The sequence below is a fragment of the uncultured Coprobacter sp. genome (assembly GCF_947855755.1).
Taxonomy (GTDB): domain Bacteria; phylum Bacteroidota; class Bacteroidia; order Bacteroidales; family Coprobacteraceae; genus Coprobacter.
This window is the reverse complement of record NZ_CANUAR010000001.1, coordinates 403,700-460,609: the sequence shown is the minus strand read 5'-3', so window position 1 is coordinate 460,609 and position 56,910 is coordinate 403,700. Positions and strand designations below refer to the sequence as shown.

The 56,910-nt window shown below is 39.2% G+C and carries 50 protein-coding genes (1 of these 50 running past the window's edge); 28 read left to right on the top strand and 22 right to left on the bottom strand.

The window, feature by feature from the left end:
- The 4 genes from Q0093_RS01715 to Q0093_RS01700 all read right to left on the bottom strand — a co-directional run.
- Positions 1 to 3,222, bottom strand: a 3,222-nt coding sequence (locus Q0093_RS01715) for a DUF6443 domain-containing protein (RefSeq protein ID WP_297928221.1), incomplete at its 3' end; no start/stop codon positions are given.
- An 11-nt stretch (positions 3,223 to 3,233) separates the two neighbouring features.
- Positions 3,234 to 6,134 (bottom strand): hypothetical protein, encoded by a 2,901-nt coding sequence (locus Q0093_RS01710; RefSeq protein ID WP_297928220.1) that lies wholly within the window; start codon positions 6,132 to 6,134, stop codon positions 3,234 to 3,236.
- A gap of 11 nt (positions 6,135 to 6,145) precedes the next feature.
- The gene (locus Q0093_RS01705) at positions 6,146 to 7,315 is read right to left on the bottom strand and encodes a hypothetical protein (protein ID WP_297928219.1); all 1,170 of its coding nucleotides are present in this window, start codon (positions 7,313 to 7,315) and stop codon (positions 6,146 to 6,148) included.
- Between the two features lie 297 nt (positions 7,316 to 7,612).
- Positions 7,613 to 8,797 carry a glycerate kinase gene (locus tag Q0093_RS01700; RefSeq protein ID WP_297928218.1) on the bottom strand — a complete coding sequence of 395 codons (1,185 nt, stop codon included), beginning with the start codon at positions 8,795 to 8,797 and terminating at the stop codon, positions 7,613 to 7,615.
- Between the two features lie 314 nt (positions 8,798 to 9,111).
- On the opposite strand from Q0093_RS01700, the gene trpB reads away from it, so the two are divergent.
- Genes trpB through trpA form a run of 7 tightly spaced genes read left to right on the top strand, consistent with a single transcriptional unit; the run spans position 9,112 to position 15,471 of the window.
- Positions 9,112 to 10,299, top strand: coding sequence for a tryptophan synthase subunit beta (gene trpB, locus Q0093_RS01695; RefSeq protein WP_297928217.1), 1,188 nt, complete (start codon positions 9,112 to 9,114; stop codon positions 10,297 to 10,299).
- Positions 10,300 to 10,307: 8 nt separating this feature from the next.
- Complete coding sequence (locus Q0093_RS01690; protein ID WP_297928216.1) at positions 10,308 to 11,714, top strand: anthranilate synthase component I family protein; 1,407 nt, start codon at positions 10,308 to 10,310, stop codon at positions 11,712 to 11,714.
- A 5-nt stretch (positions 11,715 to 11,719) separates the two neighbouring features.
- A complete protein-coding gene (locus Q0093_RS01685) occupies positions 11,720 to 12,289 on the top strand; it encodes an aminodeoxychorismate/anthranilate synthase component II (RefSeq protein ID WP_297928215.1) in 570 nt (189 codons plus the stop codon).
- Positions 12,290 to 12,302: 13 nt separating this feature from the next.
- Positions 12,303 to 13,298 carry an anthranilate phosphoribosyltransferase gene (gene trpD / locus Q0093_RS01680; protein ID WP_294176999.1) on the top strand — a complete coding sequence of 332 codons (996 nt, stop codon included), beginning with the start codon at positions 12,303 to 12,305 and terminating at the stop codon, positions 13,296 to 13,298.
- Positions 13,299 to 13,305: 7 nt separating this feature from the next.
- Positions 13,306 to 14,103 (top strand): indole-3-glycerol phosphate synthase TrpC, encoded by a 798-nt coding sequence (trpC, locus tag Q0093_RS01675; RefSeq protein WP_297928214.1) that lies wholly within the window; start codon positions 13,306 to 13,308, stop codon positions 14,101 to 14,103.
- Entirely contained in the window at positions 14,093 to 14,701 is a 609-nt protein-coding gene (locus tag Q0093_RS01670; protein WP_297928213.1) for a phosphoribosylanthranilate isomerase, read from the top strand. Before trpC ends, Q0093_RS01670 begins: the two co-directional genes overlap by 11 nt.
- Positions 14,698 to 15,471, top strand: coding sequence for a tryptophan synthase subunit alpha (gene trpA, locus Q0093_RS01665; RefSeq protein WP_297928212.1), 774 nt, complete (start codon positions 14,698 to 14,700; stop codon positions 15,469 to 15,471). Before Q0093_RS01670 ends, trpA begins: the two co-directional genes overlap by 4 nt.
- Positions 15,472 to 15,720: 249 nt before the next feature.
- On the opposite strand, the gene Q0093_RS01660 is transcribed toward trpA, so the two are convergent.
- The 4 genes from Q0093_RS01660 to typA form a co-directional block, all read right to left on the bottom strand.
- Positions 15,721 to 16,272: a cupin domain-containing protein gene (locus tag Q0093_RS01660; protein WP_297928211.1), complete on the bottom strand. Its 552-nt coding sequence runs from the start codon at positions 16,270 to 16,272 to the stop codon at positions 15,721 to 15,723.
- Positions 16,273 to 16,428: 156 nt separating this feature from the next.
- Positions 16,429 to 16,995, bottom strand: coding sequence for a 6-carboxytetrahydropterin synthase (locus Q0093_RS01655; protein ID WP_297928210.1), 567 nt, complete (start codon positions 16,993 to 16,995; stop codon positions 16,429 to 16,431).
- Positions 16,992 to 17,414 carry a Fur family transcriptional regulator gene (locus tag Q0093_RS01650; protein ID WP_297928209.1) on the bottom strand — a complete coding sequence of 141 codons (423 nt, stop codon included), beginning with the start codon at positions 17,412 to 17,414 and terminating at the stop codon, positions 16,992 to 16,994. The genes Q0093_RS01655 and Q0093_RS01650 overlap by 4 nt, the downstream gene beginning before the upstream one ends.
- Positions 17,415 to 17,857: 443 nt before the next feature.
- Positions 17,858 to 19,654 (bottom strand): translational GTPase TypA, encoded by a 1,797-nt coding sequence (typA, locus tag Q0093_RS01645; RefSeq protein ID WP_297928208.1) that lies wholly within the window; start codon positions 19,652 to 19,654, stop codon positions 17,858 to 17,860.
- Between the two features lie 332 nt (positions 19,655 to 19,986).
- Here typA and rpsO point away from each other — a divergent pair, with 332 nt between their 5' ends.
- A complete protein-coding gene (gene rpsO / locus Q0093_RS01640) occupies positions 19,987 to 20,256 on the top strand; it encodes a 30S ribosomal protein S15 (protein WP_009318702.1) in 270 nt (89 codons plus the stop codon).
- Between the two features lie 101 nt (positions 20,257 to 20,357).
- Here rpsO and Q0093_RS01635 read toward each other — a convergent pair whose 3' ends face one another.
- The 3 genes from Q0093_RS01635 to Q0093_RS01625 are packed head-to-tail and all read right to left on the bottom strand — an operon-like array spanning position 20,358 to position 22,550.
- Positions 20,358 to 20,867, bottom strand: coding sequence for a ParB/RepB/Spo0J family partition protein (locus Q0093_RS01635; RefSeq protein ID WP_294176990.1), 510 nt, complete (start codon positions 20,865 to 20,867; stop codon positions 20,358 to 20,360).
- Positions 20,868 to 20,869: 2 nt separating this feature from the next.
- On the bottom strand, positions 20,870 to 22,159 hold the full coding sequence (locus Q0093_RS01630) for a DUF3440 domain-containing protein (RefSeq protein WP_297928207.1): 1,290 nt from the start codon (positions 22,157 to 22,159) through the stop codon (positions 20,870 to 20,872).
- Positions 22,131 to 22,550, bottom strand: a complete 420-nt coding sequence (locus Q0093_RS01625) for a hypothetical protein (protein ID WP_297928206.1) — start codon at positions 22,548 to 22,550, stop codon at positions 22,131 to 22,133. The genes Q0093_RS01630 and Q0093_RS01625 overlap by 29 nt, the downstream gene beginning before the upstream one ends.
- Before the next feature lie 658 nt (positions 22,551 to 23,208).
- Here Q0093_RS01625 and Q0093_RS01620 point away from each other — a divergent pair.
- On the top strand, positions 23,209 to 23,808 hold the full coding sequence (locus Q0093_RS01620) for a YqgE/AlgH family protein (RefSeq protein ID WP_294176985.1): 600 nt from the start codon (positions 23,209 to 23,211) through the stop codon (positions 23,806 to 23,808).
- Here Q0093_RS01620 and Q0093_RS01615 read toward each other — a convergent pair.
- The 5 genes from Q0093_RS01615 to Q0093_RS01595 all read right to left on the bottom strand — a co-directional run bounded on the left by Q0093_RS01615 (position 23,801) and on the right by Q0093_RS01595 (position 29,330).
- Positions 23,801 to 24,322, bottom strand: coding sequence for a GNAT family N-acetyltransferase (locus tag Q0093_RS01615; protein ID WP_297928205.1), 522 nt, complete (start codon positions 24,320 to 24,322; stop codon positions 23,801 to 23,803). The genes Q0093_RS01620 and Q0093_RS01615 overlap by 8 nt on opposite strands.
- A gap of 11 nt (positions 24,323 to 24,333) precedes the next feature.
- Positions 24,334 to 25,083: a glycosyltransferase family 2 protein gene (locus Q0093_RS01610; RefSeq protein WP_297928204.1), complete on the bottom strand. Its 750-nt coding sequence runs from the start codon at positions 25,081 to 25,083 to the stop codon at positions 24,334 to 24,336.
- A 10-nt stretch (positions 25,084 to 25,093) separates the two neighbouring features.
- On the bottom strand, positions 25,094 to 26,530 hold the full coding sequence (locus tag Q0093_RS01605; protein ID WP_297928203.1) for a radical SAM protein: 1,437 nt from the start codon (positions 26,528 to 26,530) through the stop codon (positions 25,094 to 25,096).
- Between the two features lie 77 nt (positions 26,531 to 26,607).
- Positions 26,608 to 27,231, bottom strand: a complete 624-nt coding sequence (recR, locus tag Q0093_RS01600; RefSeq protein WP_297928202.1) for a recombination mediator RecR — start codon at positions 27,229 to 27,231, stop codon at positions 26,608 to 26,610.
- 116 nt (positions 27,232 to 27,347) lie between these two features.
- Positions 27,348 to 29,330, bottom strand: a complete 1,983-nt coding sequence (locus Q0093_RS01595) for a fructose-1,6-bisphosphatase (RefSeq protein WP_297928201.1) — start codon at positions 29,328 to 29,330, stop codon at positions 27,348 to 27,350.
- 131 nt (positions 29,331 to 29,461) lie between these two features.
- Between Q0093_RS01595 and yihA the strand changes: the two genes are divergently transcribed.
- The 3 genes from yihA (at position 29,462) to Q0093_RS01580 (ending at position 31,653) form a co-directional block, all read left to right on the top strand.
- The gene (gene yihA, locus Q0093_RS01590; RefSeq protein ID WP_294176974.1) at positions 29,462 to 30,067 is read left to right on the top strand and encodes a ribosome biogenesis GTP-binding protein YihA/YsxC; all 606 of its coding nucleotides are present in this window, start codon (positions 29,462 to 29,464) and stop codon (positions 30,065 to 30,067) included.
- 172 nt (positions 30,068 to 30,239) lie between these two features.
- Positions 30,240 to 30,689, top strand: coding sequence for a nucleoside deaminase (locus Q0093_RS01585; protein WP_297928233.1), 450 nt, complete (start codon positions 30,240 to 30,242; stop codon positions 30,687 to 30,689).
- Positions 30,690 to 30,774: 85 nt separating this feature from the next.
- On the top strand, positions 30,775 to 31,653 hold the full coding sequence (locus Q0093_RS01580; RefSeq protein WP_297928200.1) for a hypothetical protein: 879 nt from the start codon (positions 30,775 to 30,777) through the stop codon (positions 31,651 to 31,653).
- An 18-nt stretch (positions 31,654 to 31,671) separates the two neighbouring features.
- Here Q0093_RS01580 and Q0093_RS01575 read toward each other — a convergent pair whose 3' ends face one another.
- The gene (locus tag Q0093_RS01575) at positions 31,672 to 32,847 is read right to left on the bottom strand and encodes a hypothetical protein (protein WP_297928199.1); all 1,176 of its coding nucleotides are present in this window, start codon (positions 32,845 to 32,847) and stop codon (positions 31,672 to 31,674) included.
- A gap of 165 nt (positions 32,848 to 33,012) precedes the next feature.
- Here Q0093_RS01575 and Q0093_RS01570 point away from each other — a divergent pair, with 165 nt between their 5' ends.
- From Q0093_RS01570 to Q0093_RS01560, 3 genes are read left to right on the top strand one after another with little or no spacing between them, the layout of a single operon-like run.
- Complete coding sequence (locus Q0093_RS01570) at positions 33,013 to 33,492, top strand: DUF4494 domain-containing protein (protein WP_294176969.1); 480 nt, start codon at positions 33,013 to 33,015, stop codon at positions 33,490 to 33,492.
- 2 nt (positions 33,493 to 33,494) lie between these two features.
- Entirely contained in the window at positions 33,495 to 34,166 is a 672-nt protein-coding gene (locus Q0093_RS01565) for a YggS family pyridoxal phosphate-dependent enzyme (protein WP_297928198.1), read from the top strand.
- Positions 34,167 to 34,185: 19 nt separating this feature from the next.
- Complete coding sequence (locus Q0093_RS01560) at positions 34,186 to 35,166, top strand: dihydroorotate dehydrogenase-like protein (RefSeq protein ID WP_297928197.1); 981 nt, start codon at positions 34,186 to 34,188, stop codon at positions 35,164 to 35,166.
- A gap of 313 nt (positions 35,167 to 35,479) precedes the next feature.
- Here Q0093_RS01560 and Q0093_RS01555 read toward each other — a convergent pair whose 3' ends face one another.
- The 4 genes from Q0093_RS01555 to Q0093_RS01540 all read right to left on the bottom strand — a co-directional run bounded on the left by Q0093_RS01555 (position 35,480) and on the right by Q0093_RS01540 (position 37,959).
- A complete protein-coding gene (locus Q0093_RS01555) occupies positions 35,480 to 36,136 on the bottom strand; it encodes a hypothetical protein (protein WP_297928196.1) in 657 nt (218 codons plus the stop codon).
- Between the two features lie 139 nt (positions 36,137 to 36,275).
- On the bottom strand, positions 36,276 to 36,833 hold the full coding sequence (locus Q0093_RS01550; protein ID WP_297928195.1) for a hypothetical protein: 558 nt from the start codon (positions 36,831 to 36,833) through the stop codon (positions 36,276 to 36,278).
- The gene (locus tag Q0093_RS01545) at positions 36,830 to 37,399 is read right to left on the bottom strand and encodes a hypothetical protein (RefSeq protein ID WP_297928194.1); all 570 of its coding nucleotides are present in this window, start codon (positions 37,397 to 37,399) and stop codon (positions 36,830 to 36,832) included. The genes Q0093_RS01550 and Q0093_RS01545 overlap by 4 nt, the downstream gene beginning before the upstream one ends.
- Positions 37,396 to 37,959 carry a hypothetical protein gene (locus tag Q0093_RS01540; RefSeq protein ID WP_297928193.1) on the bottom strand — a complete coding sequence of 188 codons (564 nt, stop codon included), beginning with the start codon at positions 37,957 to 37,959 and terminating at the stop codon, positions 37,396 to 37,398. Before Q0093_RS01540 ends, Q0093_RS01545 begins: the two co-directional genes overlap by 4 nt.
- Positions 37,960 to 38,221: 262 nt before the next feature.
- Between Q0093_RS01540 and Q0093_RS01535 the strand changes: the two genes are divergently transcribed.
- From Q0093_RS01535 to Q0093_RS01515, 5 genes are all read left to right on the top strand, one after another.
- Complete coding sequence (locus tag Q0093_RS01535; RefSeq protein WP_297928192.1) at positions 38,222 to 39,313, top strand: aldose epimerase family protein; 1,092 nt, start codon at positions 38,222 to 38,224, stop codon at positions 39,311 to 39,313.
- Positions 39,314 to 39,427: 114 nt separating this feature from the next.
- Positions 39,428 to 40,738, top strand: coding sequence for an MFS transporter (locus Q0093_RS01530; RefSeq protein ID WP_297928191.1), 1,311 nt, complete (start codon positions 39,428 to 39,430; stop codon positions 40,736 to 40,738).
- A gap of 61 nt (positions 40,739 to 40,799) precedes the next feature.
- Positions 40,800 to 41,945: a galactokinase gene (galK, locus tag Q0093_RS01525; protein WP_294175711.1), complete on the top strand. Its 1,146-nt coding sequence runs from the start codon at positions 40,800 to 40,802 to the stop codon at positions 41,943 to 41,945.
- Positions 41,946 to 42,021: 76 nt separating this feature from the next.
- Positions 42,022 to 42,717 carry an NUDIX domain-containing protein gene (locus tag Q0093_RS01520; protein ID WP_297928190.1) on the top strand — a complete coding sequence of 232 codons (696 nt, stop codon included), beginning with the start codon at positions 42,022 to 42,024 and terminating at the stop codon, positions 42,715 to 42,717.
- 128 nt (positions 42,718 to 42,845) lie between these two features.
- Positions 42,846 to 43,319 (top strand): hypothetical protein, encoded by a 474-nt coding sequence (locus Q0093_RS01515; RefSeq protein WP_294175713.1) that lies wholly within the window; start codon positions 42,846 to 42,848, stop codon positions 43,317 to 43,319.
- Between the two features lie 17 nt (positions 43,320 to 43,336).
- Here the strand turns inward: Q0093_RS01515 and Q0093_RS01510 are convergent, their stop codons facing one another.
- A complete protein-coding gene (locus Q0093_RS01510; RefSeq protein ID WP_297928232.1) occupies positions 43,337 to 43,657 on the bottom strand; it encodes an SIMPL domain-containing protein in 321 nt (106 codons plus the stop codon).
- A 538-nt stretch (positions 43,658 to 44,195) separates the two neighbouring features.
- Between Q0093_RS01510 and Q0093_RS01505 the strand changes: the two genes are divergently transcribed.
- From Q0093_RS01505 to Q0093_RS01470, 8 genes are all read left to right on the top strand, one after another.
- Positions 44,196 to 45,749 carry a hypothetical protein gene (locus tag Q0093_RS01505; RefSeq protein ID WP_294175714.1) on the top strand — a complete coding sequence of 518 codons (1,554 nt, stop codon included), beginning with the start codon at positions 44,196 to 44,198 and terminating at the stop codon, positions 45,747 to 45,749.
- Positions 45,750 to 45,805: 56 nt separating this feature from the next.
- Complete coding sequence (locus Q0093_RS01500; RefSeq protein ID WP_294175715.1) at positions 45,806 to 46,504, top strand: hypothetical protein; 699 nt, start codon at positions 45,806 to 45,808, stop codon at positions 46,502 to 46,504.
- Positions 46,505 to 46,526: 22 nt separating this feature from the next.
- On the top strand, positions 46,527 to 47,228 hold the full coding sequence (locus Q0093_RS01495; protein WP_297928189.1) for a hypothetical protein: 702 nt from the start codon (positions 46,527 to 46,529) through the stop codon (positions 47,226 to 47,228).
- 66 nt (positions 47,229 to 47,294) lie between these two features.
- Positions 47,295 to 49,148, top strand: coding sequence for a hypothetical protein (locus tag Q0093_RS01490; RefSeq protein ID WP_297928188.1), 1,854 nt, complete (start codon positions 47,295 to 47,297; stop codon positions 49,146 to 49,148).
- Positions 49,149 to 49,644: 496 nt separating this feature from the next.
- Positions 49,645 to 51,678 (top strand): transketolase, encoded by a 2,034-nt coding sequence (locus tag Q0093_RS01485; RefSeq protein ID WP_297928187.1) that lies wholly within the window; start codon positions 49,645 to 49,647, stop codon positions 51,676 to 51,678.
- Between the two features lie 410 nt (positions 51,679 to 52,088).
- Positions 52,089 to 52,517, top strand: coding sequence for a T9SS type A sorting domain-containing protein (locus Q0093_RS01480; protein ID WP_297928186.1), 429 nt, complete (start codon positions 52,089 to 52,091; stop codon positions 52,515 to 52,517).
- 14 nt (positions 52,518 to 52,531) lie between these two features.
- On the top strand, positions 52,532 to 55,381 hold the full coding sequence (locus tag Q0093_RS01475) for a VCBS repeat-containing protein (protein ID WP_297928185.1): 2,850 nt from the start codon (positions 52,532 to 52,534) through the stop codon (positions 55,379 to 55,381).
- Positions 55,382 to 55,691: 310 nt separating this feature from the next.
- Positions 55,692 to 56,910, top strand: the 5' portion of a protein-coding gene (locus tag Q0093_RS01470) for an RHS repeat domain-containing protein (protein WP_367175050.1). It continues 1,679 nt past the right edge of the window; 1,219 of the gene's 2,898 nt are visible here — the first part of the coding sequence; the start codon lies at positions 55,692 to 55,694; the stop codon falls past the right edge of the window.

The following is a 56,910-nucleotide window of genomic DNA, read 5'->3' as shown; positions in this document are numbered from 1 at the left end:
AACCTTGGTCGCCGTAGCTTTTTCCACTTTGTTTCTTGGTGCGTGTCTGGCGGGAACGAGGTCTTTGATCACTTGGCTTTTACTCGCTTTTATTATCGATGATCCGATTCCTGATATCGCTACGGATGTCCCCAAGTCGCATGCAGCTTCTGCGACAGTCTTGTTTCCGTTGAATACGCTTTCTACTCCTTTCTCGATAGAGATATCTGTGGTAGCGTCCGCAATCATTGCAGCTCCGGTAGTCGCTATGGCACCTTTGGCCATTTGTGTTTCTGCTACCGTAGCGGTGACTCTTGTAGCCGTTTTTACCGAACCGGCTCCCGGAACGATAGCGGCGGATAATCCGGCGGCAATGCCGACACTCGTCCAGTCGACTTGATTAAAAGCTCCTATTACAGATTTATTGTTAACGGTCATTTGTATGGTTATTTGTGTTCCGAAGTCGATAGCGGCACCTATAAATGCTTTCCCGGCTATAAATAAGGCAGCTGCGACAGAAAAAGGCTCTTTCCCATTCAGGTCGGCATATTTTACCGGATTATTAAGACAGTAGGCATAGGGCGAAATTCCGTAATATTTCTCTGCCATGGGATCGATACTCATAAATCGCATCAGTACGGGAGAATACATACGGGAGTTGAAGTCATACCAATCTATTCCGTGTATGGTAATCAGTTCTTTACCTACGAATTTGTGGGGTTGCATTTCAGGGTTGGAGCTTCTTCCGTAAAGGTTGCCTGTGGTATAATATTCGGTATTTTGGTCTCGTACCCAGTAGTTATAATTTTGTGCGATTCTGACATTGCCTATGTGATCATGGGTAAAGAAAAAGTAGTCCCTTTCATGTCTGTTGTCGATACCAACCGGAGTATAAGATATATAACCTTCGGGAGTACTTACCCGTTCGAGTTTACCGTTCAGGAAATAGAAGTGCCGGTATTGCTCTTCTGTTGTGATATTGTGAGGATCGTTGCTGTTCATTATACTGTCGAGAGGTACGACAAGGGGAGTATAGAAAGTCTTGCTTACCGTTTTATATTTTCTCCCGTCCGCAAGGTAGGAATTTATGACTTGGTTACCGTTTCTCATCTGTATCGTGTCCGGTAAATTTAATAAATTATATCGGATAGTCGCGATTCCGTAATCTAAATTTGCGCACATATTTCCGTTCGTGTCATAAAAATACTCTTTCTCTGACGAGACCTCATCGGGATAGAGCAGTCCGGATTCGTCATCGGATAAGATATCCCTCCCGGAGTTTGTTACCGATTGCATTTGGTTACCTTTATAGCTTATTTTCAGGAGGGTGTGCTTCTTGTTTGCATTGCATCTGGCCAATTGAGTGATATTCCCCATTTTATCATAACTGAATGTTTCTGCGAATGCGGTGAGAATAGTACTTGGAACATATCTGTTAATCACACTTTTAAGTCGGTCAGCCTTGTCGTACGAATAATTCTGGGTGTATTTATGACCGTTTTGTTCGATATAAGCAGCGGAAATATTTCCGTTATAGATTCCATCCTGCTTTCCTTCAGTTGCTTGGATATAATATAGTTTCTCTTTGAACAACCGCGACGTGATTTCCGAAATCCATCCGCGTATATTGTATTTGTAGTTTATCGTATCAGTATTATTGTAATGTATTTTCCGGGATAATCGTCCGTTTTCGTCATATTCGTTGCGGGATAGCAACACCTCGCTTCTATTCTCGTATTGGTGGTAAGTATCGGTAAGCCTCCCTGCATGGTCATAGGTATAGCGGTAGGTTTCCGATAAAAACGGATATATATCGGTTTTCGTATGTCTTTTTATCGGTTGTCTTGAGAAATTATAACTTGTGGTAGTGCATATATGATTGAATATGTTGTTTATGGTATAAATTTGGTATTCTTGTATTTGTTGTCCCAAAACATCGTAATAATAAGCCGAGTATTCTCCATTTTTCGGATCTTCGATCGAAGCGATGAATTTTCCGGTGAGCATTCCCCGACAATCTTCGCGACAACTCGGCTGGTCAGGAGTGGGAGAAAAATCAAGAGAATAAGCGAATTGCGGTAATTCTTTATAATCATACGTGTCGTAATAGTTGACTTGAAGTATCGACTTGGATGTTCCGAGAAATTTCGACATTTGGTAACCAAACTTGTTACCCGGTTCGTTCCCGACATATCTCCCTGTGAAAACATGTGAACTGCAGATACCTCGTAACGTTTCGTATGGACCAGGAAACAAAATTTCCCCGAATAGGATCGGGCGTCCGGCGTAATCATATATAGTATAACTCCACATTTTCTTTTTTCTTTGTTTTCCGTCTTGTGTATAGATGAGTTGACCGGCAGAGTCGTATATGTAGTATATTGGTTCACAATCGGGTAATTTTTTCTCTATAACCCGATGATTGAAATCGTACCGGTAGCTGTATGCGTAAGGGATGTCCCAAATTCTTTTACCGATAGACGATTGGTCGTCTGCTGCAAGAGGAGGAAGAACAGTCCTCAGATTACCTTGGTCATCGTAAACAAAATAGGTGTCGAGATTACCCTCGTTGCCGATAACCCGAGAAAGTATGATCTGTCCTTGAAAATCGGCGAACTCGTACCGGATATGTCCGTCTTCGTCTTCGGTACGGATTGCCTGCAACCGACCAGAAGGATAAAGTTCTCCGCCTTGCAATATGCCTGTTCCCGCATGAACTTGAAAATTCTTTACAGCAAGTTCCCCGGTTTGGGTGTTGGTAAGGTACTCCGTTTTCACGGATTTGTTTCGGGTATGCCACTCTTTCCCGGGTCCGGTATTCTGTATTGGACGGTTAAATGTGGAGGGTTCATAAACTGTTTCGAAATAAGCAAAAGCATCCTGATAGTATTCAGAGGAACTCTTTTTGAAATCATCCGGTTTTCTGAATGTTCCCGGATTACCGGCTACCGGAACTGGCAGCCATTGACGAATTTCTCTTCCGGCTTCATCGAATTCGGTTATCGAAATGAGATCGGCCCGGGTCGGAGTGATTTGTTGCGAAATATTCATCTCCGGACGTCCGAAGGCATCGAAATACCGGATATCTATTTGACAGTTCTCTGAAGTTAATGTCAATTCTTGTTCTTTCCCGATCTGTTCTATAGGAGTGCGGGTTATGATATAATTACGCCCGTTTCCCGATTGTGCGAATATATCGGTAAAAAGCAGAAATGTCCATAATGTCGCTAAAGTTCGTTTCATGGGTATCAAATTTAATTTTCGGATGAATATTTGTATTCGAAATTTTTAAGTATATGTCCTCTGACATCGAGTACAAGTCTCAGATGTCCGAAAGCATCGTATTCGAAATCTGTGTACCGACTGAATCCCGGCTTCGACACTCGGGTAACTCCTATTAATTTGTTGTAAGTATATGTTTCGATAAGAGCCTTAGGAAGATCCCGATTTATAAAATAATTATCTACGGTTTGCTTTCCTGTTACGCATTTGTCGAAATCAATAAGTTGTTTTACTTCTTCCAAAGTGGCATTCTGTATTACGGCTACAGGGTAGGGTGCATTAGCTCCCCATATATAAATGATTGGTATCCCATTTTCAGGGACATACTCGATACAGTTTCCCATGCAATCGAACGAACGAAAAGTGACCGGAGGGTTGAAGTCCGGAAATGAAGTTTCCGATCCGTTATAAAAATTTGTGGATACAAGTGATGTATTGTTTTTTCGGGTAAATATGTGATGTGGCAGAAACTTGTCATCTATTTTTTGATAAGTAAATAATTTTCCTCCTATTGTTTTCCCGTTTTTGTAAGTTCTGCTTTCTACTGGGAGGTTTAGTATGTGCCGCTCCCTCATTTCGGGGTATATACCGTTCGGAATATCGGCGGTATAGCGGAATCTCTGTTCTAATGTTCCGCCATCCGAAAGGTCGGATGTAATTTTTTCAAGCATATATGTCGAACGATTATGTGTATAAGTTTCCTGTTGTTCCATAGTGTAGGTTTCACTTCCGGTATGTATATAGTTTATCTCTTTTTTTCGGGATGTGCGGCACCATCCCGAACGCACGAAATAGTAGTCTCCATGTTTAAAATTGTTTATTTTATGTGCCCGAATACTGTCGAGATAACGGGTATCGTATTCGAAAATTGTTTTTTGTATCAGTTTATTTCGGTTATAATATCGATGCTCTTTCAGCTTTCCGTTCGAGAAATTTTCCCGGTTGGGGAATTCTAAAAACCCGTGCAGTACTTCGGGTTCGTTATGAAATAGGGATTCTTCGATAATTTGTCCGTTCCTGTCCGATAGAATCTCTTTTACTTGGCTGTAGCCGATAGATTGTCCGTTGATAGCTCCTGCCATAGGCCCTTGCGAGGATGAGAAACGCTCCAGAACGACGGATACGGATTTTGCAACGAACCATTCCGATTCTAACAACGTAGAATATAGAGAGCATTGGGGAGGTGAAATTATTGTTCCAGAGTTTGTACCGTCATCGAATGTGTATCGGTATTCTTTGGTATAAGCCGGATTACAGATTCGAGCTATCCGCACTCCGCCTCCATATATCATTTTCTTTTTCTGCTTGTCGTAGTATTGATTGGCTTCATACGTGAAAGTCGTAGTACCTCCGGTTGGATAACGTATGTCGGTCAACATGGCTGCGGTTATGTTTCGAGGATTGCAATCTCGTACGCCTCCGATAAAAGGCATGTCTTTGTTAATGATAAGCGGTTTCATCTTTTCCCTTACTTCATTTTCATTTTTTAACCCTGTCGGATCAAATGTGAATGTTGTGCCGGCAGGGACTGTATCGGCAGGAATCATAGATAAAGCATGTCCTTCGGGGTAATTGCAATAGCCCCATATATCGCAGATATAAGAATTTTTTTGAGGGAGTTTTCGCACATCGTATCCGAAAGAGTAACCGTAATGTTTGCTCATATCAGATCCCGAAATGGAGAGGGAGTCCAACTTAAGCCGTGCCAGTATATATGCTGAATCGGGATTTTGTATGTTTCCGAAATAGGAGTGGTGGAATTTGATCCTTTTTACCAGATTGCTGCGGTTACTCGGATAAATTTGTATCTCGTCCAGTTTTTTTGAATGCCGGTTAGAATTATCGATACTGTTTCCTAATTTTGAATTTCTCAGATCTTTTCTGTCGGATAGCAGGAAAGTCGTTTTCCCGTATTTCCAGGTTATTTCTTTCAGTATAGGTTCTTGTACGGTTATATCGCAACTGAATGTTGTGGATGCATAATATGGGTATGAATTCCCATATATAGTACCCAAAGCGTCGGTCTGACTATGAGAAGTATATATGGGTGATTTTATAGAATAATACCCTTTGAAATAAGAAAAATTGATCTCTTCTCTATTGGGTAGGGTAATTTTGTTCAGAAACCATGTCGACACGAATTGCTGGGTCATAAAAACCGATAATGGATTTTCAAAGTCTAAAGATTTGTAATTCCATTCATTTTGAATACCTTCGAAAGATCTGAAAGATGTTTTCTTTAATTCCTTTTCAAAAAATGTGTACTGTACTCCATCAGGTGTGGTAATTATCCAATAATAAGGAATGTTGGATGTAGCTGGAGATTCTTTTATCAGTTCTATTTTCAGTTGATTCTCAGGTGTCAACAAAAATATACTTTTGTCTTTTCGAATGCAGAATTTGCCGCTGTATCCAGCAAAATTATAAGAGAATATATCCGGTTCAGTATCTACGTCCGATCCCGGTGCAGGATCATCTTCTTCAAAGTCGGGAATGGGTGGTTGATTCGGATACCCGTTATTTTGCAGGTCATTTATTCTTCGGATACTTTGTGTTATGATCCCTCCTGCATTTAAAGCCCAACCTAAGCCTACCCAGCTTGCTTCTTGTACTATCCGTATTCCGGATGCATGGTAACTTAGTGAGACTGGTAGTTTATAGTTTCCCAGATCAATTTTATATATAGGAATGTCAATTTCCGGCAGTCCTGCGTATAATGATACTGGGATATCTACATATTCACCGAGTGAAGCTGCGGTAGGAGACGGAACATTACGGATGCGGTCGAAGATATTGATCGGATCTTCTGTAATTTGACTTGAAACGGATGCAAATAATGTGCTGCAGAATAAAATCGTGATGAGTTTTTTCATAGAGAATGACATTATAGGCTTTTAATAAATATTTGTTTGATATCAGATCCATTGATTCGGCAATGGATATGATATTCTCCGGGTTGTAGAACTGATAAGTCGAACTCTGTGTAGTGTACCCCTTCGTCCTGTTGCTGAGTGGCAGTTTGTTTTATGATTCTGAAACCAGAGTCGAAAATCGAGAATCTTACTGTTGCCGATTTTTTCAGTCTGTATTCTACTGTCAGCCGTTCTTTTATAGGTATGGGGTAAAGCTTGAAATAATCACAGATTTTTGTTAGTTCTTCCGGAATAATTTTTTCTTTGTTTTGCCATTCGTTTCGTTCTTTAGTTATGGATTTTATGATATTTCCGTTTCGGTCACGCCATTTTCCGTTGTACAGCGAGTCCGTTCCGGGATTGTTTTCATATTCTTCCAACATGGCATACCATTCTCTATCGTTTATGATGTCTTCGATGAGTTTTCCTTGAGATTCCGGAGAGTAGAGGAACGATACCTGCATGTGGTTCTGAGACGAATCTTTTTCTTGTCGGGTAGTGATACTTTCGAATACCGGATAACGGTATCCTCGTGCATACCATGCATATATGTCATGGAAAATACGAGTACTATCGTTTTCGGTTTTCAGTAGGCAGTTACGTCGGGTATGCACCCGCAATACCTGTTTGATTGTGTCACCCGGAGGAATAACAAGCATTCCCCATGCATCTGCTTTTATCCAGATATCTCCTTTGAGTTTTAACGGTATTTTCTGTGAATAGTATCCTGATGCCATAAAATGACCATGTATCGTGTCTCCATATTGAAAAGGATACTTAAGCCGGCATTCGGGGAAGGTGTAGTTCATTTGTAATGTCCGGTTTTTATAACGGTACATTTGTAAAGAATTATTTGTTTCTTTGTAGAAGTAAGATGTTTGGTGCTCTATACCGGTAAACAATGAAGAATCATCTTCGCTGTAATGATAATGCAGAAGATAATTGTCATTTATTTTGTTTGCCTGACTGAAATCCCAAAGGATTCTGTTACCTGATATACCCGGAGATTCAAAAGTGACTTGTTGTTTAATAAGAGTGTCATCGGGACGAGACTTGTTTTTATTTTCAGATATCACGGATTGTCCGAATATGGAAATGCCTGCCATTGTAAAAATGATAATCGAGGCAAACAGCTTTTTCATAAACTTATATATTTTGATTTCTTTTCTTTATATTTATGGTTATATTCTGATAATATATAGACAAATTAATTAATTAAAAAAAGACACATATATATTTTTTTTACCGAAATTTTTTTGTATATCTAAAAGCCTGTCTGCATCTTCTAATGCAACGATTTGCATATCCAGATTTTTTGATTCTTTTTTCGGTCAAAATTCCTGTTTTTGTATATTATGTAGTCTGCTTGCTCCTTGTCGGATATGAAAACATCTTTTAAAGAATGTCTGAGTAAAATTTAGACAGCTACCGAAAAGATATTATTTTGATTTTATGGGGTATTTTATTGGTATATAATTGGTTTTATCGAGTTTGATTTTAATAATTCGCATTACCTGTTCTGTGGTATTGGCAATATTGCAAAGTGTAAAATCTTTCTGCATGGCTTGTTTCAAAGTGACGGGATATGGGAGTATAGAGAGTGCCGCAAGAAATCCGGCATCTATGAGTTCTTTCATATTTTCCACACAGCCGCCTAAAGCGATGACGGGAATGTGGTGTTTTCGGGCGGCAGCGAGGATTCCCGAAGCTGTTTTTCCCATAATGGTTCGCCGGTCGAGCTTTCCTTCTCCGGTAATGATCAAATCTGATCCGGCAATGAGTTTATCAAAACCGATTGTTTCGAGTACCGTTTCTATTCCCGGTTTTAACTGGGCGTGAAAAAATGCAAGGCATGCTGCTCCCATTCCTCCTGCAGCTCCTGCCCCCGAAACTTTACTGATATTTATGCCTTTCTCTTGTTCGATTATATGGGAGAAATTTCTTAACCCTTTATCAAGCAAACGTACTTGTTCACGGTCGGCTCCTTTTTGAGGAGCATATACGTAGGCCGCACCGTTAGGGCCGAAAAGCGGATTGTTTACATCGCATATTATTGTGAACCGGCAATCTTTCAGTTCCGGTAATACTCCAGACTCATCGATGGAGGCGATCCGAGTTAATATTTTTCCTCCATATTCTAAGATTGTGCCGTTTTCGTCTCTGAACCGAATTCCGAGAGCTTGCAACATTCCTGTGCCGGCATCATTGGTCGCACTGCCGCCTATGCCGAGTAGGATATTCCGACATCCGTGCCGGATAGCATTTTTGATCAGTTCTCCTGTTCCGAATGTCGTTGCCTCCATCGGGTTACGTTTTTCTTTAGGTATCAGTGCAAGACCGTTGGCTGCCGCCGTTTCTATAACGGCTGTTTTCCCATCTCCCGATAAGATGTAGCCGGCATTGATCATTTCCATTTGGGAATTATGTACGGAACATATTATTTGTTTTCCTTTTAATTGTTGTAGTAATGTTTCGGACAATCCCTCTCCACCGTCAGAAACGGTCAGGCAGATGACTTCACATTCCGGAAATACACGGAGTATTCCCTCTCTTGCGCTTTGGGCGACTTCGGCAGAAGATACCGAACCTTTGAAAGAGTCGGATGCTATGACTATTTTCTTCATAAAGATGTATTAGCTTACAGATCGAATGAAAAAGTACGGTCTTTATTTTGAAAAAACAAATTATTTAAAAATTTTCCTCGAATATTTGTTTTTTCAAATTCATTCTATACATTTGCACCCAACAAACAGAGTAAAATGTAAAGATGAATACTATTTTAGTAAATACATATTGGTGGCAATTCTTACAACTCCCGTAGTCGTGAGAAGCAACCTTATGTAATTAAAGATATACCGCATAAAGAGGTTTGCCAACACGGCAAACCTCTTTTTTTATATCCTGAAAACAGATAGTGAAAACGAAAAAGTAAGACAATATGAAAAATTATCAAGTAAATGACGATGGTTATTACGGAGAATTTGGTGGGGCGTATGTTCCTGAGATTCTTTATGGATGTGTAGAGGAGTTGAGGAAGAACTATCTTTCCATTATTCAAAGCGAGTCATTCAAAAACGAGTTTGACGGTTTGTTGCGTGACTATGTCGGTCGTCCCTCACCTCTTTATCTTGCTACTCGTCTATCCGAGCGGTATGGTTGTCGCATCTATCTTAAACGAGAAGATCTTAACCATACCGGAGCACATAAGATCAATAATACTATAGGACAGATCTTGATTGCCAAACGAATGGGTAAGAGACGTATTATTGCTGAGACCGGAGCGGGACAACACGGTGTCGCGACGGCTACGGTTTGCGCTCTTATGAATATGGAGTGTGTTGTTTATATGGGAAAGACCGATGTCGAGCGGCAGCATATTAATGTTCAGAAAATGGAAATGCTCGGTGCTACGGTTTGCCCGGTAACATCAGGAAATATGACGCTAAAAGATGCTACGAATGAGGCGATACGAGACTGGTGCTGTCATCCTTCGGATACCTATTATATAATCGGATCTACAGTAGGACCGCATCCTTATCCCGATATGGTAGCCCGTTTGCAATCGGTAATTAGCGAAGAGATACGGAAACAACTCTCTTTGCGAGAAGGACGAGATTATCCTGATTATCTTATTGCTTGTGTCGGTGGCGGCAGTAATGCTGCCGGAACGATTTATCATTATGTTAATGACGATCGGGTAAAAATCGTTCTCGCAGAGGCCGGAGGAAAGGGTATCGATACCGGTATGTCCGCTGCTACTATACAACTCGGCAGAATCGGAATTATTCATGGCAGTAAAACTCTCGTTATGCAAAGCAAAGACGGGCAGATAGAAGAACCCTATTCTATTTCTGCCGGACTCGATTATCCCGGTATCGGACCTATACATGCAAATTTGGCGACAAATAAACGTGCAACGGTTTTGGCTATAAATGATGATGAGGCATTAAACGCCGCATTTGAGTTGACAAGACTTGAAGGCATTATTCCGGCACTTGAATCGGCACATGCTTTGGGAGCTCTCGGAAAACTTCGTTTCCGTCCTGAGGATGTGGTCGTACTTACCGTTTCGGGCAGAGGGGATAAAGATATGGAAACTTATATTCGTGAAATGAAAAATAAATGAAAAGTCAGATGAAAACATTCGATTATACAACACGAAGTAAAAAAGTATTAGGTGATCTGCATACGCCTGTAAGTATCTATCTTAAAGTTCGTGATATTTATCCTCAGTCGGCACTTATGGAAAGTTCCGACTATCATGCAGGGGAAAACAGCCTTTCGTTTATAGCTCTCTGTCCGTTGGCGAGTATCGGGGTAAACAGCGGAGTTTGTACAATGACATTTCCCGATGGATGCAGAGAAAAGAGGATGATCGATGAATCATTTACCGTAGAAAAGGCTATAAACGGTTTTATCTCCCGATTCAGAGTATCCGGTGACGAGAGCCGGGTATGTGGGTTATATGGTTACACGACATTCAACGCTGTGAAATATTTCGAGAATATTCCCGTAAAAGAGAGCCATGATGAATGCAATGATGCTCCGGATCTGCTTTATATTCTTTATAAACAGGTGATTGTATTTAACCATTTTAAAAATGAATTGACTTTGGTTGAGATGCTTTCTGAAGGAGAGAGCTCTACTCTTAACGAACTGGAGTCGGTTATCGAAAATAGAAATTTCGCTTCATATAATTTTTTTCTTACCGCGCCCGTATATAGCACTGTTACCGATGAACAACACAAGGCTAACGTGCGTAAAGGTATAGAGCATTGTTTGCGTGGCGATGTTTTTCAAATTGTTCTTTCCCGTCGTTTTATCCAGCCTTTTTCGGGTGATGACTTTAAGGTGTATAGAGCGTTGCGTTCTATCAATCCGTCTCCTTATTTGTTTTATTTCGATTTCGGAGGGTATCGTATATTCGGGTCTTCACCCGAAACGCATTGTAAGATAGAAAACGGTAAGGCGTACATAGATCCTATTGCCGGAACGACTCGACGTACGGGAGATATTTGCAAAGACAGGGAGCTTACCGAAACGCTTCTTGCAGATCCGAAAGAGAATGCCGAACATGTGATGCTGGTCGATCTGGCAAGAAATGATCTCAGTCGGAATTGTCATGATGTGAATGTTCTGTTTTATAAAGAACCTCAGTATTATAGCCATGTGATACATCTCGTTTCCAGAGTGTGCGGACAGCTTGATTCGGATGCTAATCCGGTCGGAACGTTTATTGATACTTTCCCGGCGGGAACTCTTTCCGGAGCTCCTAAAGTACGGGCTATGCAACTGATTTCTGAGATAGAGCCTCATAATCGGGGGGCTTATGGCGGCTGTATCGGGTTTATCGGATTCAGCGGAGATCTTAATCAAGCGATAACGATACGTACTTTTGTGAGCCGTAATCATGAATTATGGTATCAGGCAGGAGGCGGAATTGTAGCACATAGTAAAGAAGAGAATGAATTGCAAGAAGTGAATAATAAATTGGGAGCTTTGAAAAAAGCCATCGATATGGCGGTAACCTTGAAAAATTAGAAGATATGAAAAAAATATTGATATTTGACAATTATGACTCGTTTACTTATAATTTGTTGCATCTGGTACGCGAGTTGGGAGAAACTGATGTCGAGGTGTGTCGAAATGATAAAATTACACTTGACGAAATAGGACGTTTCGATAAAATTATACTTTCGCCCGGTCCCGGTATTCCGGAAGAAGCGGGGTTGCTGTTGCCATTGATACGGCGTTATGCTTCTTCTAAAAGCATTTTAGGGGTTTGTCTCGGTCATCAGGCTATCGGTGAAGCTTTCGGAGCGGTATTGGAAAATCTGAAAGAGGTGTATCATGGAGTGCAGACTTCTGTGGGAATTATTACGGACGACTCGCTTTTTACGGGATTGCCCCGAGAAATACAAGTAGGTCGTTATCATTCTTGGGTAGTCAGTCCTGACGGATTTCCGGCAGAACTTGAGATCACTGCCAGAGATGCTTCCGGACAGATCATGGCACTTCGACACAGAAAATATGATGTACGTGGCATACAATTTCATCCCGAATCGGTGTTGACACCTGAAGGGCATACGATTATTCGCAATTTTCTTTATCATTAAAATAAAAACGGAAATGAAGCAGATTCTATATAAGTTGTTCGAACATCGGTATCTTGGGAGAACCGAAGCTCGGGATATACTCCAAAATATCGCGCAGGGTAAATACAATGATGCACAGATAGCTTCTTTGATTACTGTATTCCTAATGCGGAACATCTCAGTCGAGGAACTGACAGGATTTCGGGATGCTTTACTCGAAATGCGTATTCCGGTCGATCTTTCCGAATATGCTCCTATCGATATAGTCGGTACCGGAGGTGACGGAAAAAACACGTTCAATATTTCTACTGCGGCATGTTTTGTCGTAGCGGGGGCTGGTTATCCCGTTGTGAAACATGGGAATTACGGAGCTACTTCGGTAAGCGGGGCAAGTAATGTTATGGAGCAGCACGGTGTGAAATTTACTTCTGATATAACCCGGCTTCGGAAAAGCATGGATATGTGTAATATTGCCTATTTGCACGCACCTCTTTTCAATTCTGCCATGAAAGCAGTTGCTCCTATTCGTAAAGCTTTGGGCGTACGCACGTTTTTCAATATGCTCGGTCCACTGGTCAATCCGGTCTTGCCGAAATATCAGTTGCTCGGAGTTTATAATTTGCCGCTGTTGCGTCTTTACAGTTATGTCTTTCAGGAGAGCGATACTCGTTTTGCCGTAGTGCATGGTCTCGATGGATACGATGAAATTTCATTAACGGGAGAGTTTAAGGTTGCGACTTCTACTACCGAAATGATCTATACTCCTGAAAGTATAGGTTTTAACCGTTATTGTGAGCAAGATCTCGATGGGGGGAAATCTCCCGAGGAAGCTGCTCGCATATTTGATCGTGTATTGCAAGGTAAAGCTACTCCGGCGCAAACCGATTGTGTGATTGCTAATGCGGCATTTGCTATTCGGGTAATTGAGCCGGAAAAATCGCTGACAGACTGTATTGCCTTAGCTCGTGAATCTATGGAAAGCGGAAGAGCATTAAAGACATTGAAGATGTTTGTTGAACTTAATTCTTGATTCGAAGATGAATATTCTGGATAAAATAGTTGCAGACAAACGAATTGAAGTGCAGCGACATAAAGAAGCCTATACTGTGGATATGCTTTTGGAAAGCGAACGAATGATGCGCAGTACTGTTTCCCTGAGTCGTGCGTTGTTGGAATCTTCTTCGGGAATAATAGCTGAGTTTAAACGTCGTTCTCCCTCAAAAGGTTGGATACATCGTGATGCTGATGTCGAAAGTGTTGTGCTTGATTATCAACAGGGTGGAGCATCTGCATCTTCTATATTGACAGATTACCCTTATTTTGGCGGAACGGTTGCCGATTTGTGTAAAGTCAGGAAAAGCATTGATATACCTCTTTTGCGTAAAGAGTTTGTAATCGATGAATACCAGATCTATCAAGCAAAAGCGATAGGTGCGGATGCCGTGTTGCTCATCGCTGCAGTACTCGATCGGAAGACTTGTCGTCGTTTTACCGATTTGGCTCACAGCCTCGGAATGGAAGTATTGCTCGAGTTGCATGAAAAAAAAGAGCTCGACTATTTAGATACTGGAGCTGATATGATAGGAATTAACAATCGTGATTTGACGACCTTTGAAACTCGGGTGGAACACTCATTCGATATGGTTAGACATTTGCCTTCGGATAAAATCTGCATATCGGAAAGCGGGATTTCCTCCCCCGATACGGTTAGAGCCTTGCGTCGGGTGGGGTTCAGAGGATTTTTAATGGGAGAGAATTTTATGAAGGAGGTTCGACCCGGTGCAGCCTTGAGTCGGTTTGTGAAGCAATTAAACGGTGAAGAAGATGTTGGTTAAAGTATGTGGTATGCGTGATGGAGAAAATATTCGGTTGGTGGAGAATCTGTCGGTCGATCTCATGGGTTTTATTTTTTATCCCCGTTCTCCTCGTTATGTAAATTCTTTACCTGAGTACCTTCCACGATCTACAGGACGAGTAGGGGTTTTTGTAAATGAAGAATTGCGTGTGATCGAAGATACGATAATCCGATATGGACTTACACATGTACAATTGCATGGGTGTGAAACTCCCTCTGCGTGTGAGGTATTAAGACGACGAGGAATGCATGTGATTAAAGCCTTTTCCGTATCTGTTCCAGAAGATTTGATGGTTACCGGGAGATATGACGGGTGTTGTGATTTTTTCTTGTTCGATACTTCTACGTCCGGCTATGGCGGTTCGGGATGTTCGTTCGATTGGGGGATATTGCAACATTATACAGGAAATGTCCCTTTTCTTATAGCTGGAGGTATAGGAGAAAATGATGCAGAGAGAGTTTTGAATTTCAGGCATCCGCAATTTGCAGGGGTGGATTTGAACAGCCGTTTTGAAGTTTCTCCCGGAATAAAAAATATAGAAAAATTAGACCGAATTATAACAAAATTAAAGAGATGAATCGAATACAACAATTGTTTGGCCGTAAAGAAAAAAATATTCTTTCGGTTTATTTTACAGCCGGATATCCGACTCTTGATACTACTTGTGAAATTATCGAGGAACTACAACGTCAGGAAGTCGATATGGTAGAAATAGGAATTCCTTTTTCTGATCCTATGGCCGATGGAGTAGTGATTCAGAATGCGGCTGCAAAGGCTTTGCAGAACGGTATGTCATTGAGTAAACTCTTCGGACAGCTTCGAAATATCCGTTCCGAAGTCGATATTCCGTTAATCTTGATGGGGTATCTTAATCCTATAATGCAATATGGTTTTGAGAACTTTTGTCGAAGTTGTCATGAAGTAGGAGTAGATGGAGTAATAATCCCGGACTTGCCGTTCAAAGATTATCTTGAAGAGTATAAGCCTGTAGCAGATCGTTATGATCTGAATGTAATAATGCTTATTACCCCTGAAACTTCCGAAGAACGTATCCGATTTATCGACCGGAATACAGAAGGATTTATCTATATGGTATCTTCTGCGGCGACGACCGGTGCGCAGCAGTCGTTCGATGAAGCTAAGCAGGAATATTTCCGTCGTATAGCTGCGATGAATCTTCGTAATCCTCGCCTGATAGGATTCGGTATATCTAACCGGGAAACATTTGATTCAGCTTGTCGGAATGCCTCCGGCGCGATTATCGGTAGTCAGTTCGTTAAGTTGCTTGCACAGGAGTCTCCTGCAAAAGCCGTTTCTCGATTATTGGAGATGATCGGAAGAGAATAGTTTAAGAACCTATCTAAATTTTCTGATGAGAAATATTTGTTTTATATTATTACTGACCGGAAAATTTAGACAGGTTTGAAAAATGTGAAAATTTAAAGACATGAGTAAACCTGTGACTAAGGGAAGTCAAGATTTGCTCTGTTTTTTTCGTGGACAAAGTAAAGAGACTAGACTCAAAAATCTAATTTAAGATAATCTCTTATAAAGATAATATCTCTTTGTCGTTATATACAATTGGACTATACTGTATCAGTGGTGATGTTCTGCCTCCATCGCTTCGGTTTGTGTTTTGTGAACTGTACCGTGCGGATGCTCGATAGGAGCGTAGATCGAATAAAGTTTGATAGCTGTGTTACCGGTATTGACCAGATTATGCCATTTGCCGGCAGGTATGAATATTGCGTGATCAGCTTTCACCTCTTGTACAAAATCAAGTTTGTCCTGCGTGTTACCCATCATTACTCGTCCCTCTCCTTGCTCGATACGGAGGAATTGGTCAATATCGGAATGTAGCTCGAGACCAATATCTCCGCCGACGGGAATGCTCATCAAAGTTACTTGCAAGTTTGAGCCTGTCCATAGGGCTGTACGGAAGTTGTCGTTACCTTCGGTATAGGCTTCGATATCTAACACAATCGGTGCTTTTCCATAATCTTTTAATACGACTTCGGGCGTATTTTCCACTTGAATTTTATCTGTCGCGTTTTCGGCTACTGTATTATTTTTTTGTTTGCAGGAAACCAATATTGTAAGGGTAGCTGTCAGTATTCCTGTACGTAAAAGGTGTATGTTCATATTCATATAAAATAGTAGTTTGAGTATATGAGGCTTAAGAGTCTGTTTGAATTAATTTCTTGCAATGGGATAATTCGTATCGGTCTTTCGGATTTGTTTTTTAACAAGGAGATACTTGAAAACGGTATCTCCTTCTTGTTGTGAGGTACTCCTTCGAAACGTTTACGGTTTCTTATATCCGCACTTGGGACATACGCCCTTTTCATTGAGTGAAATACCACATAATGGGCAACGGTCAATGTCGTTTTTGGTTTCAAACTCGGCCGAAGCTGCGTTCACACCACTAGTAAAGGTAATTTTGGCGATGTTGAGTTTATCCTTGAGCAGATCGTACACGATCTTGATCATGCCTTCTACGGTCATTGTTTCCTTAGTCACTACCAGACGACAGTTGGGATAGGCTGTAGCGAGTGCGGTCTTGAAGGCTTCACCTTTCATTTTGTTTTGTGGATGGCCGTTTTTTATACCTTGTTTCTCATACACGTTGAGAATAGCCGGCAATAACGGGTCGTCTTCGCGGAGAACAAGAGCATGGTCGAAGTTTTTCAGCACGTCCCAAGCTACTTTCTGGATTTCGTTACAAGGGTAAACCATGTTTACTCCTTCATTTACGGTATCTTCTACCTCGATAGTCAAAACGCCGGTGTGGCCGTGAAGGTACTGAGCTTCGCCTTGGAAACCGTAGAATCTGTGTGCATACTGCAAATCGAATGTTGTGATGCTTCTCATTTCAATTCATTTTTAGTTGTTAAACATTTATTGAGTGTAATCTGTACTTGTATTTTATCTATGTCAGTTGAAGCTATATTATGTGCTTCTAAGTATTGCTGTATCAGGTGTGTCAATTCTTGGTCTTCGTAGTCCATGATCTGTTCGCCTTCGAATATGTGATGGTGTTCGTGAACCGTAATGTCGTAATAGCATTTACCCGTTTCGGGATGGCATACTAGAGACAGCAGATTGGCTTTACAAAAAGAGTCTAGAATACGATATACCGTAGAAAGTGTGATTTCTTTGTCTTTCGACTGCACATGAGAAATAATCAACTCGATAGGAGCGTGTTGTAACTCTATCATGGACTCATATACCGTTTTGCGCTGAGGGGTCGATTTTAACCCTGCTTCTCGTATTTTATCCGTAGTGTTCATTTCGTTTTTATTTTGCGACAAAAATAATGCAAATAATTTTTAATTGCAAATAATTTGCAATTAAAAATTATTCCTAACTTGATCTTTTTTTTGATCTGTTTTCCGTTCCTGCCCTGTTACGTCACTCATCGGAAAAGAAAAACATTTTCGAAAAAATCTTAAAAAAAGGTTTGTGCAAAGTTTAGTCAGGCTTTATAATGTTTCGATATTTATGAAGATTGCAGATGCGATGGGGCAAATATAAAAAGGGGCTGTCCAAAAAGTTGGAAAGTTCAAATTTAAACTTTCAATTTAAAAACTGATAGACTTCGATTATAAAAAGAATACCACTTTCACCTATGAAAATTAGGTGTAAAGTGGCATTCTTTATTTATTTTGTTACAATCTGTAACTTTTACCAATTCAGTTTTGACTTTTTGGACAGACTCTTTTTATTAAATACGTTATTTATTGCTTCGTTTACGTTCCGTCTCATCTAAAATAATTTTTCGGAGACGAATGTGGTGCGGAGTAACCTCTACATATTCATCTTCTTTGATGTATTCGAGAGCTTCTTCGAGGCTAAATACGACAGGAGGAATAATTTTTGCTTTATCATCAGCTCCTGAAGCACGCATATTGGTGAGCTTTTTCGATTTAGTTACGTTCACTACGATGTCACCCTCTTTGGCATTCTCACCCACAACCTGCCCTGCATATACTTCTTCTTGCGGAAAGATGAAAAATTTGCCTCGATCTTGCAGTTTATCTATTGCGTAAGCATAAGCAGTTCCTGATTCCATAGCAATCAGCGATCCGTTTGTACGGCGGTCAATATCGCCTTTCCATGGTTGATATTCAAGAAAACGATGAGCCATGATCGCTTCACCGGCCGAAGCGGTCAACACATTGTTCCGAAGGCCGATGATACCGCGAGACGGGATTGAAAATTCCATGTGTATGCGGTCTCCTTGATTATCCATGCTTAGAAGATCTCCTTTGCGACGTGTTACCATATCTATGATCTTACTGGAATACTCTTCAGGTACATTAACGGTTAATTGTTCTACCGGTTCGCATTTTACACCGTCGATTTCGCGGATGATTACTTGTGGTTGACCTACTTGCAGTTCGTAACCTTCACGACGCATGGTTTCGATTAAAATAGATAAATGGAGAACTCCACGTCCATAAACAGTCCATACTCCATCCTCAGGAGCTTTTTCTACACGTAAAGCAAGATTCCTGTCCAGCTCTTTTTCAAGTCGTTCGGCAATATGTCTGGATGTGACGAATTTACCGTCTTTACCGAAGAACGGAGAGTCGTTATTGGTAAATGTCATCGACATGGTCGGTTCGTCGATGGCGATTCGTTTCAATGGTTCCGGATTTTGAATATCGGCGATCGTATCTCCGATCTCGAACCCTTCGATACCGATCAGAGCGCAAATTTCACCTGATTGGGCAGATTGAACTTTGGTACGTCCCAATCCTTCGAAAATATGTAATTCCTTAATTCGTTGCTTTGAAATAGAACCGTCTTTTTTACATAAAGCAACATCTTGTCCTTCGCGTACCTCTCCTCGATGCACTCGTCCTATAGCAATACGACCTACATAGGACGAGTAGTCTAAAGATGTTATCAGAAGTTGGGGTGTTCCTTCTAAATAAGCTGGTTCGGGAATATTCTCGATAATGGCATCTAATAAGGGAGTGATGTCTTCTGTCCGGTTTTTCCAATCAGTTGACATCCAATTTTGTTTTGCAGATCCGTAAATTGTCGGGAAATCGAGCTGTTCTTCTGTAGCATCGAGACTGAACATCAGGTCGAATACCATTTCCTGCACTTCATCAGGACGGCAGTTCGGTTTATCCACCTTATTGATTACTACGATAGGTTTCAAGCCCATTTGTATTGCTTTCTGCAATACGAAGCGGGTTTGAGGCATCGGGCCTTCAAAAGCATCTACGAGCAATAGACAGCCGTCGGCCATATTCAATACCCGTTCGACTTCTCCTCCGAAATCGGCATGTCCCGGAGTATCTATAATATTTATCTTATAATCTTTATATCGTATCGATACGTTCTTGGAAAGGATCGTAATTCCTCGTTCACGTTCCAGATCGTTATTGTCGAGTATTAACTCGCCGGAGTTTTGATTCTCGCGAAATAGTTGTCCGGCCAAAAGCATTTTGTCGACCAGAGTTGTTTTCCCGTGGTCAACATGTGCAATGATAGCAATGTTTCTGATTTTTTGCATATAATCTATTTTGAGTGGCGCAAAGGTACGACAAAAATTTTTATGATGTTTCTCTTTAATTTAAGTTTTCTTCCTTTGTCATTAATATTTAATATTCTGATCCTTTTCATGAAAAGATTTTTTCATGTTTTTAGAGCCTATCTGAATTTTGCGGGAATTATAGAAGAATATGCGGCAAAGAGTTAAACAAAACTAAAATGGGAGATACCAGAATCTTTTCAGAATAAAAAGCATTCGTATATTTAAAAAAGCTTACAAAAGTATGGTAAATCAAAAATGAATTTATACCTTTGCCCCCTCAAAGAATTTATTAACAACAAAATCGCAGAAAAATGTATTTAACTTCTGAGAAAAAAAGAGAAATCTTTGAGAAATACGGAAAGTCTAATACTGATACTGGCTCACCTGAAGCGCAGATAGCATTATTTTCATACCGTATTGCTCATTTGACTGAACATTTAAAGTCAAATCACAAAGATTATAGTACTGAAAGAGCTCTTAGAATGTTGGTTGGTAAACGTCGTCGTTTACTTGACTATTTAGTAAAAGTCGATATCGAACGGTATCGTGCCATTATTAAAGAGCTTGGCATTAGAAAGTAAGGAATTGCTTCAGCCAAAAAACGGCTATCCGTATTTACGGATAGCCGTTTTTTGTATTTTTTATCTGATTAAAAACTTGATGGTTAAAGGGTTAGCTATTTTTAATCTTTTGCCAGACTGAATTCTTTATCGGCGAATAGTTCTGCCAATCCCGAAATTTGCTTTAAACGCAGTAACTCATCTTTGTCCATTCCTATGTTTTTTTGTATCCAACTATCTGACATACCGGCCTTTACAAGTTCCGATACAATATTACTCATTAGCTCAATATTGTGAGTTCCTCTTGCTCGGTTATGGCGTATTGTAGAAGCCATTCGGTTAGATAGATCTTTTTCTATTACGACAACCGGTAATTTCCCTTCTTCTCGTTCATAAATTCGTTTCGAGGTTTTCATTACCTGATATCGGTGATATCCATCTACCAATTCATAAATGTCCTGTTCGGGGATATAATAACATACACAGGGCATTGTGTACCCGTCTTCCCAGATTGAAACTTCCAGAAGTTTCATTTCTGGAGGAGCGACGATATTCGGATTGTAGCTATTGGCTACGATCTTTTCGATCGGAACGGACAAAACTTTATATACGGGACTTTGATATTTTTCCATAATTAAAATAAGGATTGGTATTTTTTCATGACACTTTCCCTTAATTCTTTTTCGTGTTTATTTGGGGAGAAGCCCATGTACTTGCAACAATGGTCGTTTTTCAAAATACAAACACAAATGCGCTTGAAAGTCGGAATCTCTTTAAATTCAGGAATATCGATGTCATCGAGATAATCCATTCTCACGGGTTTTTTCGAAGTTTTGTAGTTGCTTTTTTCTCCGACAGTGATCGAGATGCCGGCATCTTCCAACTTCTTTATTGTTTCATTAGCAAGACAGCCGCCTTTATTTTTCCAAAAAGCTACGCTTACCGATAGTTTTTCAAGATAATTGTTTCTTGTCTCTTCGGGAAGTGTACTTAGTAAAAATTTCATATAATCTGCCCATGTCATATTCTTAGGCAATTTTATAGACTGCCATCCTAAAGCCGTTGTACCGCCATATATCCCCGCAAATCCGACTCCGTTTACTCGGTTTATCATACGTCCCCACATGTCAGGATCGATGGCTCGATATAATTTTAAGCTCCCGATTGCTTGAGAAAGAAAAGGACTGGCTACACGTTGTTTCTCCAAAGAGACGCCGGCTTGGTAATACAAATCATAGAGATGGTTATAATCCCATTTGAATTTTCCGTTTGCAGTCCATACATCTGTTGTCTGCCAATCATAGATCGGATATGCGTTGTAGATGTATTCTCCACACCGTCTTGTCCATTTCAGACCTCTATATTTTTGATAATTTTTTGAGCTGTATATTGTTCGCCAACGGTTATAGCTTTCTTGAGTTCGTATTCCGACAAGACAGCAAGTACGTTGCGCTTTTTTTTGGATGTGCAACCAGTGGGCGAATTTGTATTGGAACTCATAGTCCCACATGTCTTCTGTGTAAAATGGAAAATCTTCTTTTCGGTAACAACCTTCAGGCATCTCACGTACCCAGATGTCTTGGCATGCATTGTCCCACGGTCGCCAGAATTGTTGGTACATAGAGGTGCAGGTTATAACTTTGAACGGTACGCAGACCCGGTAAATATCCAGAATATCCGCATTAGATTTGAATACTCGTTCTACGTACTCTATTGTTTCCTGATATTGTACCTCATAGTCCATATGAAAGACCGTCAGTTTCCGATCGAGCTTGTGTTTCCGGATGTAGTCGATGCAGAGATTTAACAATACCCCGCTATCTTTCCCTCCAGAAAAGGAAACATAGACATTATCAAATCCGGAAAAGATTTTTTCCAGTCGTTCTTGGGTCATATCATATACATTCTTTCGGATTGTTCTCATCTCCTTTCCATTCCATTTTTACATAAAGTTTCCATTCTTTGACAGGAGAAAAACCTTTCTCCTGAAATATATTTACGTGTCGGGTATGCGTAACGGAATATATCGGATAATCTTCTCCGAAGGTAGCTACGACTTTGTCTATCATTTGGGAAAGCAATTTTGCATTATCTCCCGAAATATAGTAGTTGTCTATCGTGACGTTGTGAGCTTTAATTTCGACTGGAATAAATCCTTGAACGGTGTTATTTTCGGTCGTGACAAACCAGATGTGGTGTATTGAAGTTTTAAAAGGATAATTGTTGTTTTGTCTCAAGATTCCCGGACTCATAACCAGAGGGGCGACAAGCTTATACAATTGGGGATCGGTTCCTGAAAATTTTTCTATCTTCATAAAAACAAACTTTTAAATCCTATGTGATGCCCGATGAATTATAAAAATCATCAATACTTATTAATGTGATCTCCTCTTTTTAAATCTTGTTTTAACTAAAAATATACTTGAATAAAGCATTGTATTTTTAGTGATAATTCTACTTTATGGTAATAAATATTAGCAATTTGTTATCTTTTATGCATATAAAAAATAAATGTGGGAAATCATATTCACAAAATTATAAAATTAATTTCTGATTTACACGAGATTTTGATTCATAACTGATTTTTTTTACCTTATTTTTAAGATAAATAAACTTTGGTGAGTATGTGAATAATTGTAAAGTTTTAACTTTAACAGCGAAATTTGAGAGTTTTTTCGGAGGTGTTTTGTCCTTTTTACGAGAAAGATAGCGAGCTATCAGACGAATGAAAACAGGAAAAAAGACCGGAAGAAAACGCAAAGATGACCTGATAGTGCTTTTTTATTGGAAAATTTATACAAGCTCTTAAAGTCGGATTATGATTTGTTCATGATTTCGGTTTTATTTTTGTTCCTTTTTATTTGCTTTTTCCTGTTTTGAAGTTTATAATAACAGATTTGAAAATATTTGTTTCAGAAGTATTTGGATATATCAAATAGTTTTTTTACTTTAGATTATTAATTGATAATACGGATGAGATTAGGAACGGAAATATTTCAGGTGAACCGTAGTTTGAAAGATCCTTATACCGGTTGTTTATTGGTTTCAGAACCTTGCCTGAATGAGGTATATTTCCAACGGTCGGTTATTCTCTTGGTTGATCATGACCCGTTGATCGGAAGCATGGGATTGGTTCTTAACAAGTCATCCAATCTAATGTTGAATACCGTAATCGAAGGTTTGGAAAATGTTCCGGAGATTCCTGTCTTTTGCGGAGGGCCTATGGAAAGCGATCATTTGTTTTATATACATACGTTGGGACGATTAGTACCCGGATCGATAGAAATAGCTGAAGGTTTATATATCGGAGGTGATATAGATGTGATATTGTCTTATATAAGAAGTGGAAATACCGTAGAAGGACATATAAAATTCTTTTTAGGGTATAGCGGTTGGGAGGCCGGACAATTGAAAGATGAAATTGCCAATATTTTTTGGATCGTATCCGAAAAAGTATCGCCATTATTTTGTATTTGCGGTGATGGAGAACAGAGTTGGCGTAAAGCTGTCGTAGATTTAGGGGAAGATTATAAATCATGGCTCAAATATCCTCGTTTGCCTATTCTCAATTGATTCGTTGCATGACTACTACGTTTTTATATCCGTTGTTTGTTTTTATCCATTCATTGAAAAGTCCGCAAGATTTAAATCCGTTTGCTGAAAAGAGTTTCAGACAGTTCTCATTATCTTGAAGAATATGGGCATAAAGTTGGTGCAGATGCAAAAAACCGAAAGCGTATGAACACATTAGTTGCAAAGCTTCTCTACCGAAACCTTTCCTTTGATGATCCGGTGCTATGAGAATACCTACCGCACCTCTTTCATGATGTGGGTCGAGCTCGAACAAATCTACCATTCCGATCGTTTCGTTTGTTTTTTTCAAAGTAATCATCATTCGTAGTTGTCGGGTCTGATAAATATCGTAACAACTGTTTTGAATATATTCACGAAGAGTAAATTTTGAGAATGGAGCTAATGTACATCCATGTACCCATAGAGAAGAGTCGTTTTCCCATTGATATAAAATGTCGAGATCTTCGGGTTCGATAGCTCGTAAATAAATATTTATTCCGGATAGGTATGACATAATCTTTCAGGTTAAAAGTAACGATGATGTTTTTTATAAAAATAGAAAAGCGCTCGAATATGTCGGCATGCTAATTTTGAAAAAATTTTTCGGTTGGTTACCCGTTTCCAATGATGAACAATTGAAAACTGAGGTAGATAAATGATTTTGAAACCATTATTTCGTACTCGTATACAGAAATCTGCATCTTCTGGTCCGTAAAAAATATTTTCATCTAAGAAACCTGTCATATCGAGTGCTTCACGACGGATCATTTGACAAGCTCCAATTAAATATTCCGGCTCATATTCCGATGTGTGAAAAGTCCCTTTATTTTTTTTTTGTATAAAAGTGTGAAGAATATTTTTGAATTTTATGCCGAGTCCCGGATATTCCTTGTCGCTTTTTTGAATTTCTTTTTGAGTATTCGTCAGTTTACAGCCGCAGATTCCCGTTTCGGGATGAAAGTCCATATAAGCAACCATGCCGTATATTGCATTCTCGTTAGCGATAGTGTCATCGTCGAGGAGCAAAATATATTTGCCCGATGCCTTTTCTATTCCTCGGTTACGGGCGTATGCTATACCTCGGTTATAGGGAAGTATGACAGTCTGTATTTGAGGATAGTTTTCCTCAACATATTGTGATGCGCCGTCTGTTGATCCGTTATCTACCCAGATAATCTCGATATCTTCTTTCTGCAGTGTATATGAAAGAGATGAAAGGCACTCTTTAAGATATACCAAAGAATTCCAAGATATGAGGATTATCGATAACTGCATAGATGTATTATTACCCGAATAACTTTATTTTTAATGCTTTTAGAGCGTATGAAAATTCTTTGACCGACGTGAAACGCTTGAGTTGCGTCGAAATAAAATAGTATGAAAAGAAATATTTCAAATTGCTTCGGAACAATATCTTTTCCATTTCATGAGATGAGAGATGAGGATAATTTAATATTGACTCTCGTTGAACATCGGTAGGGATATATTCCCCACCCTTGATCCACCCGTTTTCTTTTGCCATGGCATAAAATTCTGTGCCGGGGAAAGGAGATACGATATTGAACATGATCTGATCGACTTTTAGCTTTTTTGCCCGCCGTAAAGTATCTTGAAGGGTTTCTTTAGTTTCTAACGGACTTGTTCCGATTAGAATATTCAGTTTTACGGGAACGTTATATTTTTTTAGATACCCGATTGCGTCATATATCTGTTTTTGTGTAATTCCTTTTTTAATGAATTTGAGAATATCTTCGTTGAATGATTCTACACCTAAATCGACATATTTGCATCCCGACATACCTAAAGCTCGGGCTATTGTGTCGGTAATTGCATCTACGCGGGCCTGACATCCCCATGAGAAGCCATATTTACGCATGATATTGCAGATTGCCAGTGTCCTTTCTTCATTCCAGATGAAATTGTCATCCATGAAGCCGATGGCAGTATATCCTTGTTCGTGCAATATCTTCATCTCTTTTTCGATACTCTCTATTGATCGGAAAGAGATGAAAGGTTTCTTTTTAAATTCCCGGCGGTTCTCTATTTCCCGAGCGAAAGTTAATGAACTCGGAACACAATAAATACACTGATAAGGACAATTACGTGAGGTAATGGCAGTAGTATAAGGCGATATTTTTAATTTGGGATTATGATAATCCCGGTCTGCAATATGATGACGTGCCGGAAAAGGCAAGGAATCCAAATCTTTTAATAACAGGTGAAATTTGTTATGTATGATTTTCCCGTTTTCCATGTATGAAATGCCTTCGGTTTGTTTCCAGTCGGTTTTGTCTCGTAAAGCATTCGTCCACTCTTTTACGATAACTTCCGGTTCACCTCTGACGATGACGACTTTTTCATCTGTAAAAAAGCGATCTGTAAAATAAGTAGGTCCAGGACCCATAAACACGACAAATGCGTTCGGTCGATATTTCCGGATCAGGGATAGTGCGATCAAATCGTTCTCTATTGACAGATTTACAGTCCAGATATAATAAATATCGCTGTCGTCTTCTTTAAGAAACTTTTCGAATTTTTTTCGTGAAGTTCTATAATAAACAAAATCCTTATATATAGGAGTATATCCTTCTTCTTCCAATACTGCGACAACGGTCAATTCGTATATATTCGGTGCGGCATATACGATACGGGTACATCCCGCAGTTCGTTCAGCTGGTTTATTGTGGTTTAATACAGGCGGAACTAAGAATGTTAATTTCATGGACCTTAATTTAGCGATAAATTCAATATATATAAACGGAGCATTATCAACATTTCGTATATTTATATACGGTTTTTTTATGGTTTGAATGTTTCATTGAACGGCATTCTGTTAATAATAGATCTGCCGAGAGTGATTTCGTCGGTATATTCCAGCTCGTCGCCAACCGATACACCCCGTGCTAAAATAGAGATTTTTATATTGTAAGGAGCAAGTTTTCTGAAAATATAAAAATTAGTCGTATCTCCTTCCATTGTAGCGCTGAGGGCAAGAATGATCTCTTGTATATCACCTTGCGATGCCCGTTTTACCAGACTGTCTATTTCCAGATCGGAAGGACCGATCCCGTCCATAGGGGAAATGACTCCGCCTAAAACGTGATACCGACCCTTAAATTGACGAGTATTTTCGATTACCATCACTTCTTTGATGTTTTCTACGACACAAATGATAGAATCGTCCCGGTTAGGATCGGAACATAAAGAGCAGGTATCTGAGTCGGAAATGTTATGACATACGTGACAATACTTGATCTCTTTGCGGAGCTTTATAATGGCATTTCCGAAATTTTCCACTAAAGGCTCTTCTTGTCGGAGAAGATGTAACACTAACCGCAAAGCGGTTTTTCGTCCGATACCCGGTAATTTGGCAAACTCATTTACCGCATTTTCAAGTAATGCGGAAGAGTAAGGTTGATTCATCTGAATGCTATTTTTGTGTTTGTCGGATTCTCTATGAATAATGCAATTTTTGTGATAACTGCAGTAAAAACAGACTCAAAAGAGACTCGATACTAAAAATATTTTTTGTTACGAAATTAAGATTTTTCTTTGATAAAGCCGTTACGGTAAGCGATCAATAATTTTTTCAGATCTTTTATTTGGGTTTCGAGCTCTCTTCCTATGTCGGTATCACGTACCATCATTCGTTGGGAACTCAGTTCGAGGATAAAACTGGTTGAAATAATATCGATACCTTCTTCTATTGCTTTTTGTGCCGACTGAAAGGGCTCGTGTTGTGTCAGTTGTAATCCTCGCGAGTGAAAAATCAACGTATAGCCTGCGATTCCGGTTTCCGGTTGGTAAGCTTTTGAAAATCCACCGTCGATTACCAGTAGTTTTCCGCCGGCTTTTACCGGTTTTTCTCCTTTGATCGTTTTTACCGGAACATGTCCGTTGATAATATGGGAATGAATGTCATTTATTCCGAATTCTTTCAGTATCATGTCGCAGACACGCTCTTCATTTCTTAATGTATAATAATATCCCTTTTTCTCTTTCCAAAGCTCTTTATCATTGGTGAAGTAGCGTTCGAACGTCGCCATTTTGTCTTTGTCGAATGGAGGCGCATCCTCTCCGCACCAGAGATACCACATATAATCCCGTGCAAATTTTTTCTCTTCAGAACCCTCTTCATCAAAATAGGCGACTCGTATTATCTGGTCTATCCGGTCGAGCAATGCCTTTCCTTTATATTTTTTGTCTCGTATTGTTATCTCTTTAAAAGATCCATCGGCATTCAACGGTATAGAGGCATGATACAGCAGATTAGAGTTGCGTACCAGATATATGCTTCCGTAAGAAAACAGACATCGCATGTGTTTTCTCAGTTTTTCGCTGTTGACAAAAGAGTAACGTAATCGACGCATCAGTTCTTGCTCTTCATCGGTAAGTTTATAAGGATTTTTAGGATCGATAGTCGGGAAATAAGTGTCCGTTAAAGGATATTCTTTTCCATTCAGAATCAATTTCCCCTGTTTATAGTCGATCTTGTCGAGCAACAGTCGATTATCCATATTATATTCAGGATGAGCTTTGATAAGCTGAGCCTCCAGTTTAAACTGTATGATCGTGATTGCTTTATGCATCTGAGCGATCAGTTTTTGGGTCTTTTCGCTATGTACGTTATCTGTTCCTACTTTAGGCATGAAAAGCGAGCAAGGGTCATCTTTATAACGTTCTATGGCGAATGTTGCCAATGGCAGCAGATTTATTCCGTACCCGTCTTCGATCGTAGTCAGGTTTCCATAACGCATTGCCATTCTTACGACGTTGGCGATACAGCACATGTTACCCGATGCAGCCCCCATCCATAATATGTCGTGATTACCCCATTGTATATCGAAATTATGATAATTACATAATGTATCCATGATAATATGAGCCCCCGGTCCTCGATCATATATGTCGCCTACGATATGCAATGTGTCTATCGTGAGTCGTTGTATAAGGTTGCACATGGCGATGATAAAACAATCAGCTCGCCCTGTCGATATGATAGACGAGATGATACCGTTCACATAAGCCTGTTTGTTCGGGTCTATCTGCGATTCATGCAGCAATTCCTGTAAAATATAGGAAAATTCTGTAGGGAGAGCCTTCCTTACTTTCGATCGAGTATATTTCGAAGAAACATTTTGACATACTCTGATAAGTTGATGAAGCGTGATTTTGTACCAATCTTCCATATCCGGTTCATGGGATTTTATCAGCTCCAACTTATGATCGGGGTAATAGATGAGTGTACATAACTCTTTTTTTTCGCTCTCTCGAAGAGTTTGCCCGAAAATTTCGTCGACTTTACGACGTACTGTTCCTGATGCATTTTTCAGAACATGTTGGAAAGCTTCATATTCTCCGTGTATGTCTGTCAAGAAATGCTCTGTTCCTTTTGGTAAATTCAGAATCGCTTCCAGATTGATGATCTCGGTACATGCGTCCGATATGGTCGGGAATTGTTTTGAAAGCAGTTGTAAATATCGCAGGTCTTGCAATGCGGTCTCTACAGATATATTGTTCATAGAATCATAATTTTCCATGTAAAGCAATAGGTTTAGTAATTCAAAAATAGCCTTTTTTTTAGATCCGGGCAAGATTATCGGCAGATAATAGCTATATTTGTCATAATAACTGTCGATTAACAAAAATGATTATGGAGATAAAAAGTGCACGTTTTATAATAAGTAATACTGATGTAACGAAGTGTCCTTCGGGAAATTTACCGGAATATGCCTTTATCGGTCGTTCTAATGTAGGAAAATCATCGTTGATCAACATGCTTACCAATAAAAAGGGGCTGGCGATGACTTCCTCTATGCCCGGTAAAACGCAGCTTATCAACCATTTTCTGATCAATGATGCTTGGTATCTGGTTGATCTTCCGGGATACGGATATGCACAACGCGGTAAAGAAGGGAGAGAAAAAATACGCAGCATTATAGAGAGTTATATCCTGAACCGTTATGAGATGACTTGTCTGTTTGTTTTGATAGACTGCCGACATGAACCGCAGAAAATCGATGTCGAGTTTTTAGAATGGCTCGGAGAGAACGAAATACCCTTTTGCATAGTATTTACTAAAGCCGATAAATTAGGACCTGTACGCTTTAAGGAGAATGTTGAGGCTTATAAGAAACGTTTGCTTGAAGATTGGGAAGAACTTCCTCCGGTATTTTATACTTCTTCGGAGAAAAAGCAAGGAAGAACGGAATTACTCGATTATATCGGGAGTATAAACGATTCGCTGGAGAACAGTTAAGGTGTTGTCTGCAGGCTCTTAAACTGCTTCTAAATTACGTTAAATAATATATTGTCATGAAAAGAAATGATATATTTGTAAAAGCCCTTTGTTCACTGCTTGTGATCTGCGGGCTTTTTTTATCAGGTTGTAAACAAACAAAGATCATAATATGGCGACAAAAGATGATTTTATGCGGGAAGCGATAGCGCTTTCTATTGAGAATGTGAAAAATGGAGGAGGTCCTTTCGGTGCAGTGATTGTGAAAGACGGAAAAATTATTGCAAGAGGAGTAAATCGAGTAACGGCATCCAACGATCCTACCGCTCATGCTGAGGTGAGTGCGATACGTGAAGCTGCCGGGAAATTGGGTCGGTTCAATTTGAGCGGCTGTGAAATATACACGTCGTGCGAACCTTGCCCGATGTGTCTGGGTGCGATTTATTGGGCTCGACTCGATAAAATGTATTATGCCAATACTAAGACCGATGCTAAGGATATAGGTTTTGATGATTCGTTTATTTATGATGAGCTTGAATTAAAACCTGCAGATCGTAAGCTTCCTTCTGAAACTTTGTTGAGGAATGAGGCGATAAAGGCTTTTGAAATGTGGGATACCAAAGCGGATAAAATAGAGTATTGAATTAAAATATTGTGAAGAAGTGGAATAGTTAAATTATGATTCCACTTTTTTTTATTTCTATAATTAATTATGATGGAAAATGTAGATGAGGCATTTTAATAAAAGAGAAAAGGATGTAATAAAGATTCTTGTCAGCAAGGATTTTACGAATGTGAGCAGTTTTTCTGTAGAGTTAAATAAGATGTTTTTTAATGAGGAAAATGGAGCGGCTTTGGTCGTTGATCGTTCAGAAAAAGTTTTTTATTTATTTATTCGGAATTTTGAAGATCAAAAGCGTGTGAAGGTTTGCATCGGAGAGTTTTTGGAGCTGGTAAATTTACTTCTTTATTTGAGTGATAATAATTTGGTGAATGTTTTGCCATATTCAAATTTACCGTCGTTTTTCCTTTTGCATGATACATTCAGGCAGGTAGATTCTGATTATGATGGAAAATGTGTTTTGGATGGTAAGGGGCATTATTTTAATATTAGGGATTTGCTTTATATTTATAATAAAGAGGGTGTTCCGGAATACAAGTCTTTTCGGTTTAACGGAAAATACTATGATTTGGTATTGAATCTATTGTTTGGAGTAATATACCCTACGGCAGAATTGTACGCTTTTGTAGAACGAGGTAATATGACGGAGGAGGAGTTGCGATTTAAAGTTCAGTTCGAGGAGTCAGCCAAACAACACCGATCCGCGATGAAAAATGCAGAGGAACAGTTAGAGAAAACTAAGCGATCGTTAAATATATCTTATATTGCATTGTTTATATCTTTTGTCGCTTTGATTGCTACCTTATGTTCCAATTTATGGATGAAGACATCTATTGAACCTTACCAATTTCAAAGTGTTAAAAATATTTTGGAAGAAATTGAGAAAAATACTAAAATCAAGAGTTTGAAAGATAATGATAATCTGGAGATAAAACCTTCGATTATTGATATGCAAATGAAAGAAGACTCATTGAATTTAAAATAGATAAATGAAACTACTTGATCAATGGTGCGAACAGTTGTAGCGGAATATCTCTTCGTATCTACTTTGTTGTTTTGAATTTCTCATTAATCGGGATATTTCTGTAAAGCAACGCAATTGGGGTTTTATCGTTTTATTAAGGACTGCATCTCTGACTTTGCTGAGATCGGTAATAGGTGCGGTAAAGATATTATCTGTTTCTATGACAATTGTAGATGTGCAGGAGGTGTTGTGTTGACAATTTGAAGCGTACAAGTCATTTGATATTTCGATAAGACTTTCCATTGCTATTTCATCGCACTGTCCTGTACTGAAAGAAAGTTTTTGGCTGTTATTTTTTATGTATTCGCGTACGGGTTTGAATAACTCCCTTAATAGCATTGTTTCATCGAGTAATCTTTGAGGGTTACCTTTGCTTTTATATACAAGGTATTCACATATTGATGGTAATTTGATTGCTGGTCCTTGATTGATATGCAATTTGTTGGATTTTTCGATAACTTGATTGATCGCTTTATAAATCTTTTGGTTAATGAACGCCTCTTCTCTTGCTCGTTTTATTGATGCTGAATAGAGTAGATGTTTGTTTTGGGCAGTTATGCTATTTTGCAAAACACGAGAGTCGCTGATCAGTTTTAAAGTAAGATTTTCGTTCCATTCGTTTTCTTTTTGGAATTCCAGAATTTTTTGAAGTAACGTTTTATTTCGGGTTATGATATCGACAAATGCTCCATCCATTTTATCGTTAAGGGAAATTTCCAATAGTTCGCCTGTTAATAAATCTATATTGTTGTCTTTAATGGCATTAGTTATGGTTGTTACTACGGACAAAATATTATCTGACAAATGAGGCAGATATTGTAGAGGATTTTGTGTCATCTTGCAGCTTTCAAGAGTCCAACTGATATTATTTAGTAGGTCTTTTGAAACTTCATTGCAAACATTGTTATAGAAACGAGAAGAGTTGTCGTTGAGAACGGAGATGTTATCGAAACCATATCTTGCTATTTTGTCAATGATGTGTATACTGTTGTCTTTGACATAGTCTGGAACAAAATTTGATAATTGCAATCGATCACAAAAAATTTGCTGTATGCAAATTTGAAGAAAGTCATCAATGTCGTCATTGTTTCGGGCTTTTCCATTAAGACATTTATCAATACATTGGAATGCGTTATGTTCTATTAATAAATCCATGTAGTCGAGATTAAGGTACATTTACAAATATAAGAGATTCTGTATTAAAAAATCTTACTTGATACTTTAATTTTTGTATCTGTCTGTAAATTCAATCGAAAATCGTATCTTTGCTATACGATACAGAAGATTTTGATATTTTCTTGTATTTGCAGATAATAATTAATGAACGAGGTAAATGAAATGAGCACTTGGTTTGAATGTAAAGTAAAATATGATAAAATGATGGAGAACGGCATGCAGAAGAAAGTTACCGAACCTTATATGGTCGATGCTCTTTCTTTTACCGAAGCCGAAGCTCGTATTATAAAGGAAATGACACCCTTTATTTCGGGGGATTTTTCTGTCGCTAATATTAAAAGAGCCAATATCAGCGAGTTGTTTTTTGATGAGACGGGCGATAAGTGGTTTAAATGCAAAGTCAATTTTATTACGCTCGACGAAAAGAGCGGAGCGGAGAAGCGTACGGCGAGTTATATGCTCGTGCAGGCGCAGGACTTGCAGAAAGCTTTGGAAAACCTGTTGGAGGGAATGAAAGGGACTATGGCTGATTTTGAAATAGCTGCTATTAATGAAACGCCTATTATGGACATATATCCCTATGCAGCCGAAGATGAAGATCTTCCTCCTGTTGCAGAATCTTAGATATGAATATTATTGCAGAAAATATAGAGCGGGTAAAGCAAACTCTTCCTTCGAGGGTGAGGTTGGTTGCTGTCTCCAAATTTCATCCGGTAGAGATGATACGGGAGGCTTATGATAGCGGACAACGACTTTTCGGAGAGAGTAAAGTGCAAGAATTACTTTCTAAAAAGTCTGTTCTGCCGGAAGATATAGAGTGGCATTTTATCGGTCATTTGCAGACGAATAAGGTGAAGCAGATCGTCTCGTTTGTTTCTATGATACAAAGTGCCGATAGTCCTAAATTGCTGCAAGAGATAAATAAGGCAGCGGAGAAGGTCGGGCGCGTGGTTTCATGCCTGTTGCAAATACACATTGCCCGGGAAGAAAGTAAATTCGGCTTTTCTTTTGAGGAGTGCCGTGACTATCTCCGGTCGGGAGCATGGAGAGATCTTTGTTGTGTGCGATTTTGCGGAGTAATGGGAATGGCTACATTTACAAATGATTGTGAACAAATAGAATCGGAGTTTCTATCACTCCGTAATTTTTTTGATGAAATAAAGAAAGACTATTTTCCCGAAGATAGATCGTTTTGTGAAATTTCTATGGGAATGTCCGATGACTATCTTTTGGCAGTAAAAGCCGGAAGTACGCTGGTACGTGTGGGAAGCCGTATTTTCGGGGAAAGAGTATATTAAAGAATCTAAACTTACCGTTATGGAAACACTACAGACTGCGTATGCCGGGCTTACACTACGTAATCCTATCATTGTCGCAAGTTCGGGACTGACAAATAATATAGATAAGATTAAAGATCTTGAAAAAGCCGGAGCTGGAGCTGTTGTTTTAAAGTCTCTTTTTGAAGAACAGATACTTGATCAGGCAGATCATGTTTTGTATCATTCGGCGGATTATCCCGAAGCGTATGATTATGTGCAAAATTATGTGCGGTCACATAAAATAGGAGAGTATCTGACATTGATACGTGAAGCCAAAGCTTCGTGTTCGATACCGATTATTGCCAGTATTAATTGTTATGATAATGGGAGCTGGGTATCTTTTGCACGTGATATGGAGGCTGCCGGAGCTGATGCGATAGAGATTAATATTTTGAAAATAGCAACGGTATTGGAGGAGAATCCCGGTGAATATGAAAAGCTGCATATCGACATTTTGAAAGCTATTAAAAATGCGGTGAAAATTCCGGTTACGGTAAAAATGGGACAACGTTTCAGCAATATTGTGGCGGTCGTCAATCAACTGAAAGCAAATAATGCAGATGGTGTGGTATTGTTCAACCGTTTTTATCAGCCTGATATTGATATCCACAAAATGCAGTTTACGTCCGGTACGGTCTTCAGCAGTTCTTCTGATTTTAGCAATACGATGCGATGGATCGGAATCGTGTCGGGGCAAGTTCCTAATTTGTCGTTAGCGGCATCAACAGGAATACATGAGCCGGAATCGGTAATTAAGGCTTTGTTGGCGGGGGCTTCGGCCGTAGAGCTTTGCTCGGTGTTATATCAACACGGAAACGGTATCATTATGCAAATGATTACTATTCTCGAAGAGTGGATGCAAAGTCAGGGATTTAAGTCTATCGGGGGATTTAAAGGATTGCTTAATTTTAAAAACATTCCCGACCAATCATATTATGAACGAGTGCAATTTATGAAATATTTTTCTAATCGGGATTGATTGTCCATCATGTTAGAGCCTGTCGTCTAAATTTTACTCGGGTCAGGTTTAAGAAATTCTTTCGAGGATATTTTTTTGTTGGAAAATTTAGACGACAGATTCTAAAAATCTGACCCGATAATACTTTCTTATCGGAAAATTTAAACGGGCTTTTATTCAAATGATGTTTTAGGAACAATATTGTATTGTCCTTTTATCGGCTTCCAACGATACTCTCCATTCTCGTCCAGCACTGCTTTTTCAAATCCGTCGAGTTTTCCGTTTCGGTAACAACGACGATATATTCCGAAAACTCCTTTTAAGCCTTCATTTTTTAAATAGCGTTGTATAAAATTCTGTTCTTGAGGTTTGTGTTTTTTTGGTCTATATGAAAGTCTCTGTTGGCATATGTAAATACTCCATCATTCAAGGCTTTTTTCATTTTCTCCTGATCTTCTATCGTTATGTAATATTCGGTATCGGGAGTAAAAGTGACCATCAATGAATTGTTTGTATTTTTGCGGTCTTTTTGAGACTCTGCGAATACCCACATATCTCCCGGAGAAGGAGAGGATGGACGGGGACCGGGATGCGTATGGATAAAGCCCGTTGTTTCCGTATCCGGTAGGTTATCCATGTCACCGTTCCACGGATGATAAAGGAATCCGTTTTTTACATACGGTGTTTGTCCTTTCGTGATCGGATCGGCTTTCAATTCGAATGAAGGGTCGTTGCCGGATGTATTGTATTGTCGGACAACAGTTCCGTATTCTATATCTTTATCTGACCGGGATATCGATCGTAGAGTATCCGCACTTAATCCTGTCGGGTTTGGAGTCAGATATGGTTCGATAATGCGAAGGAAATCGGGGTCGGAAATGCTGTCGCGCGGAGCGTTCGGGGCGGTTATCGGCAAGTTGAATTTGCCGGATTGTGTTTGCGTTTGTTTTGTCGGATTCTTTTGGGGTATTCTTTTTCCCGCATTTTGCATTATCCGGTTAAACGGATACGGAAGAACGGACCCGGGTGTGATCGGTGGCTGGAAAGATTTTTTAGTTAAGTGAATTATGAAAGCAAATGTAAATACGCTGTCTTATGATATGATGCGATAAATATAAAAAATGAATCGGTTATTTGATTCTGATGCTTTTTACAATGTCGTCCATTACTGTTTTAGCCCGTTCGGTCATAAGGCTGTCATGAGGAAAGTAAAGTAGAATATCCAAAATATTTTTCTGAAGATACAGATCGGCATAATGAATATCTACACCGTTATTTATCCCTAAAGAAAGTATATACGGGTCGGATATATATTCAACTTGTAATACGCAAATAAAATTACTGTCGGGATACTCTATATAGTCATACAGCTCCCGATTCTCCGGTTTTCTCTGCCATTTTTTTGTGTTAATGTCGGAATATTCTCTTAAGTTGAAATACAATTCCATAATTTCCTTGGGATTATCAGGATTGCAAACGTATGCTGAAAAATAGTTTTTAAGATCTTTATCCAATTTCTTCCATGGGTTTGCGGTGCGCTGGTCTTCAAATCCCGGAGGAATTACAAGACTGATCTCTTCCCCTTCGGGTGTAGTAAACGAAAACGGAGTCCCTTTTTCCCGACATCCGGCCAGAGACAAAAATAATAAGCCTATAACGATGGATAAGGTAGGATAATAATGCTTCATTTCTTTTTGATTTTGATGCTTTTTACAATGTCGTTCATCACAGTTTTAGCCCGTTCGGTCATAAGGCTGTCATGAGGAAAGCACATAAAAATATCGAATGTCTGTTTTTGTAGGTGAAGGTCTGCCGAATGGCAGTCCGGAGGAAATTCATTGCCTCCGGACAAATATAAACTGTAAGGGTCGTTAAAATATTCGATCCGTGCCACACAAATAAAATTGCTGTCGGGATACTCTGTATAGTCGTACAGTTCCCGATTTTCCGGTTTTCTCCGCCACTTTTTTGTACTATTATTGATATCTTCTTCTAAATAAAAATACAACTCTATAATTTCATCCGGATTGTCGGCATTACAAACGTATGCTGAAAAATAGTTTTTGAGATCTTTATCTAATTTCTTCCATGGGTTTGCGGTGCGCTGGTCTTCAAATCCCGGAGGAATTACGAGGCTGACCTCTTCTCCTTCGGGTGTAGTAAACGAAAACGGAGTCCCTTTTCCCCGACAACCGATAAGAGATAAAAGAAATAAACCTATAACGATGGATAAGGTAGAATGATGATGCTTCATTTCTTTTTGATTTTGATACTTTTTACAATGTCGTTCATTACTGTCTTAGCCCGTTCGGTAATAAGGCTGTCATGAGGAAAGTAAAGTTGAATATCCAAAAAGTTTTTTTGAAGATACATGATTGCATAATGAATATCTACACCGTTATTTATCCCTAAAGAAAGTATATACGGGTCGGATATATATTCAACTTGTAATACGCAAATAAAATTACTGTCGGGATACTCTATATAGTCATACAGCTCCCGATTCTCCGGTTTTCTCTGCCATTTTTTTGTGTTAATGTCGGAATATTCTCTTAAGTTGAAATACAATTCCATAATTTCCTCGGGATTATCAGCATTACAAACGTATGCTGAAAAATAGTTTTTAAGATCTTTATCCAATTTTTTCCACGGGCTTGCGGTGTGCTGATCTTCAAACCCCGGAGGAATTACGAGGCTGACCTCTTCTCCTTCGGGTGTAGTGAACGAAAACGGAGTCCCTTTTTGTACGCAACAGTAAAAGATGGACAAAAAAATAAAGAAAGAGATGATCAACCTGATGTTTGGTGGTTTCATATACAGATGGTTTGGTATATCCAAATATAGCTAAAAAAATAATTTATGCAAATTAATATTATTAACGTCTCTCTTTTTCTTATTTAATGAAAGATTATTTGATACCTGTTATTTAGAAAAGATCATTTGTATAGAATCAAAGTAGATTTGCAATCTGAAACGGGAAATGGATTTTTATGTTATAAAACATACATTTTTGAATGACAACATTAGTGAATAAGCGTTATTTTTACACCAAATATACAATATAAAAATAATTATCATGGCAAACACCGATTCTCAAAAAGGAAAAACTCTTTCCGGACTTCTCAAAGAGAAGTTTGATACTCAGATAGCCGGAAAACCGGTAGCACTTTACACTCTTACCAATAAAAACGGAGCAGAGATTTGCATTACAAATTTCGGAGGTATTGTGGTTTCTCTTATGATACCCGATGCATTTGGGAAAATGACCGATGTGGTTTTAGGACATGAATCGATAGAGGATTATCTGAATACTCCGGAGAAATTTCTCGGAGCTTTGATTGGTCGGTACGGAAATCGTATAAAAAAAGGTACTTTTGTTTTGGATGGAATACGTTATAATATTCGTTCCAATAATCCTGACTGTGTATTGCATGGCGGTATAGTGGGCTATAATAATGTCGTGTGGGATGCCCGTCAATCGGATGAGCAAACTTTAGAGCTGACTTACCTTTCGAAAGATGGGGAAGAGGGCTTTCCGGGCAATCTTTTCGTGAAAGTGATTTATCAGCTTACTGATAATAATGCGATGAAAATCGATTATGAAGCATTTACCGATAAACCGACCGTAGTAAATCTTACTCATCATTCGTTTTTTAATTTGAATGGAGACGGAGGTGGAGAGGTTACCAACCATAAAGTGATGATCAATGCCGATTATTTTACACCAATGGATGATAAATCTGTACCGACAGGAGAAATACGTCCGGTGAAAGATTCTCCTATGGATTTTACTGAACCTCACGAAGTGGGAGAACGGATCGATAATAATTATGAACAACTTATTTTCGGAAAAGGGTATGATCATAATTATGTGTTGAATAAGAATTATCCCGGAGAAATGACTTTAGCGGCTAAAGCTGTTTCTCCTAAAACCGGAATCTCTATGGAGGTGCATACGACCGAGCCGGGAGTACAGCTTTATACCGGAAATTGGCTAAACGGTTTTATCGGGAAGAAAGGTTGCAGTTATTCTGAACATACGGCAATTTGTTTTGAAACTCAGCATTTCCCCGACAGCCCGAATAAACCGCATTTCCCATCAACGGTGTTGCGTCCCGGTGAAATATATACTCAAACTTGTATATATACGTTCGGCATAGAAAAATGATGAAGAGAAACAGCACAGAAAAATTTTGCGAATATTCGATTACATAGGTATTATGCATTTTAATCTGTACGAAAAAATCAAAATAACTAAATAATTTATCAACAGTAAAAAACTATGAGTGACACAACTAACAAGAAGAATTATGCATTGCCTATTGCAATGATGTTCGCCCTGTTTGCAATGATTTCGTTTGTAACGGGACTTACCAATCCGCTGGGTGTAATTGTAAAGAATCAGTTCGATGTCCCGAACTGGATGACTCAGTTGGGTAATGCCGCCAATTTTATTGCTTATGCTTTTATGGGTATTCCGGCGGGTATGATGCTTAAAAAAATCGGATATAAAAAAACGGCTCTTGCCGCTATTGCCGTTGGTTTTATCGGTGTAGGTATTCAGTTTTTTTCGGGACAGCTTGATAACTCCAGTAGTTTCGGAGTTTATCTTGCAGGTGCGTTTGTTTCCGGTTTTTCTATGTGTATGCTGAATACGGTCGTAAACCCGATGTTGAATACATTGGGCGGTGGAGGAAAAAGAGGAAATCAGCTGATTCAGTTCGGAGGTTCTTTGAATTCTATTTCAGCAACGATCGTTCCTATTCTTGTAGGTTACTTGATCGGTAACGCAGCTAATGCAAAGATCAGTGACGCTTCTCCGGCATTGTTTATTGCTATGGGTATCTTTGCCGTAGCCTTTATCGTGTTGTCGATAATGAGCATTCCGGAACCTCACATGGAGCCTGCTAAGGCTAAGACTGAAAAAGATACGCACAGCGCGCTTTCTTTCCGTCATTTTATATTGGGGGCTGTAGCGATTTTCTTATATGTGGGAGTTGAAGTGGGAATTCCGAATTTCTTGAATTTATTTTTGACAACAGCACCCGATGCTTCCGGAGCTACCGGTATGGGAATTGATGCTGCTATGGCAGGATCTATTTGCGGTACTTATTGGTTCTTGATGATGATCGGACGTTTATTCGGAGGTATTCTCGGCGGTAAATATTCAAGTAGAACTCAGATGATTTTTGTATGTACATTGGCATTGATATTTTTGTTGATCGGAATATTTGCCCCGACAACCAGCCAAATATCCATGCCGGTATTCAAATCGGATATCAGTTTCGGTATGACGACAGTTCCCGTAGGAGTAATGTTCTTTGTTCTTTGCGGACTCTGTACGTCGATTATGTGGGGCGGAATCTTTAACCTTGCGGTCGAAGGATTAGGTAAATATACTGCTATGGGATCGGGTATATTTATGGTAATGGTTTGCGGTGGAGGTATTTTGCCGTTGTTGCAAGGTGGTGTAGCCGATATCTTCAGCAACTATATTGTCAGCTTCTGGGTAGTATTCGCAGCTGTTTGCTATATGCTGTATTATGCTTTGATCGGTAGTAAAAACGTAAATACCGATATTCCTGTAGAATAAATATTTTCATTTTTTTCCCGAATTATTCGATTTGGGATTATATTTAAAAAAGATAATAATCATGGATAATAAAATAGTCAGAGAAAAATTTGCAGAATTATTTGGAACAGCCGGAGATCTTTATTTTTCACCGGGTCGGGTAAATTTGATTGGAGAACATACCGATTATAATGGCGGTTTCGTTTTACCGGGAGCTATCGATAAAGGTATGTTAGCTGAGATAAAACCGAATGGGAAGAATATAATCCGAGCTTTTGCGGTCGATCTTAATGAATATTCGGAATTCGGTATGAACGAAGAGGACGCTCCGAAAGAAAGCTGGGCTCGTTATATTTTCGGTGTCGTGCGCGAAATAACTAAACGTGGAGGAAAAGTGGAAGGTTTTGATACCGCATTTTCAGGAGATGTTCCTTTGGGTGCAGGTCTGTCTTCTTCTGCAGCTCTGGAAAGTACGTTTGCTTTTGCTTTGAATGAGATATTTAATCTGGGTATCGATAAATTTGAACTGGCGAAAATAGGGCAGGCTACCGAACATAATTATTGCGGTGTGAAATGCGGTATTATGGATCAATTTGCTTCGGTATTCGGCAAGGAAGGTCACTTGATCCGTTTAGATTGTCGTTCTTTGGAGTATGAATATGTTCCTTTTGATCCGAAAGGGTATAAGGTCGTGTTGATAGACTCGGTGGTAAAGCATGAGTTGGCTTCGTCGGCTTATAATAAACGGCGTGAGTCTTGCGAGGCTGTTGTTGCGGCGATTAAGAAGAGACATCCTGAAGTGGAGTTATTACGTGATGCCGATATGAAAATGCTTGATGAGGTGAAGAATGAGGTATCGGCAGAGGACTATCGTCGCGCGGAATATGTAATTGAGGAAATACAACGGTTGCTCGATGCTTGTGATGCTCTTGAAAAAGGCGATTATAAAACAGTAGGAGAGAAAATGTATGGTACTCATCACGGCATGAGTAAACTTTATGAGGTAAGTTGTGAAGAGCTCGATTACCTGAATGATGTCGCTCGTGAATGCGGAGTTACCGGTTCTCGAGTAATGGGAGGCGGTTTCGGCGGGTGTACGATAAATCTCGTGCCTGAGGATAAATATGATAATTTTATCACGACTGCTGTTAAAGGATTTACTCAAAAGTTCGGAAAAGAACCCAAGGTATATCCGGTGAAGATCGGAGCAGGATCACGTAAATTATAATACATAATTCTGATATGGCGGGTATCCGGAATCAAACGTAACATCATTTCGGATACCCGCATTTTATTTTTAACTTATGCATGAAGACAGTTTTTATGGAGTTCAGGCACGTTTCCTGATAGCAGTAGATTGTACGATACTCGGATTTATCGACAATGAAATCAAGTTGCTTACGTTTCGAAGAAAAATCGAACCTAAAAAAGGCGGACTTTCTTTATTAGGCGGTTTTATGAATGAAAATGAAAATATCGATCAGGCAGCGAGTCGGGTATTGAAGACACTGACAGGCCTTGACAATATTTATATGCAGCAGGTAAAAGCTTACGGAAATGTAGATCGTGATCCCGGAGAACGAGTGATATCCGTGACCTATTATGCTCTGATTAATGTGACTGATTATGTTAATAGTCTGTTGCCGGAAAGTGATTTGGAATGGATTCCGTTGGACAGGAAAAGAGAACTTATTTTCGACCATGAACAGATGCTTGATGATGCTATATTGCTATTGCGGCGTCATGCGGCGCTGCATCCGATAGGATTTAATCTATTGCCTGAGAAGTTTACATTGACGCAATTGCAGTCGCTTTATGAATCGATTTATGGTGAAACGATGGATAAACGTAACTTCCGTAAAAAAATTTTAGGGATGGATATTCTTGAACGGCTTGATGAAAAAGATAAAAAAAGTTCTAAACGTGGAGCTTATTATTATGTGTTTAATCGTCAACGGTATGAATCGATGCTCGATAAAGGATTTGTATTCACTATGTAAGAGGGTGGTGTGATCGGGGGAGTTCTCCATGGTGGTCATGCGTAAATTTGAAAAATAGTTTTGTAAATTTGAACTTGTTTACAACTTTTGTTAATGTCGGTAAATTGTAAATTTAAAATGCTATGATTATGAAGAAATTGATTTTTGTCGTTCTTTTGTGTATCACATCTTTAAGCTTTGTGGAAGCGCAAAAAAATGCTGTGGGACTGCGTTTGGGAGGAGGAGCTGAGTTTCTTTATCAGAGAGATATGAGTACTAAAAATTTTCTTCAGTTTACATTAGCTATTCCCAATTACGAAGGTTTGTCGTTGACCGGTATATATAATTGGCGATGCTGTCAGTGGGACTGGACACCCCAAACTTGTGATTGGTATTTAAATGCCGGAGTCGGTGGAGCATTAGGATTTTATGATTTTGATGATTCGGGGCTTTTGTTCGGAGTAGCCGGTTCTTGTGCTTTCGGTTGCCAATTTAAAAAAGTGCCCATTTCTCTCGAAGTCGATTATCGTCCGGTTATTGGTACGGTTATCGGAGGATATAGCGAAGGATTCTTTACTCCCGGTTTTTGGAATTTCGGACTGGCGGTGGCATATCATTTTTAATGACGGTTCTGTTTTTTTTACATTTGTTTAATATCGAACCGGACGATCATCGAATAGTGTAGTTTGATGGTGCAAAACGAGTCGAAGGATTGGGCTTGAGATGAAATTATATTGCTTTGTGCAGAAAGAGTATAGTAGTTTATACTTTCTTGCGGTTCTACAATGCGTATGATATCGCTTAATTGTTTACCGAGAGATTCAGTGAGATAGGCTGCTTTTTCTTTTGCAGCTCTCAATGCCTCTATCTTTCCTCGTTTTCGATATGTCTGCATTTCTTTATTTTTCAATTCGCCTATATACATATTATTGACACCTTTTGTGTCGATATTTTGTACGATTTTGTCGAGCGGTTTAAGAACCCGTCTAAATTTTCTGACAAAAAAATATTATCAGGTCATCTTTGCGTTTTCTTCCGGTCTTTTTCCTCGTTTTCCCTCGTCAGATAGCCTGATATCCTCCTCATAAAAACAGAAAAACATCTTCGTAAGAAACTCTCAACCCTGACCCGAGTAAGATTTAGACGACAGGCTCTTAGAGTTTTGTTTAAATTTTATCCATTAAGTATATAAACATACCTTTATCTTATTTTATAAGACGATCTGTTTTTTTATTTTTTTTGTAAGAATCGATAACTGCAATACGACAAATTTTTCAGAATTTACGGTATGGCAATTAAATTTTATCAAAAATGTCGCTGCAAATTTTATTTCGCTTTCCTTGAGCAGAGGTGAAAGTTGTTGGAGGGGATTGAATAATTATATGTTTTATGTTAAAAATGGTTTCTTTAATGATAAATTTTACCTAATTTGAGAGGTGTATAAAATATATTTATTATATTGACGAAACATTGTTGCAATAATATTAAATCTGATACCGATGAGAAGTATAATTATTTTTATTATTCCTTTGATTGTTTGTTCCTGTATAAATGAGATCGAAGTTACTGAGCCGGCCGATGAATGCCGAAAATTATCGGTAGGTGAGGCTCGGGCCTTTTTTGAAGATAGGTTCACCCGATTATATATGGCACAGGCTAACTTTGGAGTAGATGATGAAAATCAGTCGGTTTTGTTTACCGGAGATTTTACTCCGCAGTGGCAAAACTCTTTGCAGGAATCTAATAATTATGTTTCGGCAGTTGATGCACCTATAGTTTCGGCATATCAATATTATGCTTATATTCCGAATAGAGAAAAGCCGGAGGATGGAGAATTGATCGAAATGGCCCAAAGAATGATTGTGGTAAAAAGCAATGATACCGAAGAAATGGCAGGTTTTATTGCAACATTGATTCCTACAAGTAATTTTGTCTTTAAAAATAGAAACCCGATTGCATACTCTTATTTAAATGAGAATGTCAAGTATTCGGGATTGGTTATATTGAAACTTTTGACAGGGCGCATTTACCAAGTTATGGAATATCGGGATGGGAAGGTTATAAAAAATATAAATATGAACGATCCTCGTTTGTCTCCGGCGATGCGGGTCGAATATTGTAATCATATTTTAGAGAACATTCAATTTCTCCGGTTTGCAAAAGTTATGACACGAGCAGGTGAATCGGGAGGAAACAATAATTCGTATTTTTGCAGTTGGTGCAATAAATATCATGGATTGGATGAAGATTGCGACAAACCGGCTCCGGGAGTAACTGCGTGTCCGAAATGTCATGGGTTGAATATTTGTTATTGTTGTCCTGTCTGTCATAACTATCCTTGTGATTGTTTTGCCTCTCAGACTTGTATTATATGTTCGCGAAATCCATGCATTTGTGCAGATTGGTGCCTTATATGTATGAAACCTTTCAGCGAGTGTCCGGGACATGGAACAGGTGGTGGAGGTACAATTCCCACCGATCCTGACCCGGAAACTGATCCGTATTCACCCAAGACTCCGGTCTCTTTAATGGATGTAGATAAATTTGTCGGATATGGTCAGTTCGAAAATTGCCATACGGCGTGTGTGGAGATATTGAAAAAACATGGTATCGATTATCCCGGGAGTTCGGATTATGTGTTTAAGTTGAAAATAGAGGTGAATAAACAATTAGTGAATTACGGCAATGATCCTGCCGCCAATTATCGGAATGCCGTGAATTGTATCGACCGGCATTTAGATGCGGGTCGGCCGATAATGGTAGGAGTTAATCATACCTTTGGAAGAAATATAAATGAAGGAACGACGGATCATTTTGTCGTTATTGCCGGACGGGGATACGATTCTGCCAAAGGGATGAACTATTATATATATTATGAGGTAGGAACGTCCCATTCTTTTATAGGATGCAGTGAAACGAATAACCGGTTTTATTATGATCCTTCTATTCCGACTTTATATGATGAGGTTGGATTTGTGGATGGAAAAAGGTATGATGTGGTTCAGATAAGACCCAATGACGGGAATAATGAAAATACGGTTCCACAGAAATAAATTTTATTACTTTTACGAAATACAAATTTGAGTTTTACATTAAAACAGATGCCATTATGAGAAAGGAAATCTTGATAACGATCTTATTGGGAATATTTTTTTTACAGCAGACCGGAGCTCAGATAACCACCACAAAGGAGGCTTTTCAGGCAGTTCCATCCACAAAACTTCCTTATGAAGGGATTGCGAGAGAATCTTTAATACCTCCGCGTGCTTCAGTATTTTTTCCATATAAGGTATGGGGTAATAAAATTGATACATCTTTTTGGATAGATTGTGGATTGACCCTTTCGACTCCGATAGATGATGGTGATTGTAGTATATTTCGTCGATTTGTTCCGACAAACGGACAATATTTTGTAGGAGTTATAAATTTAGGATTGGTAGATTATGCCACAAAGCGTTTAATTACGGCTACCCCAGATGGGGAATTTATAGATTGTCTCGAAGTTTCTGTATTTGGATATACAAGAACCGGGGTAGGGATTACTATAAAACAATGGAAAATCGATGCGGATATGGGAGTTACGGTTTATCAGGTAAAGCCGACCTCGACTGTTCCCATAAAGTTTGAAGATACAACTCCTTTGGCTAAAATGAATGCACAGCGGATCGACACTCGCTATCAGATTGATGAAACAGGGCATATAAAAAAAATAAAAGAGACCAAGTATCAGCCACAGGATTATATGATTCTTGATTTCACCGGAAACCGGAATATTTGGGATGGTAAAGAGCAACCGCTTGTTCCTTGATTTATTCTCAAACTATATTTTTATGAGAAAGGAAATTTTGATAACGATCTTATTGGGTATATTTTTTTTACAGCGTACCGGAGCTCAGATAACCACTGCAAAGGAAGCTTTTTCACTAACTCCAATTACTCAGTTACCCTATGAAGGAATTATGAGTGAAACATTGATTGAACCGTATGCATCGATATATTTCCCATATAAGACATGGGGAAACAAACTGGACATGTCATATTGGATTGATTACGGATTGACTATTTCTGTACCATTGGCAGAAAATGGAGATTGTAGTATATTCCGTCGATTTTCCCCGATTAACGGTCAATATCTTATTGGAGTTATAGATTTGGGAATCATGGATTATATTCGAAAGTATCTGATTACGGCTACTCCAGAGGGGGAATTTATAGATTGTCTTGAAGTTTCGGTATTGGGATCTACAAATACCGGAGTGGAGGCGCTTATAAAACAGTGGAAAATTGATGCGGATATGGGGGTTACGGTTTATCAGATAAAGCCGACCTCGACTGTTCCCATAAAATTTGAAGATACAGCTCCTTTGGCTAGAATGAATGCACAGCGGATCGATACTCGTTATCAGGTTGATGAAACAGGGCATATAAAAAAAATAAAAGAGACCAAGTATCAGCCTCAGGATTATATGATTCTTGATTTTACTGGAAACCGGAATATTTGGGATGGGAAAGAGCAACCGCTTGTTCCTTAGACAGGCTCTTAGGCGGGTTTACGTTCGATAAGGATTAAAAATCAGATTGAAAGGTGTGATATAAATATGAGATCGGGTATATTTTTCTTATCTTTTTTACTTGTTTTGGTGTCGTGTAGCGGTCATTCGGAACTCGATAAGGCTTTACGATTGAGCGGAGATAACAGGATTGAATTAGAAAAAGTTATCCGCTATTTTTCTCAAAATACTTCTGATTCGTTGAAGTTGAAAGCAGCTCTTTTTTTAATAGAAAATATGCCCGGACATTGTTCTATCGTTGATTCGTGCATAGTAGACTATTATTTGCAAATTGATTTGAAAAATAAAGCGATACCTTTCTATCTGAAGAATATATTGTATAATTTACCGCAATACTATGTTGATCTGTCCGATGTAAAAAAAGTAGAGGATGTGAAGGTCATTAAATCGGATTTTCTGATAAATCATATAGAGAATATGTTCCATATTTGGGAAAAAGTACCATGGGGTAAAGATATTTCTTTTGAAACATTTTGCGAGTATATTTTGCCGTATAGGTTGGATGGAGAGCCTTTGACGAAACTGATGGAACATTATTATTATTTTCCGATAGATTCGTTCTCGCAGCAATTTGAGGATTACAATATAACCGTCGATGAATTTTTGTATAATTATATTTGGAGAGTATTGCCTCAATGTGGCAGAGAGTTTGAATTGACGTCTCCCGTTGGAGAACATTATGTTGCCGATTGTATATGGGACAGCTACAAGGTATTGAGTGAAAGTCGACTATCCGGCGTTCCGGCTGCCATAGATTTTACTCCCTGCTGGCCATCCAGAAATGGAAAGCATTTTTGGAACATAATAGAGGATCCGTGTCTGGTGAAAAAGACTTTTTCTGAAAATTATATTGATCATTATGCAAAAGTTTATAGAAAGACCTACTCTCGGAATCCGTTTCCGGAAAGTAATAGGGGAGATTCTGTTCCGGCACTTTTTAAAACGCCGTTCATTAAAGATGTGACGGAATTGTATTGCAAGACAGTTGATATCGATTTAATGCTTCAAGCGGATCGTAAACCCGAATATGCTTATTTATCCGTTTTTAATATGGGGGTATGGGAGCCTGTGGCATGGAGTAGGGTGGCTGATAATGACGAGGTTTCTTTTAAGAAGATGGGTATGAAATGTGTGTATTTACCTGTATTTTATAATGGAAAAGAGGAAGTTTCCGGAGGTTACCCGTTTATTGCTACAACGACGAGAACCATCCATAAGTTAATACCGGATAGACAACGGCCTATAAAAGTGCGCCTTACTCGAAAATATCCGGTCAATCCGATGGCGTACGGCTTGAATAATGCGTTGAAAAATCTGAAGATTGAAAGATCCGATTTTTATGATTTCAGAAAAACGGAAGCGTTTCGAATAGGTCGTATTGAAAATAATTTTTTACAAGAGATAGTTTTGACATCGTCCAAAAAATATCGTTATTGGAAAATAACGTCAGATATGATTAAAGAAAAGCCTCAAATTGCTGAAATATACTTTTATGATCAAAATAATAATTTGATATCAAGTTTGGTAGAATCTGTGATTGGTTCGGATAAATCTGAAGCAGTTAAAATTTTCGATAATAAGCCGTTGACATTTAGTGTTATTGAATCTCCGATTATATTGGATATGGATAAATTGCCGTATGTTTCTAAAATAAAGGTTATGCCGAGAAATGACGATAATTATATTGTTCCGGGTAATTTATATGAACTTTTATATAGAGATAGAGATGGGTGGATTTCGTTAGGAACGAAAATAAGTAATGATTATTTCCTTAATTATGATAATGTACCTTCCGGTGCATTGTATTGGCTTAAAAACCACACGAGGGGAATAGAAGAAAGAATTTTCACGATTGAAAATGGAAAACAGATTTTTTGGTGAAATATCAGAATCTGTTGTTTAGGAGTCTATTTCAATTTTCCAATAAAAAAACTATCAGGTCATCTTTGCGTTTTTTTCGGTCTGTTTTCCCGTTTTTTCTCGTCAGATAGCCCGCTATCCTTCTCGTAAAAACAGAAAAACATCTTCGTAAGAAACTCTCAAACCTGACCCGAGTAAAATTTAGATAGGTTCTAAATGATAAATGAGATAGAAAGGCCGAAAGATTTTGTTGTTATAAAAGTAATATAGAAAATAGGTCTTATTCATATAAAATACTTTACCCGTAAGTTTGTACCCATTTTTACAATAAGATATTGTTTTTGTGTTGTCTTGATAAATCAACTATGTGAAATTATATAATTGTTATAAATACAATAAGTATTTTAAGCAGATTACAAATACTTTTTTATAGGCTTTTTATTTCGGTTTTTAACCTTTGAAGAACCCTTTTTTTAATAGAGAATAATCCTTATCTTTGTAAAAAATACATTATCCCATGACAAATACGACTGTACTTAACAAAGCAGCTGATAATATCCGTATCTTGGCTGCATCGATGGTTGAAAAAGCGAAGTCGGGTCATCCCGGTGGAGCGATGGGGGGTGCTGATTTCGTAAACACCCTTTTTGCCGAATTTTTAGTGTATGATCCTTCTGATCCTAAATGGATTAATCGTGACCGCTTTTTTCTTGATCCCGGCCACATGTCTCCGATGCTTTATTCAGTATTGGCATTAACCGGAAAATTTACGCTTGATGAGCTGAAACAATTCCGTCAATGGGGAAGTCCTACACCGGGACATCCCGAAGTCGATGTGATGAGAGGTATCGAGAATACTTCAGGACCTTTGGGACAAGGTCATACGATGGCAGTCGGGGCGGCGATAGCCGAACGTTTTTTGGTTGCTCGTTTCGGTGATTGGATGGCTCATAAAACGTATGCGTTTATTTCGGATGGAGGTATTCAGGAAGAGATTTCTCAAGGGGCTGGACGTATTGCCGGTTATTTAGGCTTGAATAATCTGATCATGTTTTATGACAGTAATGACATACAATTGTCTACCGATACCAATGCCGTAACTAAGGAAGATACTGCCGCCAAATACCGGGCATGGGGATGGAATGTCCTTGAAATAAACGGTAATGATGCAGATGCAATCAGAGGTGCTCTTATCGAGGCCGGGCAGGAGCAGAGCCGTCCGACTTTGATCATCGGTAAAACAATTATGGGTAAAGGTGTTGTGACCGAAGAAGGACAATCTTATGAAGGGAAGTGCTCTACGCATGGGCAACCGCTGAGTGCTGCTGGTGCTTCTTTTGCAAAGACCATTGCTCATTTGGGGGGGAATCCGGATGAACCGTTCTCAATCTTCCCCGAAGTAGAGAAATTGTACGCCGACCGTAAAGCCGAATTGTTGAAAATTGCGGCTGATCGTAAAGCAAAACAAGCAGCTTGGGAGAAAGAAAACCCTGAGCTCGCAGTAAAATTACATCAGTTCTTTTCCGGAAAAGTTCCTGAAATCGATTATAAAGCTATTGCCCAGAAACCGGGAATTGCTACTCGTGCTGCATCGGCAAACGTATTGGCTGTTTTTGCAGAGCAGATCGAGAATATGATTGTTTCATCTGCCGATTTAGCTAATTCAGATAAGACTGACGGATTTTTGAAAAAGACGCATGCTTTCAAGAATGGGGATTTTACGGGAGCTTTTTTACAGGCTGGAGTAAGCGAACTTACTATGGCTGCCATTATGAATGGGATGATGTTGCATGGCGGTGTGATAGGTGCATGCGGAACATTCTTCGTATTTTCCGATTATATGAAACCTGCAGCACGTATGGCAGCGTTGATGGAAGTTCCTGTAAAATATATCTGGACGCACGATGCTTTCCGTGTAGGAGAAGATGGTCCTACACATCAACCGGTAGAACAGGAAGCTCAGATTCGTTTGCTGGAACAGCTTAAAAATCATCATGGTAAAAACAGTATGTTGGTGTTGCGTCCCGCTGATGGTCCGGAAACCAGTGTGGCATGGAAATTGGCAATGGAAAATACCGAAACCCCTACTGCTTTGATTCTTTCCCGTCAGAATATCAAAGACCTGCCGGCTGCTTCGGGAGATCGTTTCGAAGAAGCTTTGCAAGCGGCTAAAGGAGCTTATGTCGTGATTAAGGATGAAAATCCGGATGTCGTGTTGGTCGCTAACGGATCGGAGGTTTCTACTCTTGCAGAAGCTGCTCCGTTGTTGAATGAAGCAGGAATAAAAGTTCAAGTAGTTTCTGCTCCGTCCGAAGGACTTTTCTTCAACCAATCGAGAGAATATCAGGAATCTGTAATTCCTTCAAACCTTCCGGTATTCGGGCTTACGGCCGGTTTGCCTTCGACTTTGTCACGTTTGGTAGGAAAGAACGGAGTTGTTTGGGGACTCGAACATTTCGGACATTCTGCTCCTTATCAGGTACTTGATGAGAAACTCGGATTTACGACCGAAAATGTTTTGAAACAAGTGAAAGTTTTGCTGAAGAAATAATTTATCTTTCATTTATCGGGATACGATAATTGATATAAAACAGAATACCCTCGAATCTTCATATTTCGAGGGTATTCTGTTTTTATTTGGTGGGACGGAATTTTTAAGAAACAAAATGCCGATTATTTTTTTGAAAATGAATAAGAAACATTTGCGAATATCTTTTTATATGTTTTATTGAAACAGGGAATATTGGTAAAATTTGATTATTTTTTGTTCCTATTTGGGGAGATGAGTATCCTGTTCGGCCTTTATTTACATATATAAGGCCGAACAGGATACTTATTTTATAGAGATTTTTCTTTTTACATCTATTTTAATAAAGATGTAATAAATATTATCTCTGTTTTTTAATACTGTATCTTCTAAATTTGAGATATGAAACAGTAACCAAACTATCTTATTCGGTTATGAAAAAACTATATTCTTTATGTCTCCTCTGTTGTCTTGCGGGAATTTTACAGGCACAAACTAAAATTCGCTATTCTTATGATGCTTCAGGAAATCGTGTTAAAAGAGAGATTGTATTAAGTCGGGTTCAAAACCGGGCATTGGTCGATCCGGAAGATGAGAAGCCTTTATCTGAAAAATTTGCCGGACAGACCATTCGTTTTTACCCTAATCCGACCAAGGGACAAATAACGATTGCCATTTCCGGTAATACGGAAGAACTATCGGGAGATGTGAAAATTTTTGCCATGAACGGAAGATGTATTGCCACCCGAAAAATCGTTTCGTCAAAAGTCTCTTTTGACCTTAGCAATCAGCCGGCCGGAAATTACATCCTGAAAATGACATTAAATGGAAAATCTGCAACCTGGAAAATTATAAAAGAATAACTTATTATTATCACATGCGCACATCGTTAACCTTATTTTTGTTGTGTCTTGCATTCGGAGTTTATGCACAGACTTTAGGAGGATCATATCCTCAACCGATTCGAAATTCGGATACGGCAATAATAAAACGTGTTGATTGGGTACAAGATCCGGAGATTTTGCCGGACTCTACGTTAGAGCAATTGATGCGGGATATTCAGGCTTACAAAGAACCGGAGAAGAAAAGCGCTTCGATGGCCATAAGTCCTTTATATACACCCGGAGAGATCACCGTTCATACTTCGGTTACTCCTTTAGGCTCGACGATCTGTGAGGTTCCGATCGAATTGCCGAAAGGACGAGGTGAATGTATTCCGGAAATTTCATTATGTTATACACAATTCAGCGGTGACGGAGTTTTGGGATGGGGATGGCAATTGCAAGGGTTTTCATCTATAAACAGTGTTGATTTCAATAGATATTACAATGATAAGACCGCTCCTGCCGTGACGGATGCTTCAGCTGCATTTCAACTCGACGGAGCACGGCTTGTCGAACAGTCACCCGGGTGGTATCGTACCGAAAGAGGAAATATCAAGGTAAAATGCCTTACGCAAGAAGACAAAATCGTGTCGTTTACCGTATTTCGTCCTGACGGTTCGCAATCGCTTTATAAACCGGTTGTTAATGACGGATTGGAGTATCCTTTATCGAGAGTGACCGATGTTGCCGGTAATCATATCGATTATACTTATGAGTATAAATACGGGCATCATTACTTGCTTTCCGTTTCGTATGGAGGTAGAGGTGCGGTCGATAATCCCGGGCATTTTATCCATGTAGATTTTATTTATGGGGAGCATCGGCAAGATATTTCCTTATCCTATACGGCAGGCATTGAAAAGAAAGAACCTCGTTTATTGCAGGGAATTATGATAAAACTCGACACTAATATCGTGAAGATTTATTCAATGTCCTACAAAAATACGACACCCTCTTTGTTAAGCGAAATTAATTGCTTAGCTGGCTCGAGTACTCGCCTTACTCCTTTACGTTTTGCTTATGCTTCCGGGAATCAAGGAGGTATTAGACAATATACATCGAGTATTTTTTCATATTATCCCGATATGGAAGAGTTAGTCGTCCGTTCCGGTAAGTTGTCATACGGTAGTGATGATGACGGGATTATCTCTTATCCCGATCCCGGACTATACCGAAATCCGCAAGATGAATATTATTATGTCGCACTTGATCCGAGTCATAAATTGAACCTTTATCCGGGAATCGGATCGAATTCGGCTTATGCTATCAAACTTCAAGTCGAAACAGGATTCAATTCTGCTTTTTGTGCCAATATCGACTATGTTCCCGGAGACGAGATCATACGTATCAATAATTTTGTCATGGAGGGGAAAGACGTTGTTCGCATCACCGCTTATACTCCGGCCTATATGAATACCGGGGTGGATATGAAAGAAGATGTTTATTATTTTGCGGGAGATGCAATAAAAAAGAAAGATACCTATTCATTCTGTCCTAAAACCTATTTGAGCGGAAATTTTACAGGTGACGGAAAAGATGAGATATTCGCGGTTTCGATGAATGCTCCGTTAGATATGGCTCAACATAAATCCGTATGTTATCTGTTCGATTTGGGTCAGATATTATCACCTGTGTTTCAAAGACATGTATTTAATTACAATATGGGTACAGATATGGTGACGGTAGTCGATTTCGACGGAGATGGTAAAGCCGATATTTGTCATATTCACCCTGCAGGTTTCGATATATATACGTTTGTTCCCGTAAATGGAGATTGGCAATTAAACAAGATATATTCCGATAACCGGGTGTCGAGTTCTTTTTTGTCGAATAAGCGAATGCTGCTGTCCGATGTAAACGGTGACGCTAAGACCGATTTTATCATTTCCCCGGAATTCGTTCGTACCCGTACCGAATACGTTCCCGTCTATTCTCCGAGAGAATGTCCTGTATGTCATGGACATGATTTCGGATATGAGGGATTTAACTCCATGACCGGTTTGCCGGATGTATGGTGTTATACCTGTGAACAATATATACAACCCGGTTATGCCTGTGTGGAATGCGGGTATGGATTGGCGTCCGATTTTACTTGTCCGGATCATGGCAGTCATGTAAATTATACATGGCGGACAGAGGATACTCAGTGGCAGGTGTTGTTTTCTACCGGTACGGAGTATAAGTTGGAATCCATGCCGGGTTTCCCCGTAGAGAAAAGCGATAATCTGCTTATGCAAGATATGGATAATGACGGAATTCTCGATATTGTGTGTCAAAAGGAGAATAAAGAGGTCAAAATATATCCGGTAAGGAATAATGTCATTGTCTACGAACCGAATAATATCGTCACTGCGATTTTATCCAATCCTGCGGTATTGGTCTCTTCTACCGTGATGCAGGCTACTAATCATTTGTTCTTATACGGGTTGTATAAAAACGAAGTGTATAAGATCAATTACGGAATAGATCAGTCACAATCCCGTTTACTTTCTGCCGCTTATACCAGTACCGGCAACGAGATACGTTTTTCTTATCAGAAACTGAATAGCGGTTACAATTATAAGATCGGGCAAGGAGCGGTTTTCCCTTATATCGATTTCACTGCGCCGATATGGATAACTACGGCTAAAAACGGTTATAGCGGAGGAACGCTTTTCGAATCTTTGCAATTCAGTTATGAAGGCGGAATATCTCATGTGCAGGGACTTGGGTTCAGAGGATTTAAAACAGTCAATACGGTCGACGGGCTGCGGTCTTGGTACGGTAAAAAGATTTTCTTTCGATCCTACCCGTTACGGTATCTTGCTGAAAGAAGAGACCGAGCAGACCGTATCCGATTTTGAATATGATTTTGAGTTGCGTAACGATAAGACCATAAAATCGTTATTGCTGAAAAAAACGGAAGAGGATCTTTTGAATGATAATACCCGTATTACGACATATACCTATGACGATAAGGAGAATCCGATAAAAGAGGTGGTCGATTATGGGGACGATCTGAAAACCACGATCGAAAATACTTATCAGAATATCGATACGGAGAGTAAATATTATACCGGATTGTTGAAAACTCGTACTACAACATATTCAGCTTCCGGTCAGGCGGATTTACGGACATCGGAAAGTTATGAATATGATGATTATCATAATCTCATGTATAAATCGGTAGTTCAAGGAGAGTCGTCTCCCGTATCGGAAGAAAGCTATGTGTATGATGAGGATCAGAATATGACAGCATACGATATACAGAGTTATGATTCTTTCCTGCAAATAACCTTTTATGAATACGATGCTTATGGAAGACTTGTTAAAAAGACCGATCCTATGAATTTGGTTACACAATGGCAATATGATATTTACGGTAATATGGTTCGGGAAACCGATCCCGAAGGGCTGCATACATATTATGAATATGACGGTTTGGGACGTACCTTAAGAACTGTTTATCCCGACAGTACCGAGACGGTCGTTACTTATGCGTGGGCTTCGGGAACGGAGTCGGCATTGACTGAGATAACGACTACCCACACGGGTAAGCCGACGGAGAAACTGTTTCAGGACGCTTTGGGTCGGGAAGTCCGCAAAGGAGCGCAACGTTTTGACGGACACTATCTCTTTACCGATAAAGTGTATAATCAGCACGGTTTGCTCGAAAAGGAATCGTTGCCTTTTCGTTCCCAGAGTCCCTCGGCATGGAATCGGATGACGTATGACTTTCATGATCGGCTTGTCCGTACCGATTATGCTTCGGGACGTACCGATGTGTATGATTACGGGCAGAATACCGTTACTGAGACCAAAAAGGGAATAACGGTTTCAAAGACGTTCGATGCTGTCGGTAGAGTGATTCGGGTTTCAGATACGGCAGGAGATATACAATATACATTGCGTCCCGATGGTCAGCCCGAGTCGATTACAGCGCCGGGTAATATAACTACCGCATTCACCTATAATGTGTACGGTCAGAAAATCAGGATGGACGATCCGAGTGCCGGTACGATCGAGTGGGGATACGGCCCTTTTGGAAATCAGACTTATAAAAAAGATGCGAATGGGGTCGAGACCCGAACCCTGTATGATCGTTACGGACGAAAAGACTCGATCAATATCTCCAAAGACAATAAAGAGTTGCGTACCGTCAAGTTCGGTTATGACAATTATAACCGTTTATCGCAAGTTGTCGAAAATACCGGTTCGCGTTTTTATAAGTACGACCGATATGGCCGCTTATCGGAAGATATACAGTATATCGATGATTATTTTAGTTTAGAACGCAAGTATGCTTATAATGAGTTGGGGCAGATAAGTTGGATAAACTATTACGGTTATTTACCGTGTACGATAGGGAGAGTGCATTACACGTATGCCAATG

Coding starts and splice junctions, on each gene's coding strand:
- Q0093_RS01710 (WP_297928220.1), bottom strand. CDS start 6,134: ATGAAAAAACTCATCACGATTTTATTCTGCAGCACATTATTTGCATCC.
- Q0093_RS01705 (WP_297928219.1), bottom strand. CDS start 7,315: ATGAAAAAGCTGTTTGCCTCGATTATCATTTTTACAATGGCAGGCATT.
- Q0093_RS01700 (WP_297928218.1), bottom strand. CDS start 8,797: ATGAAGAAAATAGTCATAGCATCCGACTCTTTCAAAGGTTCGGTATCT.
- trpB (WP_297928217.1), top strand. CDS start 9,112: ATGAAAAATTATCAAGTAAATGACGATGGTTATTACGGAGAATTTGGT.
- Q0093_RS01690 (WP_297928216.1), top strand. CDS start 10,308: ATGAAAACATTCGATTATACAACACGAAGTAAAAAAGTATTAGGTGAT.
- Q0093_RS01685 (WP_297928215.1), top strand. CDS start 11,720: ATGAAAAAAATATTGATATTTGACAATTATGACTCGTTTACTTATAAT.
- trpD (WP_294176999.1), top strand. CDS start 12,303: ATGAAGCAGATTCTATATAAGTTGTTCGAACATCGGTATCTTGGGAGA.
- trpC (WP_297928214.1), top strand. CDS start 13,306: ATGAATATTCTGGATAAAATAGTTGCAGACAAACGAATTGAAGTGCAG.
- Q0093_RS01670 (WP_297928213.1), top strand. CDS start 14,093: ATGTTGGTTAAAGTATGTGGTATGCGTGATGGAGAAAATATTCGGTTG.
- trpA (WP_297928212.1), top strand. CDS start 14,698: ATGAATCGAATACAACAATTGTTTGGCCGTAAAGAAAAAAATATTCTT.
- Q0093_RS01660 (WP_297928211.1), bottom strand. CDS start 16,272: ATGAATATGAACATACACCTTTTACGTACAGGAATACTGACAGCTACC.
- Q0093_RS01655 (WP_297928210.1), bottom strand. CDS start 16,995: ATGAGAAGCATCACAACATTCGATTTGCAGTATGCACACAGATTCTAC.
- Q0093_RS01650 (WP_297928209.1), bottom strand. CDS start 17,414: ATGAACACTACGGATAAAATACGAGAAGCAGGGTTAAAATCGACCCCT.
- typA (WP_297928208.1), bottom strand. CDS start 19,654: ATGCAAAAAATCAGAAACATTGCTATCATTGCACATGTTGACCACGGG.
- rpsO (WP_009318702.1), top strand. CDS start 19,987: ATGTATTTAACTTCTGAGAAAAAAAGAGAAATCTTTGAGAAATACGGA.
- Q0093_RS01635 (WP_294176990.1), bottom strand. CDS start 20,867: ATGGAAAAATATCAAAGTCCCGTATATAAAGTTTTGTCCGTTCCGATC.
- Q0093_RS01630 (WP_297928207.1), bottom strand. CDS start 22,159: ATGAGAACAATCCGAAAGAATGTATATGATATGACCCAAGAACGACTG.
- Q0093_RS01625 (WP_297928206.1), bottom strand. CDS start 22,550: ATGAAGATAGAAAAATTTTCAGGAACCGATCCCCAATTGTATAAGCTT.
- Q0093_RS01620 (WP_294176985.1), top strand. CDS start 23,209: ATGAGATTAGGAACGGAAATATTTCAGGTGAACCGTAGTTTGAAAGAT.
- Q0093_RS01615 (WP_297928205.1), bottom strand. CDS start 24,322: ATGTCATACCTATCCGGAATAAATATTTATTTACGAGCTATCGAACCC.
- Q0093_RS01610 (WP_297928204.1), bottom strand. CDS start 25,083: ATGCAGTTATCGATAATCCTCATATCTTGGAATTCTTTGGTATATCTT.
- Q0093_RS01605 (WP_297928203.1), bottom strand. CDS start 26,530: ATGAAATTAACATTCTTAGTTCCGCCTGTATTAAACCACAATAAACCA.
- recR (WP_297928202.1), bottom strand. CDS start 27,231: ATGAATCAACCTTACTCTTCCGCATTACTTGAAAATGCGGTAAATGAG.
- Q0093_RS01595 (WP_297928201.1), bottom strand. CDS start 29,330: ATGAACAATATATCTGTAGAGACCGCATTGCAAGACCTGCGATATTTA.
- yihA (WP_294176974.1), top strand. CDS start 29,462: ATGGAGATAAAAAGTGCACGTTTTATAATAAGTAATACTGATGTAACG.
- Q0093_RS01585 (WP_297928233.1), top strand. CDS start 30,240: ATGCGGGAAGCGATAGCGCTTTCTATTGAGAATGTGAAAAATGGAGGA.
- Q0093_RS01580 (WP_297928200.1), top strand. CDS start 30,775: ATGAGGCATTTTAATAAAAGAGAAAAGGATGTAATAAAGATTCTTGTC.
- Q0093_RS01575 (WP_297928199.1), bottom strand. CDS start 32,847: ATGGATTTATTAATAGAACATAACGCATTCCAATGTATTGATAAATGT.
- Q0093_RS01570 (WP_294176969.1), top strand. CDS start 33,013: ATGAACGAGGTAAATGAAATGAGCACTTGGTTTGAATGTAAAGTAAAA.
- Q0093_RS01565 (WP_297928198.1), top strand. CDS start 33,495: ATGAATATTATTGCAGAAAATATAGAGCGGGTAAAGCAAACTCTTCCT.
- Q0093_RS01560 (WP_297928197.1), top strand. CDS start 34,186: ATGGAAACACTACAGACTGCGTATGCCGGGCTTACACTACGTAATCCT.
- Q0093_RS01555 (WP_297928196.1), bottom strand. CDS start 36,136: ATGCAAAATGCGGGAAAAAGAATACCCCAAAAGAATCCGACAAAACAA.
- Q0093_RS01550 (WP_297928195.1), bottom strand. CDS start 36,833: ATGAAGCATTATTATCCTACCTTATCCATCGTTATAGGCTTATTATTT.
- Q0093_RS01545 (WP_297928194.1), bottom strand. CDS start 37,399: ATGAAGCATCATCATTCTACCTTATCCATCGTTATAGGTTTATTTCTT.
- Q0093_RS01540 (WP_297928193.1), bottom strand. CDS start 37,959: ATGAAACCACCAAACATCAGGTTGATCATCTCTTTCTTTATTTTTTTG.
- Q0093_RS01535 (WP_297928192.1), top strand. CDS start 38,222: ATGGCAAACACCGATTCTCAAAAAGGAAAAACTCTTTCCGGACTTCTC.
- Q0093_RS01530 (WP_297928191.1), top strand. CDS start 39,428: ATGAGTGACACAACTAACAAGAAGAATTATGCATTGCCTATTGCAATG.
- galK (WP_294175711.1), top strand. CDS start 40,800: ATGGATAATAAAATAGTCAGAGAAAAATTTGCAGAATTATTTGGAACA.
- Q0093_RS01520 (WP_297928190.1), top strand. CDS start 42,022: ATGCATGAAGACAGTTTTTATGGAGTTCAGGCACGTTTCCTGATAGCA.
- Q0093_RS01515 (WP_294175713.1), top strand. CDS start 42,846: ATGAAGAAATTGATTTTTGTCGTTCTTTTGTGTATCACATCTTTAAGC.
- Q0093_RS01505 (WP_294175714.1), top strand. CDS start 44,196: ATGAGAAGTATAATTATTTTTATTATTCCTTTGATTGTTTGTTCCTGT.
- Q0093_RS01500 (WP_294175715.1), top strand. CDS start 45,806: ATGAGAAAGGAAATCTTGATAACGATCTTATTGGGAATATTTTTTTTA.
- Q0093_RS01495 (WP_297928189.1), top strand. CDS start 46,527: ATGAGAAAGGAAATTTTGATAACGATCTTATTGGGTATATTTTTTTTA.
- Q0093_RS01490 (WP_297928188.1), top strand. CDS start 47,295: ATGAGATCGGGTATATTTTTCTTATCTTTTTTACTTGTTTTGGTGTCG.
- Q0093_RS01485 (WP_297928187.1), top strand. CDS start 49,645: ATGACAAATACGACTGTACTTAACAAAGCAGCTGATAATATCCGTATC.
- Q0093_RS01480 (WP_297928186.1), top strand. CDS start 52,089: ATGAAAAAACTATATTCTTTATGTCTCCTCTGTTGTCTTGCGGGAATT.
- Q0093_RS01475 (WP_297928185.1), top strand. CDS start 52,532: ATGCGCACATCGTTAACCTTATTTTTGTTGTGTCTTGCATTCGGAGTT.